This window comes from Kaistia terrae (assembly GCF_026344005.1).
Lineage (GTDB): Bacteria > Pseudomonadota > Alphaproteobacteria > Rhizobiales > Kaistiaceae > Kaistia > Kaistia terrae.
Genome location: NZ_JAPKNH010000016.1, coordinates 1 through 54,969 on the forward strand (window position 1 = coordinate 1; position 54,969 = coordinate 54,969).

60 protein-coding genes and 2 tRNA genes (1 of these 62 only partly in view) are annotated in these 54,969 nt (G+C 63.6%); 32 read left to right on the forward strand and 30 right to left on the reverse strand.

All coding sequences use genetic code 11. From position 1 onward, the window contains the following. Positions 1-269 precede the first annotated feature (269 nt). On the reverse strand, positions 270-1,310 hold the full coding sequence (locus OSH12_RS24855; RefSeq protein WP_266346341.1) for a substrate-binding domain-containing protein: 1,041 nt from the start codon (positions 1,308-1,310) through the stop codon (positions 270-272). 14 nt (positions 1,311-1,324) lie between these two features. Then, positions 1,325-2,197 (reverse strand): ABC transporter permease, encoded by an 873-nt coding sequence (locus OSH12_RS24860; protein ID WP_266346342.1) that lies wholly within the window; start codon positions 2,195-2,197, stop codon positions 1,325-1,327. Positions 2,198-2,579: 382 nt separating this feature from the next. On the opposite strand from OSH12_RS24860, the gene OSH12_RS24865 reads away from it, so the two are divergent. From OSH12_RS24865 to OSH12_RS24900, 8 genes are all read left to right on the forward strand, one after another. Then, positions 2,580-4,094, forward strand: coding sequence for a sugar ABC transporter ATP-binding protein (locus OSH12_RS24865; RefSeq protein WP_266346343.1), 1,515 nt, complete (start codon positions 2,580-2,582; stop codon positions 4,092-4,094). A 13-nt stretch (positions 4,095-4,107) separates the two neighbouring features. Continuing rightward, a complete protein-coding gene (locus OSH12_RS24870) occupies positions 4,108-5,145 on the forward strand; it encodes an ABC transporter permease (protein WP_266346344.1) in 1,038 nt (345 codons plus the stop codon). A 46-nt stretch (positions 5,146-5,191) separates the two neighbouring features. Continuing rightward, positions 5,192-5,962 carry an SDR family NAD(P)-dependent oxidoreductase gene (locus OSH12_RS24875; protein ID WP_266346345.1) on the forward strand — a complete coding sequence of 257 codons (771 nt, stop codon included), beginning with the start codon at positions 5,192-5,194 and terminating at the stop codon, positions 5,960-5,962. A 4-nt stretch (positions 5,963-5,966) separates the two neighbouring features. Further along, a complete protein-coding gene (locus tag OSH12_RS24880) occupies positions 5,967-7,622 on the forward strand; it encodes a GMC family oxidoreductase (RefSeq protein ID WP_266346346.1) in 1,656 nt (551 codons plus the stop codon). Between the two features lie 51 nt (positions 7,623-7,673). Continuing rightward, on the forward strand, positions 7,674-8,429 hold the full coding sequence (locus tag OSH12_RS24885) for a FadR/GntR family transcriptional regulator (protein WP_266346347.1): 756 nt from the start codon (positions 7,674-7,676) through the stop codon (positions 8,427-8,429). 604 nt (positions 8,430-9,033) lie between these two features. Continuing rightward, positions 9,034-9,654, forward strand: a complete 621-nt coding sequence (gene nthA / locus OSH12_RS24890; RefSeq protein ID WP_266346348.1) for a nitrile hydratase subunit alpha — start codon at positions 9,034-9,036, stop codon at positions 9,652-9,654. Next, the gene (nthB, locus tag OSH12_RS24895; protein WP_266346349.1) at positions 9,651-10,307 is read left to right on the forward strand and encodes a nitrile hydratase subunit beta; all 657 of its coding nucleotides are present in this window, start codon (positions 9,651-9,653) and stop codon (positions 10,305-10,307) included. The genes nthA and nthB overlap by 4 nt, the downstream gene beginning before the upstream one ends. Beyond that, a complete protein-coding gene (locus tag OSH12_RS24900) occupies positions 10,304-10,702 on the forward strand; it encodes a nitrile hydratase accessory protein (RefSeq protein WP_266346350.1) in 399 nt (132 codons plus the stop codon). Before nthB ends, OSH12_RS24900 begins: the two co-directional genes overlap by 4 nt. Before the next feature lie 635 nt (positions 10,703-11,337). Here OSH12_RS24900 and OSH12_RS24905 read toward each other — a convergent pair. The 3 genes from OSH12_RS24905 to OSH12_RS24915 all read right to left on the reverse strand — a co-directional run bounded on the left by OSH12_RS24905 (position 11,338) and on the right by OSH12_RS24915 (position 14,897). Beyond that, positions 11,338-11,414: transfer RNA gene (locus OSH12_RS24905), tRNA-Arg, on the reverse strand. A 120-nt stretch (positions 11,415-11,534) separates the two neighbouring features. After that, positions 11,535-13,019, reverse strand: a complete 1,485-nt coding sequence (opgC, locus tag OSH12_RS24910; RefSeq protein ID WP_266346351.1) for an OpgC domain-containing protein — start codon at positions 13,017-13,019, stop codon at positions 11,535-11,537. Positions 13,020-13,349: 330 nt separating this feature from the next. After that, the gene (locus tag OSH12_RS24915; RefSeq protein WP_266346398.1) at positions 13,350-14,897 is read right to left on the reverse strand and encodes a serine hydrolase; all 1,548 of its coding nucleotides are present in this window, start codon (positions 14,895-14,897) and stop codon (positions 13,350-13,352) included. 202 nt (positions 14,898-15,099) lie between these two features. On the opposite strand from OSH12_RS24915, the gene OSH12_RS24920 reads away from it, so the two are divergent. The 3 genes from OSH12_RS24920 (at position 15,100) to OSH12_RS24930 (ending at position 17,909) form a co-directional block, all read left to right on the forward strand. Further along, a complete protein-coding gene (locus OSH12_RS24920) occupies positions 15,100-16,215 on the forward strand; it encodes a lactonase family protein (protein ID WP_266346352.1) in 1,116 nt (371 codons plus the stop codon). A gap of 168 nt (positions 16,216-16,383) precedes the next feature. Then, positions 16,384-17,088: an outer membrane protein gene (locus OSH12_RS24925; protein ID WP_266346353.1), complete on the forward strand. Its 705-nt coding sequence runs from the start codon at positions 16,384-16,386 to the stop codon at positions 17,086-17,088. Positions 17,089-17,267: 179 nt separating this feature from the next. After that, entirely contained in the window at positions 17,268-17,909 is a 642-nt protein-coding gene (locus OSH12_RS24930; protein WP_266346354.1) for a LysE family translocator, read from the forward strand. On the opposite strand, the gene OSH12_RS24935 is transcribed toward OSH12_RS24930, so the two are convergent. The 3 genes from OSH12_RS24935 to rlmN are packed head-to-tail and all read right to left on the reverse strand — an operon-like array spanning position 17,887 to position 20,070. Then, the gene (locus tag OSH12_RS24935) at positions 17,887-18,342 is read right to left on the reverse strand and encodes a hypothetical protein (protein WP_266346355.1); all 456 of its coding nucleotides are present in this window, start codon (positions 18,340-18,342) and stop codon (positions 17,887-17,889) included. The two genes, OSH12_RS24930 and OSH12_RS24935, sit on opposite strands and share 23 nt — an antisense overlap. Then, positions 18,342-18,785, reverse strand: coding sequence for a hypothetical protein (locus tag OSH12_RS24940; protein ID WP_266346356.1), 444 nt, complete (start codon positions 18,783-18,785; stop codon positions 18,342-18,344). The genes OSH12_RS24935 and OSH12_RS24940 overlap by 1 nt, the downstream gene beginning before the upstream one ends. A gap of 58 nt (positions 18,786-18,843) precedes the next feature. Next, positions 18,844-20,070: a 23S rRNA (adenine(2503)-C(2))-methyltransferase RlmN gene (gene rlmN / locus OSH12_RS24945; protein WP_266346357.1), complete on the reverse strand. Its 1,227-nt coding sequence runs from the start codon at positions 20,068-20,070 to the stop codon at positions 18,844-18,846. Between the two features lie 313 nt (positions 20,071-20,383). Here rlmN and OSH12_RS24950 point away from each other — a divergent pair, with 313 nt between their 5' ends. Next, the gene (locus OSH12_RS24950; protein WP_266346358.1) at positions 20,384-20,782 is read left to right on the forward strand and encodes a glyoxalase superfamily protein; all 399 of its coding nucleotides are present in this window, start codon (positions 20,384-20,386) and stop codon (positions 20,780-20,782) included. A gap of 6 nt (positions 20,783-20,788) precedes the next feature. Here the strand turns inward: OSH12_RS24950 and OSH12_RS24955 are convergent, their stop codons facing one another. Further along, positions 20,789-21,343 (reverse strand): TetR/AcrR family transcriptional regulator, encoded by a 555-nt coding sequence (locus tag OSH12_RS24955; protein WP_266346359.1) that lies wholly within the window; start codon positions 21,341-21,343, stop codon positions 20,789-20,791. A 267-nt stretch (positions 21,344-21,610) separates the two neighbouring features. Here OSH12_RS24955 and OSH12_RS24960 point away from each other — a divergent pair, with 267 nt between their 5' ends. After that, positions 21,611-23,152, forward strand: coding sequence for an MFS transporter (locus OSH12_RS24960; RefSeq protein WP_266346360.1), 1,542 nt, complete (start codon positions 21,611-21,613; stop codon positions 23,150-23,152). A gap of 332 nt (positions 23,153-23,484) precedes the next feature. Here the strand turns inward: OSH12_RS24960 and prmB are convergent, their stop codons facing one another. The 5 genes from prmB to OSH12_RS24985 all read right to left on the reverse strand — a co-directional run bounded on the left by prmB (position 23,485) and on the right by OSH12_RS24985 (position 27,511). Continuing rightward, on the reverse strand, positions 23,485-24,480 hold the full coding sequence (prmB, locus tag OSH12_RS24965; RefSeq protein ID WP_266346361.1) for a 50S ribosomal protein L3 N(5)-glutamine methyltransferase: 996 nt from the start codon (positions 24,478-24,480) through the stop codon (positions 23,485-23,487). A gap of 419 nt (positions 24,481-24,899) precedes the next feature. Continuing rightward, positions 24,900-25,292, reverse strand: coding sequence for a YidB family protein (locus OSH12_RS24970; RefSeq protein ID WP_266346362.1), 393 nt, complete (start codon positions 25,290-25,292; stop codon positions 24,900-24,902). Positions 25,293-25,364: 72 nt separating this feature from the next. Continuing rightward, complete coding sequence (locus OSH12_RS24975; RefSeq protein WP_266346363.1) at positions 25,365-26,270, reverse strand: hypothetical protein; 906 nt, start codon at positions 26,268-26,270, stop codon at positions 25,365-25,367. A gap of 294 nt (positions 26,271-26,564) precedes the next feature. Then, positions 26,565-26,963 (reverse strand): CopM family metallochaperone, encoded by a 399-nt coding sequence (gene copM / locus OSH12_RS24980; protein ID WP_266346364.1) that lies wholly within the window; start codon positions 26,961-26,963, stop codon positions 26,565-26,567. Positions 26,964-27,055: 92 nt separating this feature from the next. Beyond that, complete coding sequence (locus tag OSH12_RS24985) at positions 27,056-27,511, reverse strand: hypothetical protein (RefSeq protein WP_266346365.1); 456 nt, start codon at positions 27,509-27,511, stop codon at positions 27,056-27,058. 55 nt (positions 27,512-27,566) lie between these two features. On the opposite strand from OSH12_RS24985, the gene OSH12_RS24990 reads away from it, so the two are divergent. Then, positions 27,567-28,712 (forward strand): TRAP transporter substrate-binding protein, encoded by a 1,146-nt coding sequence (locus tag OSH12_RS24990; RefSeq protein WP_266346366.1) that lies wholly within the window; start codon positions 27,567-27,569, stop codon positions 28,710-28,712. A gap of 179 nt (positions 28,713-28,891) precedes the next feature. Here the strand turns inward: OSH12_RS24990 and OSH12_RS24995 are convergent, their stop codons facing one another. Beyond that, positions 28,892-29,386 carry a GNAT family N-acetyltransferase gene (locus OSH12_RS24995; RefSeq protein WP_266346367.1) on the reverse strand — a complete coding sequence of 165 codons (495 nt, stop codon included), beginning with the start codon at positions 29,384-29,386 and terminating at the stop codon, positions 28,892-28,894. Positions 29,387-29,388: 2 nt separating this feature from the next. Further along, a complete protein-coding gene (locus OSH12_RS25000) occupies positions 29,389-29,907 on the reverse strand; it encodes a GNAT family N-acetyltransferase (RefSeq protein WP_266346368.1) in 519 nt (172 codons plus the stop codon). Between the two features lie 102 nt (positions 29,908-30,009). On the opposite strand from OSH12_RS25000, the gene OSH12_RS25005 reads away from it, so the two are divergent. The 3 genes from OSH12_RS25005 to greA all read left to right on the forward strand — a co-directional run bounded on the left by OSH12_RS25005 (position 30,010) and on the right by greA (position 33,390). Next, positions 30,010-30,918 (forward strand): LysR family transcriptional regulator, encoded by a 909-nt coding sequence (locus tag OSH12_RS25005; protein ID WP_266346369.1) that lies wholly within the window; start codon positions 30,010-30,012, stop codon positions 30,916-30,918. 54 nt (positions 30,919-30,972) lie between these two features. After that, a complete protein-coding gene (lepA, locus tag OSH12_RS25010) occupies positions 30,973-32,778 on the forward strand; it encodes a translation elongation factor 4 (RefSeq protein ID WP_266346370.1) in 1,806 nt (601 codons plus the stop codon). 150 nt (positions 32,779-32,928) lie between these two features. Continuing rightward, entirely contained in the window at positions 32,929-33,390 is a 462-nt protein-coding gene (gene greA / locus OSH12_RS25015) for a transcription elongation factor GreA (RefSeq protein WP_266346371.1), read from the forward strand. Between the two features lie 368 nt (positions 33,391-33,758). On the opposite strand, the gene OSH12_RS25020 is transcribed toward greA, so the two are convergent. Continuing rightward, complete coding sequence (locus OSH12_RS25020) at positions 33,759-34,406, reverse strand: peroxiredoxin (RefSeq protein WP_266346372.1); 648 nt, start codon at positions 34,404-34,406, stop codon at positions 33,759-33,761. Positions 34,407-34,702: 296 nt separating this feature from the next. Here OSH12_RS25020 and mepA point away from each other — a divergent pair, with 296 nt between their 5' ends. Continuing rightward, positions 34,703-35,707 (forward strand): penicillin-insensitive murein endopeptidase, encoded by a 1,005-nt coding sequence (mepA, locus tag OSH12_RS25025; protein WP_266346373.1) that lies wholly within the window; start codon positions 34,703-34,705, stop codon positions 35,705-35,707. A 97-nt stretch (positions 35,708-35,804) separates the two neighbouring features. On the opposite strand, the gene OSH12_RS25030 is transcribed toward mepA, so the two are convergent. The 4 genes from OSH12_RS25030 to OSH12_RS25045 form a co-directional block, all read right to left on the reverse strand. Beyond that, positions 35,805-36,920 carry an NADH:flavin oxidoreductase/NADH oxidase gene (locus OSH12_RS25030; protein WP_266346374.1) on the reverse strand — a complete coding sequence of 372 codons (1,116 nt, stop codon included), beginning with the start codon at positions 36,918-36,920 and terminating at the stop codon, positions 35,805-35,807. Between the two features lie 122 nt (positions 36,921-37,042). Next, on the reverse strand, positions 37,043-37,711 hold the full coding sequence (locus OSH12_RS25035) for a 2OG-Fe(II) oxygenase (protein WP_266346375.1): 669 nt from the start codon (positions 37,709-37,711) through the stop codon (positions 37,043-37,045). Then, positions 37,708-38,373 (reverse strand): peptide-methionine (S)-S-oxide reductase MsrA, encoded by a 666-nt coding sequence (gene msrA / locus OSH12_RS25040; RefSeq protein ID WP_266346376.1) that lies wholly within the window; start codon positions 38,371-38,373, stop codon positions 37,708-37,710. The genes OSH12_RS25035 and msrA overlap by 4 nt, the downstream gene beginning before the upstream one ends. Before the next feature lie 27 nt (positions 38,374-38,400). Beyond that, complete coding sequence (locus OSH12_RS25045) at positions 38,401-38,727, reverse strand: hypothetical protein (protein ID WP_266346377.1); 327 nt, start codon at positions 38,725-38,727, stop codon at positions 38,401-38,403. Between the two features lie 272 nt (positions 38,728-38,999). On the opposite strand from OSH12_RS25045, the gene OSH12_RS25050 reads away from it, so the two are divergent. Together OSH12_RS25050 and OSH12_RS25055 are read left to right on the forward strand one after the other, a co-directional pair. Next, a tRNA-Ser gene (locus tag OSH12_RS25050) sits at positions 39,000-39,089 on the forward strand. A gap of 556 nt (positions 39,090-39,645) precedes the next feature. Then, a complete protein-coding gene (locus tag OSH12_RS25055) occupies positions 39,646-40,416 on the forward strand; it encodes a hypothetical protein (RefSeq protein WP_266346378.1) in 771 nt (256 codons plus the stop codon). 3 nt (positions 40,417-40,419) lie between these two features. Here OSH12_RS25055 and OSH12_RS25060 read toward each other — a convergent pair whose 3' ends face one another. The 7 genes from OSH12_RS25060 to OSH12_RS25090 all read right to left on the reverse strand — a co-directional run bounded on the left by OSH12_RS25060 (position 40,420) and on the right by OSH12_RS25090 (position 42,419). After that, complete coding sequence (locus OSH12_RS25060) at positions 40,420-40,809, reverse strand: hypothetical protein (RefSeq protein WP_266346379.1); 390 nt, start codon at positions 40,807-40,809, stop codon at positions 40,420-40,422. Between the two features lie 109 nt (positions 40,810-40,918). Beyond that, positions 40,919-41,164, reverse strand: a complete 246-nt coding sequence (locus tag OSH12_RS25065; protein ID WP_266346380.1) for a hypothetical protein — start codon at positions 41,162-41,164, stop codon at positions 40,919-40,921. Continuing rightward, a complete protein-coding gene (locus OSH12_RS25070) occupies positions 41,161-41,427 on the reverse strand; it encodes a hypothetical protein (protein ID WP_266346381.1) in 267 nt (88 codons plus the stop codon). Before OSH12_RS25070 ends, OSH12_RS25065 begins: the two co-directional genes overlap by 4 nt. Then, positions 41,424-41,669, reverse strand: a complete 246-nt coding sequence (locus OSH12_RS25075) for a hypothetical protein (RefSeq protein ID WP_266346382.1) — start codon at positions 41,667-41,669, stop codon at positions 41,424-41,426. The genes OSH12_RS25070 and OSH12_RS25075 overlap by 4 nt, the downstream gene beginning before the upstream one ends. After that, the gene (locus OSH12_RS25080; protein ID WP_266346383.1) at positions 41,666-41,893 is read right to left on the reverse strand and encodes a hypothetical protein; all 228 of its coding nucleotides are present in this window, start codon (positions 41,891-41,893) and stop codon (positions 41,666-41,668) included. Before OSH12_RS25080 ends, OSH12_RS25075 begins: the two co-directional genes overlap by 4 nt. A 28-nt stretch (positions 41,894-41,921) precedes the next feature. Then, positions 41,922-42,191: a hypothetical protein gene (locus OSH12_RS25085; RefSeq protein ID WP_266346384.1), complete on the reverse strand. Its 270-nt coding sequence runs from the start codon at positions 42,189-42,191 to the stop codon at positions 41,922-41,924. An 87-nt stretch (positions 42,192-42,278) separates the two neighbouring features. Next, positions 42,279-42,419, reverse strand: coding sequence for a hypothetical protein (locus OSH12_RS25090; protein ID WP_266346385.1), 141 nt, complete (start codon positions 42,417-42,419; stop codon positions 42,279-42,281). A gap of 114 nt (positions 42,420-42,533) precedes the next feature. On the opposite strand from OSH12_RS25090, the gene OSH12_RS25095 reads away from it, so the two are divergent. From OSH12_RS25095 to OSH12_RS25130, 8 genes are all read left to right on the forward strand, one after another. After that, positions 42,534-42,821 carry a hypothetical protein gene (locus tag OSH12_RS25095; RefSeq protein ID WP_266346386.1) on the forward strand — a complete coding sequence of 96 codons (288 nt, stop codon included), beginning with the start codon at positions 42,534-42,536 and terminating at the stop codon, positions 42,819-42,821. Between the two features lie 120 nt (positions 42,822-42,941). Then, positions 42,942-43,679, forward strand: coding sequence for a hypothetical protein (locus OSH12_RS25100; RefSeq protein WP_266346387.1), 738 nt, complete (start codon positions 42,942-42,944; stop codon positions 43,677-43,679). Next, a complete protein-coding gene (locus OSH12_RS25105; RefSeq protein WP_266346388.1) occupies positions 43,676-44,215 on the forward strand; it encodes a hypothetical protein in 540 nt (179 codons plus the stop codon). The genes OSH12_RS25100 and OSH12_RS25105 overlap by 4 nt, the downstream gene beginning before the upstream one ends. Positions 44,216-44,397: 182 nt before the next feature. Then, positions 44,398-44,580 (forward strand): hypothetical protein, encoded by a 183-nt coding sequence (locus OSH12_RS25110; protein WP_266346389.1) that lies wholly within the window; start codon positions 44,398-44,400, stop codon positions 44,578-44,580. Beyond that, on the forward strand, positions 44,580-45,614 hold the full coding sequence (locus tag OSH12_RS25115; protein WP_266346390.1) for a hypothetical protein: 1,035 nt from the start codon (positions 44,580-44,582) through the stop codon (positions 45,612-45,614). The genes OSH12_RS25110 and OSH12_RS25115 overlap by 1 nt, the downstream gene beginning before the upstream one ends. After that, a complete protein-coding gene (locus OSH12_RS25120) occupies positions 45,614-48,964 on the forward strand; it encodes a hypothetical protein (protein ID WP_266346391.1) in 3,351 nt (1,116 codons plus the stop codon). Before OSH12_RS25115 ends, OSH12_RS25120 begins: the two co-directional genes overlap by 1 nt. After that, on the forward strand, positions 48,961-49,590 hold the full coding sequence (locus OSH12_RS25125; protein WP_266346392.1) for a hypothetical protein: 630 nt from the start codon (positions 48,961-48,963) through the stop codon (positions 49,588-49,590). Before OSH12_RS25120 ends, OSH12_RS25125 begins: the two co-directional genes overlap by 4 nt. 8 nt (positions 49,591-49,598) lie before the next feature. Continuing rightward, positions 49,599-50,243, forward strand: a complete 645-nt coding sequence (locus OSH12_RS25130; protein ID WP_266346393.1) for a hypothetical protein — start codon at positions 49,599-49,601, stop codon at positions 50,241-50,243. 283 nt (positions 50,244-50,526) lie between these two features. Here the strand turns inward: OSH12_RS25130 and OSH12_RS25135 are convergent, their stop codons facing one another. Beyond that, positions 50,527-50,790, reverse strand: coding sequence for a hypothetical protein (locus tag OSH12_RS25135; RefSeq protein ID WP_266346394.1), 264 nt, complete (start codon positions 50,788-50,790; stop codon positions 50,527-50,529). 31 nt (positions 50,791-50,821) lie between these two features. Here OSH12_RS25135 and imm45 point away from each other — a divergent pair, with 31 nt between their 5' ends. The 4 genes from imm45 to OSH12_RS26300 all read left to right on the forward strand — a co-directional run bounded on the left by imm45 (position 50,822) and on the right by OSH12_RS26300 (position 54,436). Further along, entirely contained in the window at positions 50,822-51,127 is a 306-nt protein-coding gene (gene imm45 / locus OSH12_RS26295) for an Imm45 family immunity protein (RefSeq protein WP_380225568.1), read from the forward strand. A 461-nt stretch (positions 51,128-51,588) separates the two neighbouring features. Beyond that, positions 51,589-51,891, forward strand: a complete 303-nt coding sequence (locus OSH12_RS25140; protein ID WP_266346395.1) for a DUF982 domain-containing protein — start codon at positions 51,589-51,591, stop codon at positions 51,889-51,891. A 92-nt stretch (positions 51,892-51,983) separates the two neighbouring features. Further along, positions 51,984-53,531, forward strand: coding sequence for a sensor histidine kinase (locus OSH12_RS25145; protein WP_266346396.1), 1,548 nt, complete (start codon positions 51,984-51,986; stop codon positions 53,529-53,531). 554 nt (positions 53,532-54,085) lie between these two features. Then, entirely contained in the window at positions 54,086-54,436 is a 351-nt protein-coding gene (locus OSH12_RS26300; RefSeq protein ID WP_380225572.1) for a MerR family transcriptional regulator, read from the forward strand. 464 nt (positions 54,437-54,900) lie between these two features. On the opposite strand, the gene OSH12_RS25150 is transcribed toward OSH12_RS26300, so the two are convergent. Beyond that, positions 54,901-54,969: part of a hypothetical protein coding region (locus OSH12_RS25150; RefSeq protein WP_266346397.1), annotated on the reverse strand (this coding region is incomplete at its 5' end). The annotated region continues 654 nt past the right edge of the window; the window shows 69 of its 723 annotated nt.

The following is a 54,969-nucleotide window of genomic DNA, read 5'->3' on the forward strand; positions in this document are numbered from 1 at the left end:
ATGCGGACTATCGGCGCACGGCCGCATAGGGCTCCGATTTGCGAGGTCCTAAAACCGGAGAGGGGTCGGCGCACTGTTCGCCGCGTGGGCCTGAGCGAGGAGGGAGGTCGAGGGGCCGGAGGACGCTAAGATGATTAGTCCTCACGAGGCAATTGGACGCAGCGCTATACGATAGTATCAGCACGTGACTGAGCACCTCGGTAGCGCAGCGGGCTGGCCTGCCAAACATGAGTAAAAGGAGGCGGCGGCATGCGCCGCCTCCGACAGCGTCACTCCTTGGCCGCAGCCTCGACGTTCTCGGCATTGTAGAGCGAGAACGGCCCCATCAGGATGCGGAGGCCCTTTTCGCGGGTCGGGTCCTTGGTGATGGTGCGATCGCCCAAGCGGCCGGCCTTGACGACGGCGCCTTCCTCCGCCTTCACGGTGCCGGTCGCCAGCGCATAGGCGGTCTGATAGGCGAGATAGCCGAGATCTTTGAAGCTCCAGAGCGCGAATTCCGGCGCACAGCCATTCTGCGTGTAGGAGAGCATTTCGGACGGCACGCCGAGACCGGTGACCTTGATCTTCTCGCAGAGACCCTCGTCCTGCAGCGCCTTGGCGGCGGACGGTGCGCCGACCGTGGTGGGCGCGACGATCAGCTTCAGGTTCGGGTGCTTGTCGACCAGCGCCAGCGCGAGATTGTAGCTCGTCTCGGCCTGGTCGTTGCCGTAAACGGTGTCGACAAGCTTGAGCGAGGCGAACTTCGCGTCGCTCTTCAGGACCTGGTTCATCGACTTGATCCAGGCGTTCTGGTTGGCCGCGTCGGCCGAACCGGAGAGGATGGCGAACTCGCCACCGGCCTCGCTCAGGATCTTCAGCGCCATGTCGGCCAGCACGCGGCCGGTCTCGTCGAAATCGACCTGAGCGACGAACACGTCCTCGCCCTCGGCCGACGGGATCGGCGAATCCCAGGTGACGACCTTGACGCCCTTGTCATGGGCGGCCCTGGCGGCCGGCGCGATCTGGTCGCCGGAATTGTTCGAGATCATGATCGCGCCGACGCCCTGCGTGGTGGCGTTGGTGACGATCTCGATCTGGCCGGCAACGCTGTTCTCCGGGGTCGGGCCGAGGAACTGCAGCGGGCGCTCGTTCTTGAGCTCCGTGGCGGCTTCCTGGGCACCGGTATTCGCCTGGTCGAACACGATGATGCCGAGATATTTGGGCAGCAGTACCATGTCGACCGGCTTCCCCGCGCCGGCGTCCTGGGCAACCGCAACAGAACCCGCCATCATGGAGATCGCCGCGGCGGCAGCCAACAACTTCGCTTTCATGGGTATTTTCCTCCCTATGTTACCCTGGAACGAACTTTCGAGACGAGAAACGGCACCGCGGCCGACAGGATCAGCAGAACGCCGATCACGATCGACTGGGAATTGCCGGTCAGATTGGCCAGCCCCATGCCGTTTCGAAGATTGAGGACGAGAAGGATCGCGAGAAAGACCCCGAGCAGCGATCCCGATCCGCCGAAGATGCTGACGCCGCCGAGCAGGACCATGGTGATGATCTCCAACTCGAAGCCCTGGGCGAGGTCGCCGCGGACGGAGCCGAGCCGGGCGGCATAGAGGACGCCAGCTAGCGCGGCGACGAAGCCCGACATCAAGAACAGCGAGAATTTCACCCGCGCCACGGCGACGCCCGAATAGCGGGCGACATCGACGCCATTGCCGATCACGTAGATCTTCCGGCCGAAGGTGGACAGATGCAGGATCGCGACGGCGGCCAGAAGAACCACGACAAAGACGATCAACGCGAAGGGCAAGGGGCCGAGAAAAGCCTTCTGGCCGAGATCGGTGAACCATTGCGGGAAGCCGCCGATGGCGCGGTCCTCGAGCAGGACCCGGGCAAGGCCCCGGAAGCCGATCAGTCCGGCCAGAGTCACGACCAGCGACGGCAGGCCGACATAGGCGACGAAGAGGCCGTTGATGCAGCCGGCTGCCAGACCGCCGAGCAGGGCCACCACGATCGCCACCGGCATGCCGACACCAATGGATGTCAGATAGGCTAGCAGACAGGCGGCAAACCCCATCACCGAGGCAACGGAGAGGTCGATCTCGCCATTGATGATCAGCAGCGCCATGATAAGCGCTATAACGATCTTCTCAATGGAGAGTTGAAACAGATTGATGATGTTCGACCCCGAAATATAATGCGGGGACATGAACGAGTTTCCGACAATAGTTGCTGCGAGCAATAGGAGAAGAAAAATCTCCCAGCCGCGAAACGCTTTTGATAGCTGCATTTCCCCCTCCGAGCCGCCACGAATAAGCAGATAAATCTGCCCTCCGCATCGAAGCTGCCCCATATTGGCAGGCTAGTCTGAGCCGTAAGGCCTCTAACCGTATCCAATTCTCCTTTTTTGGATAGATCCTATTTTTTGATATTGCAAGTAGGATTCATATCGATATTGATAGGATTAATTCGGGAGGATGCCGGACACTGCGGAACCCGCGGATCCGGGAAGGATGTCGTCGTCACCGGACGCCTGGAGGGGCGTTCGGCCGGGTTGCAGCCCGCGCGTCGGCCTTGAGGGGGGAATGCAAGTGGCCGCTTTGCCAATCGAAACTCATCGCCGGCCCGTAATGGAGCTGCGCAACATCAGCAAGAGCTTTGGCGCGACCCACGCGCTGCAGAGCGTCTCGCTGACGCTCCATCCAGCCGAGATCCATTCGCTGCTCGGCGAGAACGGCGCCGGCAAATCGACGCTGATCAAGATCATGACCGGCGTGCACCAGCCGGATAGCGGCGCCATCCATCTCGACGGCGCGCCGGTGCAGATGGCCAGCAGCGCCGACGCGCAGCGCAAGGGCGTCGCGGCCATCTATCAGGAACCGTTGCTGTTTCCCGATCTCGATGTAGCCGAGAACATCTTCATCGGTCACCAGGATCGCGGCCCGTTCACCCGCTGGGCGAGCATGTATGAGGAGTCCGCCAGGATCCTCGACTCGATCGGCGTGCAGATCGACGTCCGCGCCTCGGCGCGCGGGCTGACGCTGGCCGAACAGCAGTCGATCGAGATCGCCAAGGCAATTTCGCTCAAGGCCCGCGTCCTGATCATGGACGAGCCGACGGCATCGCTCTCGGCCTATGAATCCGAGCGCCTGTTCCAGCTTATGCAAGACCTGCGCGGCCGCGGCGTCTCGATCGTGTTCATCAGCCATCGCATGGACGAGGTCTTCCGCCTCTCCGACACGGTCACCGTGTTCCGCGACGGCCGACACATCTCGTCCCGGCCGCGGGCCGCCGTTACGCCGCAATCCGCCATCGCCGAGATGGTCGGCCGCGAGATGGGCCTGCTCGCCCCCCGCGCCACCACGGCCGCGGAAGGTGTCGTCCTGTCGGTCGATCGCCTCGGGCGGGACGGCGCGTTCGAGGATGTGTCGTTCGAGATCCGCAAGGGCGAAATCGTCGGCTTCGCGGGCCTCGTCGGCGCCGGCCGCACCGATGTCGGCCTCGCTCTGTTCGGCATCGCGCCGGCGCATCGGGGCCGCGCCACGCTGGACGGCCGGCCGCATGCGCCGCGCTCCCCGCGCCAGGCGATCGATGGCGGAATCGCCTATGTCTCCGAGGACCGGCGCCAGCTCGGCCTGTCCCTGCCGATGTCTTCCTCCGCCAATATCTCCCTTCCCGTACTCGACCGCTTTCGGGGCATGCTGGGGATGCTGTCGCGCAAGAAGGAGGCCGAGGTGGCCGACGAGTTCCGTCGCCGCCTGCACATCAAGACCGCCTCGGTCGAGGCACCGGTCGGGCGGATGTCCGGCGGCAACCAGCAGAAGGTACTGCTGGCGAAGTGGCTCAACACTGCGCCGCGGCTGCTGATCCTCGACGAGCCGACACGGGGCATCGACGTAGGCGCCAAGGCGGAGGTGCACCAGTTCATCTGGGAACTGGCCGCGCAGGGCATGGCGATCATGCTCATTTCCTCGGACCTCCCGGAAGTGCTCTCGCTCAGCGACCGAGTGCTGGTCATGCGCGAAGGCAAGCAGATGGCGACCCTCGATCGCAAGGACGCGACCGAACAGGTCGTCATGGCCCATGCCACGGGCCAGGCTGAATAGATAGGAAGTCGCCATGAACGGACTACGCCTGCGTCCCGAACGCGTCCGGGAACTCAGCCTGCTAGCGATCATCGCCATCGCGGTTCTGGTGTTCGCCACCATCATCGACGGCTATCTGTCGCCGCGCACCTTCAACCGCATCGCATCAAGCGTCATCATCATCGCGGTCGTCGCCGCCGGCCAGACGCTGGTCGTGCTGACCCGCAATATCGACCTCTCGGTCGGCGCGATGGTCGGCTGCGTCGCCTATTTCACCGGCGCCCTGCTCGCGGCCAATCACGGGCTGCCGCCGGTGCTGGCGATCGCGCTCGCCGTCGCGATTGGCACGCTGATGGGCGCGGTCAACGGCGCCCTCGTCGTCTTCGCCCGCATCCCGTCGATCATCGTCACGCTCGGAACCATGGCGGTATTTCGCGGGCTGCTGGTCGAATTCTCCGGCGCCAAGTCGATCACCACCGCCAACCTGCCCTCCTGGCTCGTCAACCTGCCGCAGATGACCGTGCTGTCGATCGGCAGCTTCGACGTCCGCGCCATGGTCGCGCTGGCGCTGGTGACGATCATCCTGTTCCAGATCGGCATGTCGGTGCTGCGCGTCGGCCGCCACTTCTACGCCGTCGGTTCGAACCCGGACGCCGCTCATTTCACCGGCCTGCCGGTACGGCGCGTGATCTTCTCGGCCTTCCTCCTGTCAGGCGCCATGTCGGGGCTTGCCGGCTTCATGACCCTGGCGCGTTTCGGCACGATTACCGTCGAGGCGGCGATGGGGCTAGAGCTCGAGTCGATCGCGGCCGTAGTGGTCGGCGGCGTCAACATCTTCGGCGGCGCCGGATCGATCATCGGCGCGACGCTCGGCGCGATCCTGATCGGCACGCTGGAGCAGAGCCTGTTCCGCCTGCAGATCAACCAGTTCTGGCTCGACGCGCTGCTTGGCCTTCTCATCCTGGTCGCCGTCGCCAGCGACTCCGTCCTGATCACCCGGCTGCGCAAGTTCTGGAACGAAGCGCGCGCCAAACGCCGCCGACTGCCGGCTGCAACTGATACGCCTTCCTGAGGCCGCACCGCTGACACACCGAATTCCGAGCGTCAAAGGAGACAGAATGTCCGTTCTTACCGAAAAACTGCGCCTTGATGGCAAGGTCGCCCTGGTCACGGGCGCTTCCCGTGGACTGGGCTTCGCCATCGCCGAAGCCTTCGCTGAAGCCGGGGCCAGGCTCGTGGTGTCGTCGCGTACCGCCAACCCGGCCGCGCTCAACCGCCTGCGCAGCCACGGCGTCGAAGTGGACCATGTCCAGGCCGACATGGAGGATCCCGAAGCGCCGGAACAGCTCGTGCGCGAAGCGGTCAGCATCGCGGGCCGCCTCGACATCCTCGTCAACAATGCCGGCATCGCCGATCACGGCGACACGCACGAATTCTCCGAGGAACGCTTCCGCCGGACAATGGGGATCAACTTCGATTCAGTCTTCCGCTGCTGCCGCGCCGCTCTCGGTCCGATGCGGGCTCAGGGCGAAGGCGTAATCCTGAACATCGGTTCCATCGCCGGCTTTGTGTCGCTCGTCCCGCAGCCCCAGGCTGCCTACAACGCCTCCAAGGCTGCGGTACACATGCTGACCAAGAGCCTCGCCAGTGACTACGCGGCGGAGAACATCCGCGTCAACGCGATCGCCCCCGGCTACATCATCACCGACATGACCGCCGGCGGCCTCGCCGATCCCGAGATGGCGCCGACCTGGAAGGCAATGACACCCATGGCGCGTCCCGGCCAGCCCGAGGACGTCGCCTGCGCGGCTGTGTTCCTTTGCTCATCGGCCTCTGCCTACATCACCGGCGCCGTCATTCCGATCGATGGCGGCTACACCAGCCGCTAATGCCATGACACGTCTCGCGCGGCGCGGCTGGGCGATTTCCCAGGAGAGTAAGGTGAAGTACGACTACATCATTGCCGGCGGCGGCTCGTCGGCCTGCGTCGCCGCGGCACGACTCGTATTGGAATTCGGCGCGCGCGTCCTCCTGGTTGAACGCGGCCCGGCCCGCTATGCGCGGCTGATGCGCATGCCGGCCGGCTACATGAAATATCTCTGCCGAGAAGACTATCTGGAGATGCACAAGTCCGTGGCCCAGCCGCGGCTGAACGGCCGTGCGCCGATCGTGCCGCAGGCCAAGGTGCTGGGCGGCGGCAGCTCGGTCAACGCAATGGTCTACATGCGCGGCCAGCATGAGGACTACAACCACTGGGACGCCTATCTCGGCGGCGACAGCGGCTGGTCCTACAAGGACCTGCTGCCGCATTTCACCTCGCTCGAAAACAACCGCCGCCTGAACGACGCCTATCACGGCACCGGCGGCAAGCTGCTAGTCTCCGATCCTGGCCAGCTCTGCGAGATGACCGAGGATTTCGTCCTCGCCGCACAGGCGATGGGCCTGCCCTTCAATCCCGACTTCAACGGCCGCCGGCAGAATGGCGTCGGCATCATGCAGCACACCATGGGCAAGGCGGGCGGCGCGATGCGGCGGAGCGACGCTGTGTTCTCGTTCCTGGCCGACGCGATGCGCGACAAGCGGCTGACCGTCGTCACCGATGCGCTGGTGTCCCGCATCATCGTTGAGAACGGCCGGGCGGTCGGCATCGAATACACCCATGAGGGCCGCAGCGTGCGCGCCACCGCCAGCGAGGAAGTGCTGGTCGCGACCGGCACCTACAACACCGCCAAGCTTCTGATGCTGTCGGGCATCGGGCCGTCGGCGCATCTGGCCGAGCACGGCATCCGCGTCCAGGCCGACCTGCCCGGCGTCGGCCAGAACCTGCAGGATCACCACGAGGTTCCCGTCATCTGCTCGAGCCGGCGCGCCAGCGGCTATTTCGGCCAGGACAAGGGCTGGAACATGATTCGCAACGGCCTGCAGTACCTGCTCTTCGGTACGGGACCGGTGACGACGACCGGCATCGAATCCTGCCTATTCTACGATCCCGACGGCGGGGAGCGTCCCACCATCCAGCTCTATTGCGCGCCGATCGTCTATCTCGACCGCGACATCACCGACATGAAGTCGACGCATGGCGTCACGCTCACCTCCTGCCTGCTGCGCCCGAAGGCGCGCGGTTCGGTCCGCCTGCGCTCCGCCAGGGCCAGCGACCAGCCCATCGTCGATTCGAACTTCTTCGGCGAGGACGAGGACCTCCGGACGACGATCCGTTCGCTGCGTTTCGCCAGGAAACTGCTCGCCGCCGAGCCGATCGCGGCCAACATCGCGGCCGAGATGCTGCCCGGCCGCGACGTCGACAGCGACGAAGCCCTCGCCCAGCACTGCTATCGCTTCGTGAAGACCAACTATCACCCGTGCGGCACGGCCAGGATGGGGCCGGACGGCGATGCGATGGCGGTGCTCGACAGCCATTTGCGGGTACGCGGCGTCGATGGCCTGCGGGTGATCGACTGCGCCGCGGTGCCATTCATTCCCTCCGGCAACACCAACGCGATCGCGCTCGCCCTCGGCAGCAAGGCCGTATCGCTCATCATGGACAAATGAGATAGGCCTTGCGTCACGTCATCTGATTCTTCTGCAAAGGAATTGCCGCACGTGAAGCAGGCATTTATTCGGCGCAAGGCTGGCGAACCGCAGGCGGACCGCAAGGTGTCGCTGGTCGATCGGGTCGTCGACGATCTTGGCACCGCGATCGTACAGGGGCGCTATCCAGAAGTTAGTCACCTGCCGGTCGAGGCGACAATCGCCGCCGAGCTCGGCGTCAGCCGGAATGTCCTGCGCGAGGCAATCAAGCTGCTCTCCGCCAAGGGGCTCGTCCGCACCGACCGCGGCTCCGGAATGACCGTCCTACCGCGCAAAGAGTGGAACTATCTCGACCCGGACCTGCTGGGATGGTCGCTGAGCCAGCCGGCACTTAGCGAGGATCTCGTCGACGAGCTCAACACATTGCGCGAACTCGTCGAGCCGCAGGTCGCCGCTATGGCTGCCAGGGTGGCCTCGACGATCGAGGTCCTCCGGCTCTTCGAAGCCTATGAGATGATGGAGAACGCGCCCAACAAGTTTGCCGGTGTCGAAGCCGACATCCTGTTCCATCGCCGCATGTTCGAGGCCTGCCACAACAAGATGCTGCTCAGCCTCATGCAGACGGTGGCAGTCGTTCTTCGGTCCAACTTCTCACTGGCCATCGATGTCGACCTGGTCGCCACGCAATATCCGGACGACCACCTCCTGGTGGCCGAGGCCATTCAGCGGCGCGACGAGGACGGGGCAAGGGCAGTGATGGCAACCCTGCTCGAAAAAAACCGGAACAACATCGCCCAAATGCGCGCAATGCCGAGAATAAAGCGCTGAGCACGCCGTCAGCTTGTTCCTGGGCGCCGCAGCATGACAGGCCCGGTTGCGAACAAACGTCTCTCGAGACCTTTCGGGGGTGGTCAGGCTTTGTCCTCGTCTGAATGCAAATGGCCTCGATTGGCTCATCAGCTATTGCTTTGAGGCGTCGCGGTGGTCCGGCCCCTTTGCGACCGTGTATTCGGTGGTGAGGTCGAGAAAGCCAAGGCCGGAGGGTGGGACGTCAGCTTGGATCTCATCCCGTCCAATCCATGCGGATTGTTGCTTAGGCTATCGATGCGAACCTAGCTGGGACAATTGAGCTCCTGCAGCCGATCGGCCGGCTCGTCAAAAGCAAACCGGGCGTAGCTGATCATCCGTGAAGTCTGCTTTCGTTAGTTTTGCCGAAGAAGCAGCCAGTCCGCTTGCGGCCCCTTTCCCGTCGGCAATGCGCCCAAGTAGTACGTTGAGATCGGCGCGGCCGTTTCATGAGAGCAGACATGGTTGATGAGCGCTCTGGTAGCCGCTATACGCCATGAACGGACGTATCGACGGCGCGGTGTATTGGCACTTATGCGCTCGAGTGGCATAATCGGCGTCTTCGACGGTCTGAAGGTTCTCGGTCATGTCCCACCACGACGATGATGAGGATCACTCGGAGCTCTCCGAGATGACGCTGCGCGTTCGTGCGCTAGAAACCGTCCTCCTGGAAAAAGGCCTGATCGATCCGGCAGTCCTCGATCTGATCGTCGAGGCGTATGAGACGAGAATTGGCCCGCGGAACGGTGCTAAGGTCGTGGCCAGGGCGTGGCTCGATCCTGACTTCAAGCGGGCTCTTCTTGAGGACGCGACTGCAGCCGTGTCGTCGCTCGGCCATGTCGGTGAGATCGGCGATCATTTGATCGCAGTCGAGAACCTGCCGACGCTTCATAACATGGTCGTCTGCACGCTCTGCTCCTGCTATCCGACGGACCTGCTGGGATTGCCACCGGTGTGGTACAAGTCAGCTCCCTATAGATCTCGTGTCGTCAGGAATGCCCGCGGCGTATTGGCCGAGTTTGGCGTCAACCTCCCGCCAGAAATGGAGATCCGAGTATGGGACTCGACGGCTGAGACCCGCTTCCTGGTCCTGCCCATGCGGCCCGCCGGTACTGAGGGCTTCGATGTGGATGCGCTCGCGTCCCTGGTGACCCGCGACTCGATGATCGGGACAGGTCTTCCAAAGTTACCGGAGGTTGGGCCATGAACGGCGTCCACGACATGGGCGGCATGGATGGTTTTGGCCGGATCGAGCCGGAGCGAGACGAGCCGGTGTTCCACGCGCCCTGGGAAGGGCGGGTCATGGCGATGATGCGTGCGATGGGGTGCGTTGGAGGCTGGAACCTCGATATGTTCCGCAATGCGCGCGAGAGCCAGCCGCCCAGCTTCTATCTGACCGCCTCGTACTACAAGAGCTGGGAGAAGACGCTCGAGACTTTGCTGCTCGAGCGCGGCCTCGTCATGGAGGAAGAGATCGTTGCTAGCCGCTCATTTTCGGGATCAACAGTCGCCGGGCAACCGCTGAGGGCCGAAGACGTTTCAAAGGCGCTGAAACGTCAGTCATATGAACGGTCGACCTCCGCGGCGGCGCTGTTCAAGGTCGGCGACGGCGTCCGGACGCGGAACATCCATCTGCCGACTCATACACGCCTTCCCCGCTATGCCCGAGGGCGGCGTGGAACTATCGAACGCGTTCACGGCTGCCATGTGTTTCCGGATAGTTCGGCCGTCGGCGCAGGAGACGATCCGCAATGGCTCTATACGGTCGTTTTCGATGGCAGTGAGTTGTGGGGGACCGATGACGACCCAAGCTTGAAGGTCTCGGTCGAAGCGTTCGAGCCCTATTTGGAGGCCCTGTGACCTCCGCCAACTTGACTGAGCTGCCGGAGGAGGAGATCGCGCGCGGCACCCTTCGCGACGAGGGTGGGCCGATCTTCTGGGAGCCTTGGGAGGCTCAGGCTTTCGCGATCAAGAAACTTCTCTGCCAGAAAGGGCTTTTCAGCGAGGTCGAGTGGTCGGCAGTATTGGGAGAGGAGATCAGGCGGGCGCAAGATGCCCAAGATCCCGACAAGGGCGACACCTACTATCAACACTGGGTGACCGCCTTGGAGCGGATTGTCGGAGACAAGACTATTGCGACAGCCGACGCGCTCAAGAGGTGCCGTATGGCATGGGATGCCGCGGCTCGGCGCACGCCTCATGGCAAACCGATCGAGCTGCCAAAGGACTGGGCGTCTGGGTTGGCGCTTTCGTAGAGTGATTGGACGTGACTGGCGCATCGAGTGAGTATTAGAGTTCGTGTTGCGCTCAAGGCTCGCCATTCGCTGTCCTCGCCGATTATCCAAAGAGCGGTCATTCGTTTACGCAGTCCTCACCGGGCACGATCGCCTCTTATATAGACGCCACGTCAATGACGAATATATCGAGCACATCTGGCAAGCTATCGGGGAGACGGTCGACTCTGGCTGGTGCGAATATGCGATCGTCGATGCGCCTACGGCCAAAATAGTAGACGCGCCCGCGACGCACACCGACCTGGTTCCCGGCGCTATTGTTTTCATCTCAGCTGAGAACACCGCAGCAGGCACCGGGCCACCGGCTTGTCGTCCGTAAGACGGCGTCGTCCCCCGATTTAATCGTGGTGCCGATCGTTCCAGCCTAGCTGAGCGGATCGGCCTCACAGATCGAAGGCATTCGCCAAGTTTATGGCTATGGTCCAAAGACGACGCCCGGCTCGACGCGAGATCACCCGGTGAACCTACTCATCAACTGTGGTAGCTGTAGGCCAAGTTGCTAGCCAACGCTGCGTTCGTTCCGACCGGTTGGTGAGTATATGGTGAGTAGCTCGCTGAAACGGAGAACATAGAAACAGCTAACTCTCTGAAAAGATTGGTGCACCCGACTGGATTCGAACCAGTGGCCTCTGCCTTCGGAGGGCAGCGCTCTATCCAGCTGAGCTACGGGTGCATGCCGGACGCGGCAAGGCCGCGTGCCGGTTTACATAAACGAAGGACCGCCATGCAGCAATGGCGAAAGCCATGCTTTCCCAGAAGAGTTCACGCGCCCCTTCCAAAACGATGAAACGCCCTAGCCGGCCATGGCCGGCCGCGCGGCCGTGCGGGCGCTACGGGGCGGACGGGCCGCGTCTGCCAGATGCGCCGCCACCCAGAGCAGCACCAGGCCGCCGCCGAGGAAGCCGACATCAAACCAGATGCCGCCATGCTTCGTGCCGACCAGAACCTGGCCCACCGCCGCGAGAATCGACAGCAGCGCGAACATCAGCAAGCCGTGCCGGCCGATCGTCGCCAGCGGTGCGAAGACCGGCAGGCGCCGGCAGAAAACGCTCAGGCGCAGGGCGTAAACGAGATAGGCCAGCGCCAGGAAATGGCTGAGCCGCGTCAGCCCGAGCACCGTCTTGTCGGTGTCGAGATGGCCGTTCGCCCCGATCCAGCTGCGCGTCACTGCCGGCCCAAAAGGCGACATCAGGAAGCCGACCGCCACGACGACGGCGGCGAGCGCCACCATCGGCCGCGTCACCGGGATCTCGCCCTGCTGCTTCAGCGCCAGCCCGGCCGCGACGCCGATTGCCATCACGAATTGCCAGGCGAACGGGTTCAGGAACCAGCCGCCCGCTGTCGGCCAGTTCGGCAGGTTCCAGCCGGCATAGCGCGTCAGGGCGTATAGCAGCGCCGACGTGATCAGCATCAGCGACACATCGATGCGCGCCAGCCAAAGCAGGACGGGAACCACCAGGATGAGAACCATGTAGAGCGGCAGGATGTTGAAATAGCCGAGCTGATGGCCGAGCGAGACGATGCCGATCAGGCAGGTCCAGGCGTCCGCCACATGGAGCGAGCGGCCATGCGCCATCAGCAGGTCCGGCTGGCGCCAGTAGAGCGCACCGGCCGAGAAAATGGCGATCGCCGCGAAGGACAGCAAGACGTGCACGCCATAGAGCTTGATGACCCTGCGCAGCATCGCCAGCAGCACGCCGATCCGTTCGCCGGGGCGGAAGCGATGACCATAGGCCAGCGCCAGCGACACGCCAGAGAGGAAAACGAACGCCTCGGCCGAATCAGAAACGCCGAAATTCTTGTGCGTGATCGCTTCGAGCAGATTGCCGGGGACGTGGTTGATGAAAATCGTACAGAGCACGAGGCCGCGCCAGAAATCGATGCTGTCGAGACGCGACGTTGCGGCGGCGCGCTGTTCCGCCAACGCCGCGCGGCGGTCGCGGTTCAAGGCGGCGCGCGACCATTCGCACAGGCCGACAATACCGGCGCAGACCAGCGCATAAAGCACCAGCGGCGGCACCTGCGCCGACGACAAACGGAAGGTGTAGATCGGCTCGATCCAGAAGAAGACGGCGAACACCGCCGTCAGCACCGTGGCGAGAATAGCGGGACCCTTGCCGAACAGCGCGGCCCCCAGCAGCACGGCCGGCGCGAACAGGAAAAACGAGAAGCTATGCCAGGGCCATTGCAGGCGAAGCGCGAAGCAAGGCAGGGCGAAGAGGCAAGTCAGCGCATATTGCGCGGGCGTCGTGAACCGCTGCCCGAATTGAGCAATCAAAACTGTACTCCCGGCCATCGAACCGTATTGCACCCGTGGCAGCGCGAAGGATGCCTGAAAATCGATCTAAACCATGGATCGGACGGCTTTGGAACGGCAATAGCCAGCGTTCTCGCCATTTCGATAGGAACTTTCGACATTCGCCCGGCCCCGTCGCACGGCGCGCCGCCGAACGACCAAGGCGACGGCTGGAGATAAGCGAGGCGAGATGGCAAAATTACGCCGGCTGCGAAAAATGGGGCCTGTGAAGCACAGTCTCTCGCGGACACGACCAGGCCCGCTTCGCCCGGTCGCGCGGGGCAAGCGGACCCTCCTTAGCGACACGCGCGATCAGTCGGCGACGCGGGCGAGCGTGCCGAGATGTTCGTCGTCGAGGAACTCGATCGTCACCGTCTCGGCCTTGCCGGCCGGGTTGATGGCAAAGCGGATGGCGGAGGGCCTGTCCGGCATTTCGGCATCCGGGAAGATCAGGAAGAGATCGCGATCGAAATGGCTGAGCGGATAGGTGCGCGCGCCTTTTGGGCCGAGGGCGAGGGTCAGCGCCCCACCCGCCTCCGCGACCTGCGCCTCGCCGACATAGGCGTTGCGATAGTGGCCGGCATAGGCTGCAAGCGGTAGCGGCGGGCTTGGCGGCGTCGGCGGCGTCGCATAGGCGGCCTTGGCCTGCGCGACGGCGGGGCCGAACAGGCCGCCATAGATATCGCCCCAGATCGAGCCCCAGTCGCGGGAGACGGTGCCGTCAAAGACGAGATCGAAGAAGCTGTCCGCCAGCCCTTCCGGCGCACCGGTCGGGAAGGCATTGGTCAGCACGACGATGCCGAGCGAGGCGTCCGGATAGAGCGACGCCAGGGTGCGGCTGCCGAGACTGAAGGCGCCGGCATGTCCCCAGTTGAGGCCATGGCGCCCCAGCTCGACATTCCAGCCGAGCCCGTAGAACGAGGTGGCGCCTGTCGCGGGATTGGTGCCGAGCGCCATCAGCGGCACATGGGTCGCGGCCAGCGCCTCGGCGCCGATCAGCCTCTCGTCGTCGAAGCTCCCCTTGGCCAGTTGCAGGCGCACCCATTGCGCCAGATCGCGCGCGCTCGAACTGACGCCGGCGGCGGGCGACTGCATGTCCGGGTCGCGCGTCACCTTTGCTTCCCAGCCCTGGCCGAGATCGATGTGCAGCGCGGCCCGGTTGGCCCTGGCGAGAAAATCGGCGTGGCGCGAGCTGGTGGCGTTCATGCCGAGCGGCCGATAGAGCCGTTCCTCGGACACCTCTTCCCAGGGTTTGCCGGTCGGCCGCGCGGCGGCAACTCCGGCCTCGGTGAAACCCGCATTGCTGTAGGAATAGCCGGCGCGGAAACTGGACGATGGCGGCACGAGGCGCAGGCGATGCAGCACCGTTTCGCGATCGAAGCCAATATCCTCCAGCTCGTTGCCGGCAAGGCCCGGCAAGCCGCTGCGATGGGCGAGCAGGTCGCGGATCGTCAGTTCGGCCGTCGGATAGGCATCATGCAGGCGGAAGGCCGGATCTAGATCGGCGATGCGCGTGTCCCAGCCGACGACGCCGTCGCTGACGAGAGAGGCGACGACGGTCGACGCGATGGGCTTCGAGAGCGACGCGATCTGGAACACCGTGTCAGGGTCGACCACCTCCGCCTTGCTGGTATCGCGAAGCCCGAAACCCTTCAGGTAGACGATCTGGTCCTCATGCACGATAGCGATGGCAAGCCCGGGGACGGCGCGGTCGGCAACGAGTTGCTGCGCCATGGCCTCTAGCCGAGGCAGCGCCGCCAGCACCTTGTCGCGCGAGACCGGTTCGGCCGATGCGGTGCCCCACCCCAGTCCGACGAAAGCGGCGGCCGTGGCGAAACGCCAAACCCCATTCCCAGACATCGCGCCCATGCCAAGCCCCCGCCGAACCTTCCGTTGCGGCAAGATTGCGTCAAAGACCAGCGCCTGCACAAGCAGCAAGTTTTGCGGAGGCGCGCGCCGCATTTCGGTTGAAGGCCGGAGAAAAGGGTGGCGACGGGAAGGGTTCGAGCCCGCTATCGTGTCGGCCATGAGCGGCCGGGCCGCATGATTGGGGGGACATCCGATGACGCAGGCAAACACCTTTCTCTATGTCGGCGGCTGCAACCGCCCGACGCCCTATTTCGCCAGCGCCAATGCGCGCGGCATCTCGATCTTCGCCTTCGACCAGGCAAGTGCTACGGCAACGCCGCTCGGCGCCCAGGGCGGCATTGAAAACCCGACCTTCCTGACCGCCGCCCCGGATGGCGGCACGCTCTATGCGACCAGCGAAGTGGCGGAATGGAACGAGGGGCTGATCAGCGCCTACGCCATCGATGCGGCAACCGGCGCGCTCTCCTATGTGAACCGCCAATCGACGCTGGGCAGCATCACGGCCTATGCGAGCCTCGACCGCTCGGCGCGCTTCGTGGCAATCGCCAACTATATGGGGACGCCGGAAAGCGAACGACCAAATCAGTCCGTCGCCATCTTCCCGCGCCGCGCCGATGGTGGCCTCGATCCGGTTGCCGCCTCCGCCGCCCATCCAGGCCGCGGGCCGGATGTGGGCCGGCAGGATCGTTCGCATGCGCATTGCGTGCAGGCGACGCCGGACAACCGCCATATCGTTGTCAGCGATCTCGGGATTGATCGGCTCGTTTGCTATCGCTTCGACGCCGCGACAGGAGCGATCGAGAAATCCGGTGAGACGGCGCTGCCGCCCGGCTCCGGCCCGCGCCATTTCGCCTTCCACCCGACAAAGCCGTTTGCGTATGGCATCAACGAGCTGAGTTCGACCGTCGCTTCCTTCAGCTTTGATGCCGAAAACGGCACGTTCCTGCTACTCGACATCGCCACGACGGTTCCCGACGCGGTGCTCGCCATCAATCATTGTTCGGAGATCAAGCTCAGCCCGGACGGGCGCTTCCTCTATGCCGCCAATCGCGGCGAGGACAGCCTGGCGATCTTCACGATCGGCGCGGATGGCACCGCGCAAGACCGCAGGACGGTTGAGGGCGGTGGCAAGACGCCCCGCCATTTCGCCTTCTCGCCGGATGGCCGGACCCTGGCGCTGGCCAACCAGGACAGCGACATCGTCACCCTGTTCGGCGTCGACGCTGAGGACGGCTCGCTGACCCATCTCGGCCGGGACATCGCGGTCGGCACGCCGACGGCGATCTGCTTCGTGACGATCGCGGGGTAGCAGGCAGCACATATCCGTTTACAGACCCTCGCCGCAATAGCCTCCGCAATTCTGTTGCAGGCCTGACACAACGCTAGGGAAAGCGGCAGTATTTCTACGGAATACCTGTACTTTCCCATGCGTAACCCGCAAAGCTGCGCAATGGGTCGTGGGTAGAAGGGTTCGAGGATGATTTACATTCAGCGCGCCGCGGTAGTTGCCGCTCTCGCCGTTATCAGTGCTTCGTCGGCTATGGCAGCCGATTTGACCGTAGCTCCTGTCGAGACGCCCATGGCGCAGTCATACATCTGGACTGGTCCCTATATCGGCGCCAACCTCGGTTGGGCCAATCTCAAGTCCGATTGGCACGATGTCGATGACGACTGGGGCGGCTACACCTACGATGCCGGCTCTGACGGTTTCACGATCGGCGGACAGATCGGCTACAACTACCAGCTTCAAAACAACGTAGTTCTCGGCATCGAGGCCGATCTGAATTACGCGACGAACAGCAAGTCCTACGACGCTCCCGGCTACGGCGACGTTGAACTCGAAAACGACATGAATGGCTTCGGCACTATCCGCGCCCGTCTCGGCTACGCCTTCGACAACGTCATGCCCTATGTCACCGGCGGTCTGGCACTCGGTCACTTCAAACATCAATGGACCGAGATTGATGACGTGTCTGACAGCTGGTCTGATTTTGGCGGCTGGGAGGCCGGCTGGGTCGCTGGCGGTGGCGTCGAGTGGGGCTTTGCGCAGAACTGGACCGTCAAGTTCGAAGGTCTCTACGCGGGCTTTGGAAACGTGACGTCGACTAATGATGAGGGATATCGCATGGATGTCGACCGCGACGTCGGCATCATCCGCGCCGGTCTGAACTACCGCTTCTGAGCGAAATTCTCCGCAACAAGACAAGCCGCCGGTCTCGACTGGCGGCTTTTTTGCTTTCGGCTTGTGGTGCGACACACGAATGAGCCGAGACGGATGGCCGACCGAAGGTGGATGACCCTGCCCCCATCGACGGCGGCCCAAGCCGTGTTATAGCTCAGGCTGCAACGGAGCCCTTTGCCATGCTCACCTTCCTGCCCTCGCTCTCGGTTTTCCTCGCCTACCTGGTCGCCGTCATCGCGCTCACGCTGACGCCGGGGCCTGATATGACGCTGTTTCTCGGCAAGGCGATCGGGCAATCGCGAAAGGCCGGCATTGCCGCGTTTGCCGGTGCTTCGACCGGGCTGATCGTTCACACCGTGCTGGTGGCGGTCGGGCTGTCGGCGCTGCTGGCCGCCTCGACCACGGCCTTCACCATCCTGAAGGTCGTCGGCGCCGCCTATCTCGTCTATCTCGCCGTGCAGGCGATCCGTCACGGCTCGGCGCTTTCCGTCGGCGGCAAGGGTTCGTCCGATCCGATCAGCAAGGTCTATCTGAAGGGCCTGATGGTCAACCTGCTGAACCCGAAGATCATCGTGTTCTTCGTGACCTTCCTGCCGCAATTCGTGACGCCGACCGATCCGCATGCCGCCGGCAAGCTGCTGTTTCTCGGCCTGATGTTCGTCGTCGTCGCCACCCCGATCAGCATCGCCATGATCTGGTCGGCCGGCTCCCTCGCCTCATTCCTGAAGCGCTCGCCGCGCGCGACGCGGGCGGTCGACTGGCTGTTCGCCGGCGTGATGGGCGGCTTTGCCGTGCGGCTTATTCTGGCCCAGGGGAAGTAGACTGATCCGCCGGACCTGAGACGGCTCGGCCCGAGACAGAACGCCCCGAGCCGTGGCCGGCGATTACCCAATAAGCGAAGCCGGCGACCAGCCCGGCCGCGACCGGCGGCAGCGCAGCAAATTCGGTGCTGTTCGCCAACAGGTGCAATCCAAGGCCAATCGCGCCACCGAACAGCGACCACAGGATCGCCGAGCGCAGGGCAAAGATTTCAGCCACGACGATGCCGGCCAGGAATGGCAGCAGCGCGTAGCGCGAGATCTCGACCAGAAGGATGAACACCGGCGCGAGGATCACCGGGATCTCGCCATTCGGGCCATCCCAGATGTCGTTGCCGGTGAAGCCGAACGCTGCCAGATAGATGAAAATCGCGCTGGCGATCGCCGCGATCAGCCCCAGCGGGATCAGCAGGATGATGCGGAGAAAGGCTCGCATCAGCCGTCCGTGTCGAAATCAAGCAGGAGTCCGTCGGCGGCGAATTCGGCATCGAACTCCTGCCCATCGGCCAGGCGACCCTCGATCTCGATCCGCCCGCCGCTTTCAAACTCGATCTTCTCCAGCTTCGCGTCGGCAGGCCAGGACGCATTGCCGAGGACCGGGGCCGGGACAAGGCTACGGATATCCGCGATGGGGAAGAGGTCCTTGCCACGAGCCTCGACATCCTCGATCCCGTCATCGCCGTCGAGGTCGATCTCGACGCGGGACCCGCTCGGCAGGGTGCCGAGAACGCGGCGGCCATATTTGGCGTTCGGCTTTTCGCGGATCTGGACGTCGGTCAGGCCGAGATCGGTGACGGCCCGCGGCAGATCCTTGGCGACGGCGACGCCCGGAATGGCAAGGCTGGCGGCCAGAACAACGATCGGCAATGCGTATTTCATCGACTTCACCTTCAATTTGAGCTGTTCAATTGAACCCGGCGGAGGTGAAACACTCGTATCAGTCGTCGTCGCTGGTGACCATCGCCTCAAGCGCGAGCCGCTCGCGAACGCGCATGCGCTCGCTCTCGCTCTTCAGCTGGCCGCAGGCGGCCAGGATATCGCGGCCGCGCGGCGTGCGGATCGGCGAGGCATAGCCGGCGCGATTGACGATGTCGGAGAAGGTCTCGATCGTCTCCCAGTCCGAGCACTGGTAATTGACGCCGGGCCAGGGATTGAACGGGATCAAATTGATCTTGGCCGGGATGCCCTTGAGCAGGCGAACCAGTTCGCGCGCATCGGCCGGGCTGTCGTTGACGTCCTTCAGCATCACATATTCGAAGGTGATGCGGCGGGCATTGGTCAGGCCCGGATAATTGCGGCAAGCGTCCATCAGCTCGGCAATCGGATACTTCTTGTTGAGCGGCACCAGCATGTCGCGCAGATCGTCGCGCACGGCGTGCAGCGAGATCGCCAGCATGGTGCCGATCTCGGCGCCGGCGCGCTCGATCATCGGCACGACGCCGGAGGTCGACAGGGTGATGCGGCGCTTCGAGAGCGACAGGCCCTCGCCATCCGAGGCGATCAGCAGCGCCTGCTTGACGTTGTCGAAATTATACAGCGGCTCGCCCATGCCCATCATGACGATGTTGGAGACGAGACGGCCCTCGGAGGGAACCGCCATGCCGACCGGCGTCGACTTCTCCGGGAAATCGCCAAGGCGGTCGCGCGCGACCAGAATCTGGCCGACGATCTCTTCGGCCGTCAGGTTGCGCACCAGCTTCTGCGTGCCGGTGTGGCAGAACGAACAGGTGAGCGTGCAGCCGACCTGCGATGAGACGCAAAGCGTGCCGCGGCCGATCTCGGGGATGTAGACGGTCTCGATCTCGACGGGACGGCCGGCGCCGCGCGGGGGAAAGCGCAGCAGCCATTTGCGCGTGCCGTCCTGCGAGATCTGCTCGGTGACAATCTCGGGGCGCTTCAGCGAGAAATTTTCCGCCAGCGTGACGCGCAGATCCTTCGACACGTTGAGCATGTCGTTGAAATCGGTGACGCCGCGCGCGTAGATCCAGTTCCAGATCTGCGCCGTGCGCATGCGGATCTGCTTCGGCTCGATGCCGATCGAGGCGAGCTGCTCGCCAATCTCGGGCCGCGTCAGGCCAACCAGCGAGCCCTTCTCGCCCGAGGCGAGCGGTGCGCGGGCGGGCGATACAAGTGCGGGTGAGGCCACGGCGAGCGGTGCGGTCATATCGGTATCGGGTTCCGGGTGAGAGGCCGGGCGCCAGAGGCGCGCATCGAGGCCATCCATCATTGTTGACGGCCTCATATCACAATTTTCACGAAATCAGGAATGCTTCAAATGAGCGGCCGCCCTGCGCAGAACAAGGGGCAGGCGATCCATCGACGTGGCGGGGGCGCAAAAGGACGCAATCCGGCATTTTCAAAATCGTGCAGCTTGGCTAGATTGCCCGGCGAGCACCGTCTCATCGAACCCTTCGCGACGTCGCGGCCAACCGGCACCGTCCGGCCCGCCAGTCTGGCGACAATTTTTGGATGAGACGATGACCGATACGCAAACTTCCACCCATGCCGCTCCCGACCATGGCGTCCGCTTCGGCCGCATGGCGCCCGGCATTGTCGTGCGCGACATCGAGCGGTCGCTGGCATTCTATCGCGACGTGCTCGGCTTCACGAAGACATTCCAGAACGGCGATCCCATCGGCTTCATGATCCTGAAGCGCGACGCGGCCGAACTGCATCTGAACCTGCAGCGCGACGCTGTCGCCGGCCTGCACAATGTGGCGCATCTGATGGTCGACGACGTCGACGCGCTGCATGCGCGTTGCCAGGCCAGCGGCGTGCGCATCATCAAGGGATTGCGCGACAAGGACTTTGGCCTGCGCGCCTTCGTGATCGCGGATCCCGACGGCAACCGGATCGACGTCGGCCAGCCGCTCTAGGCCTGGCTAACCCTGCGTCGAGGTCAGCGCGTCCCAGCCGAGCATGGTGCTGTGGGCGACGGAGATCAGCGTGCCGACATCGGCGCCGTCGCGCGCCTCGATCGACATGCCCTTGATGACGGTGCCGAAATAGGCGGCGATGCGGTCGAGATTGAGCCCTGCCGGCAACTCGCCATCCGTGACGCCGCGCTCTAGCCGGTCGCGGATGCGTCGCGCCATGTCCTTGCGCTGGTCGCATAGGAACTGCTGCGCCGCATCCGTCTCGGGCCCGCCATTGGTCGCGCCCAACATGAGGAAGCAGCCGGAAGGCTTGTCAGGACGCGCGCAGGATCTCGCGCTGGCGAACAGCATCGCGGCGATCGAATCCCGCGTCGTCAGGTCGCCTTCCAACATCTGCAAGGTGCAGGCGTCGTCCGTCGCCACATAAAGCGCCACCGCCTCGCGAAACAGCTCTTCCTTGGAACCGAAGGCGGCATAAAGCGAGGGCGAATTGATGCCCATCGCCTCGGTCAGTTCGGCGATCGAGGTGCCGGCATAGCCGCGCGCCCAGAACACTTCCATGGCCCGTTCCAAAGCCACCGATCGATCGAAACTGCGGGGACGTCCGCGAGCGTTCATGGCGTGCGTGCAGCCTTTTTTCTTTTTGTAACGATCAACAAATAAAGCGCTTGACGCCGGGAATCAAGCCGTTATGTTTTGTGTATCGGCCGACACATAATTCAGAGTCGGTGGTGACCCCAGAGCGCGCGGCGCCTCTCCCGCCGCGCGCTTCGCCGTCTCCAATGGGTCGTGCCCCCGGCCGACCGCGCTCAACAGATCGAGACCACCATGACCGACGCCTCTCACGCGGCGGCAGCGGGCCGGCACCTTGTGCTCGCCGCCGTTTTCCTCGTTGCCGTCACCATGCCGCTATCCTTTACCGGCCCCGCCGTCGCAACGCCGGCGATCGGCCGCGATCTCGGCGGCGACCTCGCCCTCCTGACCTGGATCGTCAACGGCTTCATGCTCGCCTTCGGCAGCACGATCATGCTCGGCGGCGCGCTGGCCGACCAGTTCGGCCGCAAGCGCATGTTCCGCATCGGCGCCATCAGCTTCACCCTCACCTCGCTCGCCGTGGCGCTGGCGCCGAACGTGCTGATCCTCGACTTTTTGCGCGCGCTGCAGGGTATCGCGGCGGCGATCTCGATCTCGGCCGGCTTCGCCGCCGTGGCGCAGGATTATGAGGGAGCCGACCGCACCCGCGCACTCGGCCTGCTCGGCACCGGCTTCGGCATCGGCCTGGCCTTCGGACCGCTGATCACCGGCGCGCTGATCGGCGCCTTCGGCTGGCGATCGCTGTTCGTCGCCACCGCCCTGGCCGGGCTGCTCATCCTCGTCGTCGGCGTGCCGAGAATGCGCGAAACCCGCGATCCCGGCGCCATCGGCATCGATCGCTGGGGCGCGGCCAGCTTCACCGCCATGCTGGTGGCGCTGACCTTCGGCATCATCCTCGGCCCGGATCGCGGCTGGGACGATACGCTGGTGATCACGCTGCTCGTCGGCGCCGCCATCCTGCTGATCAGCTTCATCGCCATCGAAAACCTGCAGACGCGGCCGATGCTCGATCTGTCGCTGTTCCGCTATGCCCGCTTCGTCTCGGTGCAGGCGCTGCCGGTCGCCGTCGCCTATTCCTTCATCGTGCCGTTCATCCTGCTGCCGGCCCGCTTCATCCGCATCGAGGGGATGAACGAGTTGGAAGTCGGAATGATGCTGCTGCCGCTCAGCCTGCCGATCGCGACGATTCCCTTCGTCGCCGCCAACATCGCGCGCTGGATTCCGTCCGGGATCCTCGCCGGGCTCGGCCTGATCGTCGCCGGCGCAGGCGTGCTGATGCTGGCCTTCGTGCCGATCGGCAGCGCGCCGACGGCGTTCATCCTGCCGCTGTTCATGATCGGCGCCGGCGCCGCCCTGCCCTGGGGCCTGATGGACGATCTCGCCATCAGCGTCGTGCCGACGGAACGCGCCGGCATGGCGACCGGCATCTTCGGCACCATGCGGGTTGCCGGCGAGACCGTCGCCATCGCCATTGTCGGCGCCTTGATGGCGGCCTTCGTCACCGGTGGACTGGGCGCAAGCCTCGATACCCTGCCGGCCGATGTCGCCAACGGCGTCGCCAGCGCGGTGGCCGGCGGCGGTCTCGATCAAGCGGCAACGATGGCTCCGTCGATCGGACGCGCCGCAGCGGCCGAGGCCTATGGCGCGGCGTTCCGCAGCACCATGCTGATCTGCTCGGCGATCACCTTCGCCGCCGCGCTCATCACTCTGGTGACGCTGCGCTCACGCAAGGCGAAGCCGGCACGCGAGCCGATCATGCTCGAAATCGGCGCGTAATCGGGAGGCTCCGAGACTTCAGGCCGATGGACCTGGTCCCCCATCATCCTGAGGTGCTTCGCGTGAGCGAAGCCTCGAAGGAGGATCCAGCGAAACCCGATTTGCGGACGAAGTCGGAAGCCCCGCGCCACCGACCCGCAGACTTCGGCATTCCCTGGACCCTCCTTCGAGGCCCGGCTTTGCCGGGCACCTCAGGATGAGGGTCGAGCTTTCGGGATCATGGGCCAGAGAGGCGGCAACAGCCTGGTTTGCTCATTGGACGCTGTAATAGAAAAGCCCACTCCCGCGCGGCGGGGGTGGGCTTTTCTTGTTCAATCGACCAACTGGCCGGATCAGACGTCTTCGGGCGCGTCGCCATCGAGTTGGTCGAGGCTTTCGAGATCGTCCAGATCCTGCTCTTCGGCATCCGTATCGACGACGCCGAGGCTTTCGGCCGTCAGCCAGAACACTTCGCCGATGCTCTCTTCGGTATCGAGCCAGAAGAAGTCGAGCGCGGGATATTCAGCCTCGATGATCTCGCGGCCGGCGCCGATCTCGCAAAGCAGGCCGCCGCCCGGATTGAGGTGATCGGCGACGGTGTCGAGGATGCGGCGGACGATGTCGAGGCCGTCAAGGCCGGACGCCAGCGCCATCTCGGGCTCGTGCCGGTATTCTTCCGGCAGCTCTTCCATGGCGATCTCGTCGACATAGGGCGGATTGGTCAGGATCAGATCATAGCGCTTGCCGCCGAGCGGAGCGAACAGGTCGCCCTCATACAGCTCGATGCGGTTGGCCAGATTGTGCTCGGCCACGTTGATGCGGGCGACGTCGAGCGCATCCGGCGACAGGTCGACGGCATCGATCTCGGCGTTTTCGAACACGCCGGCAGCCAGGATCGCCAGCGAAGCGGAGCCGGTGCAGAGATCGAGCACGGTCTCGACCGACGACAGATCGTCGATCAGCGTGAATTCCTCGCCGCCGAAAAACTCGGAATGGATCAGTTCGCCGATGAACGAACGCGGCACGATCACGCGCTCGTCGACGAAGAACGGCACGCCCTGGATATAGGCGCGGTTGAGCAGGTAGGGCGTCGGCTTGCGGGTCGTCACGCGAGCCTCGATCAGATCGGCCAGGCGTTGGCGTTCGGCCGGCAGCAGGCGCGCGTCGAGGAAGGGCTCGAGCGTATCGATCGGCAGCTTCAAGCCTTCCAGAACCAGATAGGCGGCGTCGTCGAACGCCGTCGAGGCGCCATGCCCGAAGGCGAGGCCGGCCTGGTTGAAGCGGCTGATCGCATAGCGGAGGAAGTCGCGGACGGTGAGAAGCTGTTCGGCGGGGCTGATTTCGGTCAAGGCAGGCTCGTGGTTAAGAAAAGGTTTCGACGTGTCCTAGCAGGTCGAAACGCTTCGCGCATCACTTCCGCCTGCGATGTCCAGTCCCATGCGCCGACGGGGTGTCGTCTGGATGCAATTCCGGGGGATCGCACCGAGGCCGTGCGCGTGGCGTGAATGACGGCATCCACGCTATGCGTCCTTCGAGACGGCCTTCTACGAAAGCCCCTCAGGATGTTGGGGTGGTGCTTGGCAGGACGATCAAGCTCCGGTTCGGCCTCCGGCTTCCATACCGATCGACCGAGCCCCAATCCCCAACATGCTGAGGAGGCCCGAAGGGCCGTCTCGAAGCACGCACAACACGCCTGTCGAGCGAGAGGCCGGAGACAAAAAAGGCCGGGGATCTCCCCGGCCCTGTCAAATTCGCAATCGATCGGAACTCAGCCCTGGTCGGTCGGAAGGTTCAGGGTTCCGTCCGGGCTCAGCTTGTCCACGGTTGCCGGCAAGACCTTGGCCAGAAGGTCACCGACCTGATCCATCGGCAGACCGAGCGAGGTGCCGATTTTCTGCAGCTGTTCATTGCCCAGCGCGGCGCGAAGATCGTCGGCGCTGATCGGCAGATTGCCTTCCTTGCCGAGCCACGAAGCCACTTGCTCCCCGAGCCCGGAGTTCTGCAACTGCCCAAGCACGCCGTCGAGGCTGCCAAACGGCGTATTGGCGAGCGCATTGTTCAGCGTCTGCCCCAGGGCTTCAGCCTGAACGCCCTCACCCGCTTGTCCCTGGCCTTGCAACGCGCTCAGGACATTGCCGACCAGACCGTCAAGAATACCCATGATGGTTCTCCTTCAGAACGGTTCGCAGTTCCTGGCCAGTTTCCGACAGGCACGAAACCTGCCGGAACCAATCTACTGGCCCTTTGCCTTCAGGCGCTTGTTGCAGTCGCTCCAGTATTGCGGCCACTTGGCGCCATCCGGCAGCTTTCCGGCTGCCTTGTTCTTCTGCCATTCCGCGCCGCAGGCGCGGATGCGGACGACCGCGGCCTGTTGGCCGGGGGTCATCTGTCGCTTGCCGACCGTCGTCTTGGTGGTGTCGAGCTTGGCGGCGGTGTCGGGATCCGGCAATTCGATGCCCGTCTCGTCATCGACCGGTGCGGCGGCCTTGGTCGTCTTGGCGGCCTTGGTCGGCGCCGCGTCATCCGTCGCATTCGCTGCGGCGTAATCCTTGCTGCACTGGCTCCAGAATTTCGGCCAGGTCTGGCCGGCCGGTACGGTGCCGGCAGCCTTCAGCTTCGCCCAGTCGTCGCTGCAGGAAGCCATGGCTGTCTGGCCAGCGGGCTTTGCATCGGCGGCGGGAGCCGTCGTCTTCGCAGCGGTGGTCTTTGCCGCGGTGGTCTTGGCAGCCTTCGCCGCAGGGGCAGCCGCCGCATCATCCGCCGCGTTGGCCGCGGCAAAATCCTTGCTGCACTGGCTCCAGAATTTTGGCCAGGTCTGGCCGGCCGGAACCGAGTCAGCGGCCTTCATCTTGGCCCAGTCGTCGCTGCAGGACTTCATGGCCGTCTGGCCAGTAGCCTTGGCATCGGCGGCGGGAGCCGTGGTCTTCGCGGCGGTCGTCTTCGCGTCGGGCTTGGCCTTGGCGTCAGCTTTGGCATTGGCGTCAGATTTGGCCTTGGCGGCAGGTGCGGCGGCGTCATCGGCCGGGTTGGCAGCGGCGAAGTCCTTGCTGCACTGGCTCCAGAATTTCGGCCAGGTCTGGCCCTCCGGAACCTTGTTCGAAGATTTCAGTTTGGACCAATCGCTGCTGCAGGACTGCATGGCTGTCTCGGCGGCGGCGGGCAAGGTTGCCGCAAGCAGTCCCAAGGACAAGCTGGCGCCGACCAAGATAAGCCTGGCTCGCATCTTCATAGTGCCGGTCTCCCTTCGATGTCTGGCGACATCACGACCCGACGAGACCACAGCGGCCTCGCGCGTCCCCCGTTTGCTGAGGGAACATCCGCACGTTGCAGGTGTCAATCGCAACATGCGCGGCGGATCAAAAATCGTCGTCAGGATCCGGCAAGATCGCGGCCGCCGAAACGGCAGCCGCGATCTGTTCTTTTCTATGGCTTATTATTTGCTGTTCTTGGCGAGCCAGGCTTTCATGAAGGCGATCTCTTCATTCTGGGCCTTGATGACGGCTTCGGCGAGCTTGCGCGCCTCCGGGTCCTTGCCATATTTCAACTCAATCTCGGCCATGGCGACCGCGCCTTCGTGATGCGGGATCATGGCGCGGAAGAAGTCGATATCGGCATTGCCCGAATAGTCGATCGCCATGCCGTCCATCATCGCCTTGTCGGCGGCGCGGAAGGCCTTGGTCGAGGCGCTGTCGCCCGGCTGCTCCGCCGGCATGGCGCCGTGATCCATTTGGCCATGGTCCATCTTGCTGTGATCGACGGCTTCTTCGGCCGAGGCAGGCAGGATGGCGAGAGAGAAAGCGGCGACAGCCGCCAGCTTCAGAAGGGTATTCATGATCGTTTGTCTCATGGTGATGAGGCGGGCAGAAAAGAGCGGCGTCGCGGCCCGCTCGCGCCGACGCAAATCGTTTGCTGGACGTCAAACGATCAGGCGCGGGGCGGCGGCAGATCAGGGCCGATCGCCTGTTGCGCCGGCATCTCGTCGGATAACGGCCGGAGCCGGACGCGCATCACCGCGTCCACAGCATCCAGCGGCGTCTCGAGGAGCGGCGCCGAAGTCGGCATGGCGAAACAGCAGGAAGGCAACAAAATCGCCCCGGACGGCGGATGCGAAGCGGGGCTCATGCCGGTCATCATCGCGGCATGCCCGGCGCTGCCCGAGGGAGAAACCATCGCCGCATGGGGACATCCCGCCTGGCCGACGTGATCCGTCGCCGCCATGGCCTGGCCGGAGCCGACCGGCAGCAGCAGGGTAATGACGACGAGAAAGAGGGCGGCGAGGCGCCTTGCGATATGCACGCGGTGAAACTGGTCACTCCGGCCGCCGCCGTCAAGGGAGCCAGATATCTGTTCACGCTCGCCAGATAAGTGTTCAGCTGTCATTCAGCGCTGCTAGGCTGTATTGGCGAAAAGCTTGAGAAGATCGCGAGACGATACGATGACACGGCACACGAGGATCGGACGACGGCAATTGATCGGGTTTGGCGCAGCCGGACTCGGATCGACGCTGGCTGTCGCCTCGCTGGCCAGCGCTTCGTTTGCCGAGACGCCGCTTGCCGCGCCTTCGATCCCCCGCGCCGCCGACAACATCGTCTGGAAGATGGCGACGGCCTGGCCCAAGGACATGCCCGGCCTCGGCGCCAGCGCGCAGGCCCTGGCCGACCGGATCGCGACGCTTTCGGACGGCCGCCTCAAGGTGCAGGTGTTCGATGCCGGCGACCTCGTTGCGCACAACCAGGTGTTTGACGCCGTTTCGACCGGCAAGGCCGAGATGGGCCATGGCTCGCCCTATTATTGGGCGACCAAGGACCCGGCCTTCCACTATTTCTCCGGCGTGCCGTTTGGCCTGACGGCGGCCGAGCATGTCGCCTGGCTTGCCTTTGGCGGCGGGCAGGCGCTCTGGGAAAGCGCCTATGAGCCGTTCGGCGTCCTGCCCTTCTATGTCGGCGCGACCGGGCCGCAGGCGGCGGGCTGGTTCAAGCGCGAGATCCGCACGCCGGAAGATTTCAAGGGCCTTGCCATCCGCATCACCGGGCTGGGCGCCGACGTGCTGAAGCGGATGGGCGCCAATCCCGTGCTGCTGCCGCAGGGCGATATCGCGGCGGCGCTTGAATCCGGCGCCATCGACGCGGCCGAATGGGCCGGACCCTGGAACGACCTCGCCCTCAACCTGCCGCGCTCCGCCCCCTTCTGCTACATGCCGGCCTTCCACGAACTGTCGACGGCGATCGAGCTGATGGTCGGCAAGACGGCCTATGAGACGCTGCCAGCCGATCTGCAGGCGGTCATCCGCGCCGCCGCCCTGGCCTCGGCGACGGAAATCTCGGCCGATTTTACCGCCAACAACATCCTGGCGCTGCCGATGCTGATCGATCGTGGCACCTCGGTGAAGCATTTTCCCGACGCGGTGATCGACGCGCTCGCCAAGATTTCAGCCGAGATCCTGAACGGCGTCGGCGATTCAAGCCCGATGGCGAAGGAAGTGCACCCCGCCTTCATCGCCTTCCGCAAGAAGGCCGTCGCCTACGCCGCCGTCGCCGAAGGCGCGGCGCTGACGATGCGGGCCCGGGCGCTGGCGATCTAGAGCCTATAACCCCTTACACGCCTCCCACGCCCACCCTCGCCGTCATCCCGGGCGGAGACCCGGGATCCGTCCATCCGGGTTGGGTACCGCGCGAAGCTCCCGAAAAAGCGGCTGCATGGATCCTCGCCTCCGCGAGGATGACGGAGGTTTTCGGGGAGAACGTGGGATCGATCCGACGTTCAGTCCAGCCGCTTCTGCAGGAACACCAGGTCGAGATAGCGGCCGAACTTGAAGCCGAGTTCCGGCATGCGCGCCGTCTCCACAAAGCCCTGCTTCTCATGCAGGCGGATCGACACCTCGTTGCCGGCCTCGATGCCGGCGACCATCATGTGCTTCCCCTGTTGTTTAGCCGCGTCCACCAGCGCCGCCAGCAGCGCCGAACCCGCTCCCTTGCCGCGAGCGGACGTCGCCACATAGATCGAGTTCTCGACGGTGAAGCGATAGCCCTGGAAGGCGCGAAAATCGCCATAGCTGGCATAGCCGAGCACGGTTTCGCCCTCGGCGGCGACCAGCACCGGAAAGCCCTGCCCCACGCGGGTGCGGAACCAGGCGATACGATTATCGAGATCGACGATGTCGTCGTTCCAGATCGCCGCCGTATTGACGACCGCGTCGTTGTAGATCGCGAGGATGGCGGGGAGATCGGCCTCTAGGGCCGGGCGGATCGTGGTCATGCTCAAACCTGCTTGTAGAAGAATGTCGCCGAGGCGAGCGTGCCGTCCGGGGTCAGCGAATGGCCCGGCATGACGCCAAATTCCGTCCAGCCATGCGCGCGGTACAGCGCCTCGCCGGCCGAGCCCGTCTGAGTATCGAGATGCGCCAATGTCCGGCCGGAAGCCCGTACCACGTCTTCCGCCGCCTGCAAAAGCTTGCCGCCGAGCCCGCGCCGACGCTGGCTCGAATGCACCAGCATCTTGCCGATCTCGGCCCGATGCGGCCCGTTCGGCTGCGGCGCGAAGGTCACGACGACCGTGCCGACGATCCGCCCGTCAATTTCGGCGACCAGCAGCACGCGGCCGCCGTCCTCGATGCCCGCCATCTGGCCCTGCCAGAATTCAACGCCTTCCCCGTGCGAAAAGCCGGCCAGGAAATTGACCGAGGCGCCATGCGCAACGGCGTCGACGAGGATATCGGCCAGGGCCGGGATCGCCGCCCGCGCGGCGGAAGCGTCCAATTGCACGATTTCGACCATCATCGCTCCGAGGTTCTCCTGCCCCAAAAACAAGCTTCAGCATCGCTTCTGTCAATGTTAAACTGGAGGAATAGGAAAAATTGAACGCCAGCATAAACAATCTTTATGGATATCGATCAGCTCCGCAGTTTCGACCGGATCGTGCGCGATGGCAGCTTCACCAAGGCGGCCGCGCGGCTCAACGTCACCCAGGCGACGATCTCGATGCGCATCCGCACGCTCGAAGCCCATGTCGGTGGCGCGCTGTTCACGCGCGGGCGAAAGGTGGAGCTGACCGAGCGCGGCACGACCTTCCTTTCCTATGCGCGGCGCATTCTGGCGACGCTGCTGGAAAGCGAGGACGCCATGCGCAGCGTCGATCGCGGCCGCATCGCCTTCGCCTCGCTGCGCAGTTTGATCGAACCGCTGGCAACCCCCGCCGTCGTCGATTTCATGCGCGCCCATCCCCGTGTCGAGTTGCGCTTCGAGGAAGGCCGCCACCGCGACATCGCCGAATGGCTGCATGACCGCAGCCTCGACCTCGCCATCATCGGCTGGCCGAATTTCGATCCGCTGCTGGAAGCACTGGAGCCGATTGCCATCCTGCGCGAAAAGGCCGTGCTGGCCGCTTCGCCGTCGCTGGCTGAAAAGATCGGCCCGCAACCGACCCTCGACCGCGTTTTCGAGGTTGCGCCGCATTTCCTCTCCTTTTTCTGGTGGCAGGTGACGCCCGACGCGATTCAGACGCTGCGCCACCGCGCGCGCACCAGTTCGCAGGTGCTTTTCTCCTCCGGCCGCGCGCTGATTTCGCGCGGTGACGCAATCGGCCACCTGCTCCAGGCCTCGATCACCGAGGATCTGGCGGAGGGCCGCCTGGTCGATCTCGCGCCGATCGACATGCCCGCCATCTGGCGCGATTCCGCGCTTGTCGCGGGCTCGGCCGATGCCATTTCGCGCCCCCTGGTGGCCGAACTGGCCGAGCGGATCGTCGCCCGCGCCGCCACGCTCGGCGTCCTTCATGCGGATCGACGATAAAAAGGCGCGATCTGGCGCTTTGCGGCCAACAACCTTGATGCTATTGAGCGCGCCATGAGCACCGCGCCGCAAGACAACATCCGCAATTTCTCCATCGTCGCCCACATCGATCACGGCAAGTCGACCCTTGCCGACCGATTGATCCAGGCCACCGGCGGCTTGACCGACCGTGAGATGAAGGAGCAGGTACTCGACTCGATGGATATCGAGCGCGAGCGGGGCATCACCATCAAGGCCCAGACCGTCCGGCTGGACTACAAGGCCAAGGATGGCAATACCTACATCCTCAACCTGATGGACACGCCTGGCCACGTCGACTTCGCCTATGAAGTATCGCGGTCGCTCGCTGCCTGCGAAGGCGCGCTTCTCGTCGTCGACGCGTCGCAGGGCGTCGAGGCGCAGACGCTGGCCAACGTCTACCAGGCGATCGACAACAATCTCGAGATCGTGCCGATCCTGAACAAGATCGACCTGCCGGCGGCCGAACCCGACCGCATCAAGGCGCAGATCGAGGAAGTGATCGGCATCGACGCCTCGAACGCCGTGCTGATTTCGGCCAAGACCGGCATCGGCATTCCGGACGTTCTCGAAGCCGTCGTCACCCGCCTGCCGCCGCCGAAGGGCGACCCGGACGCTCCGCTGAAGGCGCTGCTGGTCGACAGCTGGTACGACGCCTATCTCGGCGTCATCGTTCTGGTTCGCATCATCGATGGCCGCCTGAAGAAGGGCGCCCGCATCCGCATGATGCGCGCCGATGCCGTCTACGAAGTTGAGCGCGTCGGCTATTTCACGCCGAAGCTGGTCCCCGTCGAAAACCTCGGCCCGGGCGAGATCGGCTTCTTCACCGGTTCGATCAAGGAAGTGGCGGATACGCGCGTCGGCGATACCATCACCGATGACAAGAAGCCGACCGCCGAAGCGCTGCCGGGCTTCCGCCCGGCCCAGCCGGTGGTGTTCTGCGGCCTGTTCCCGGCCGATGCCGCCCAGTTCGAGGAACTGCGCTCCGCGATGGGCCGCCTCCGGCTCAACGACGCGTCGTTCTCGTTCGAGATGGAATCCTCCGCGGCCCTCGGCTTCGGCTTCCGCTGCGGCTTCCTCGGCCTGCTGCATCTGGAAATCATCCAGGAGCGGCTGGAGCGCGAGTTCAACCTCGACCTGATCGCGACCGCGCCTTCGGTTATCTACAAGATCATCCTGACCGATGGCAGCGAGGTCGAATTGCACAATCCGGCCGATATGCCGGACGTGATGAAGATCGAGGAAATCGCCGAGCCGTGGATCCGCGCGACGATCCTGACGCCGGACGAATATCTCGGCGCGATCCTGAAGCTCTGCCAGGACCGGCGCGGCGTCCAGTCCGACCTCTCTTATGTCGGCTCGCGCGCCATGGTCACCTACGACCTGCCGCTCAACGAAGTCGTGTTCGATTTCTACGACCGGCTGAAGTCGATCTCGAAGGGCTATGCCTCGTTCGATTATCATTTGACCGACCACAAGCCGGGCGAATTGGTGAAGCTGCAGATCCTGGTCAATGGAGAGCCGGTCGACGCGCTGTCGATGCTGGTTCACCGCACCCAGGCCGAGCGCCGTGGCCGCGCCATGTGCGAGAAGCTGAAGGATCTGATCCCGCAGCACCTGTTCGTCATTCCGATCCAGGCGGCCATCGGCGGCAAGATCATTGCGCGCGAGACCGTCAAGGCGATGCGCAAGGACGTGACGGCGAAGTGCTATGGCGGCGACATCACCCGCAAGCGCAAGCTTCTGGACAAGCAGAAGGAAGGCAAGCGGAAGATGCGCCAGTTCGGCAAGGTCGACATCCCGCAGGAAGCCTTCATTGCTGCCCTGAAGATGGACGATTGAGCCGGCGCAGGCTGGTTTTTCGAGTTTCATTCGGCCGTTCCGGTTCACCCGGAGCGGCCGCTTTGTTTTGGGGGCACGTTTTCGCCCGCCCTGCCCCGGACTCCGCCTTCTGCCGTAGACGACCCGGCCTCTCGACCCTACCCTTGTCCGATGAGCAGAGCCTTTGTGAAGGAAGATGTCGACGTCGACGACGGCTTGCCGGAACGCCTCGTCTCGCCACATCCAAACTTTGTCACGCCGGAGGGGCTCCTGGCGATCGAGGCCGAGGTGACGCGCCTTGGCGCCCTGCTCGCGACAGCGAAGGCTGCCGAGGACGCCATGGCCGTGGCAACGCTCGGGCGCGATCTGCGCTACTGGCAGCAGCGCCGCTCCAACGCGGAGCCGATTTCGCCGCCCGACACGATGCAGATCGTCCAGTTCGGCTCGACGGTGACGGTCGTTCGCGATGACGGACGACGCCAGAGCTACCGGATCGTTGGCGAGGACGAGGCAGACCCGAAGACGGGCACCGTTTCGCATGTGTCGCCGCTGGCACAGGCGGCGCTGGGCCGCAGTGTCGGCGACGAGATCGTCATCGCGGGCCAGGACGCCGAGATCGTCTCGATCTCCTGAGGGTTTTGGTGCCGCCTCTTGCGTGCTTCGCGACGGACCTACGGTCCTCCTCAGCCTGTTTAGGCTTTTGGGATCATGGCGGACCCAACCTCGACCATCATCCTGAGGTGCCCGGCAAAGCCGGGCCTCGAAGGAGGGTCCAGGGAATGCCCCGGATCGGGCGGCGGGACGGGATCCCCTCGGCTTCGAACGCTGCTGCTTCGCTGGACCCTCCTTCGAGGCTTCGCTCACGCGAAGCACCTCAGGATGATGGCGGAGGTGACGATTGGCAGGAGGGCCCGGAGGCCGGAACAGCCTGAACCCTCGCCTCCAAACGAAAATGGCGCCAGCCGGAGCTGACGCCATCGAAATCAACCGAACCGTGACGTTCAGACCGGCTCGGAAACCTTGGGCTGCGGCACGACGCGGAGATATGGCTTCAGCGTCTTCCAGCCGCCCGGGAATTTTTCCTTGGCCGCCTCGTCGGACACGGACGGGACGATGATGACGTCTTCGCCCTGCTTCCAGTCGACCGGCGTTGCGACCGAGAACTTGGCCGTCAGCTGCAAACTGTCGATGACGCGCAGGATCTCGTCAAAATTCCGCCCGGTGGATGCCGGATAGGTAAGCGTCAGCTTCAGCTTCTTGTCGGGTCCGATCACATAGACCGAACGGACCGTCGCGGTGTCGGAGGCATTGGGATGGATCATGCCGTAGAGATTGGCGACGTTCTTGTCGTGATCGGCGATCAGCGGAAAGTTCAGCGTCGCGCCGGTGGCGTCGCGGATATCGTCGATCCACTGGCCATGGTTGGAAAGCTGATCCACCGAGAGGCCGAGCACCTTGACGCCGCGCTTGTCGAATTCCGGCTTGAGCTTGGCGACCGCGCCGAGCTCGGTGGTGCAGACCGGCGTAAAATTCTTGGGATGCGAGAACAGGACGCCCCAGCCATCGCCGAGCCACTCGTGAAACGAGATCTTGCCTTCGGTCGTATCAGCGGTGAAATCGGGAACGACGTCGCCCAGATTGAGTGCCATTTTTCGCGAACCTTCGATAAAGGGGGCCAACCACCAACGGGTCGGCAATCATTTATGCCCCGAGTATGGCATGGCGAGGCAACCCGTCAATCGCGGAATTCCGCCATTCCTGAGCATGGAATGGCCAATTTTTCGAAAACGCCGCCAATTCATTCCGAGACCAGGCGACTGGACACTCGCTGGCGAAAAATTCATCCAAAACAGCATTCGAACGATCCCGTCGCGATGGTTGATAAATCGTCAAGACTGATCGGCGATACTGCCCATTGGGGAGCGCTGACTATGAAGGTGTCATCATGCTGAAAAGGCCGATCCGCGCGCTGGCGCTTTCGATCCTGCTGCCGGTTCTCGCCGCCCTGCCCGCCATGGCGGACGCGATCGACACGACACCAGCCAAGATCCTGTTCGGCGACGTCAAGACGCCGATCCCGCTCGAGGCGCGCGCCATCGGCTCCTATGCCAAGGGCTGCCTCGCGGGTGCCGTCGCCCTGCCGGTCAACGGCAAGGACTGGCAGGCGATGCGCCTGTCGCGCAATCGCAACTGGGGTACGCCGGAGCTGATCGCCTTCACGGAAAAGCTCGCCCACGACGCCAAGCGCCAGGACGGCTGGCCGGGCCTGCTGGTCGGCGACATGGGCCAACCGCGCGGCGGCCCGGCGCGGACGGGCCATGCCAGCCACCAGATCGGCCTCGACGTCGATCTCTGGCTGACGCCGATGCCGGCCCGCCTGCTCTCCCGCGACGAGCGCGAGAAGATGTCGGCAACCTCGATGGTCAATGAAAAGGCGCGCCTGATCGACCGCTCGGTCTGGACCAATGGCCAGGTCAAGCTGATCCGCCGCGCCGCCCTCGATCCCCGCGTGGCGCGCATCTTCGTCAACCCGGCGATCAAGAAGGCGCTTTGCCAGGATGCGCGCGGCGATCGCGGCTGGCTCAACAAGGTCCGGCCCTGGTGGGGCCACACCTATCACTTCCACGTCCGGCTCGATTGCCCGCCCGGCATGGCGAGCTGCGTGCCGCAGAAGGCGCCGCCCGCCGGCGATGGCTGCGGTCCGGAGCTCGATGCCTGGCTGCAGCCGCCGAAGCCGCCCAAGACGCCGACCAAGCCGACGAAGCCCACCGTGAAGCCGCGCGCGATGGTGCTGGCCGACCTGCCGGCCGCCTGCCGCCAGGTGCTGATCGGCGCACCGCCCGGCATGACGCCGGAGCCCGCTTCAGCGCCGGCGATGGCCTATGACGCCGCTCCGCCGGCCGAGGTCGAAAGCCCGGTCGACGAGCCGGCAACGGGAACGCTCCACTAGGTCACGAAAACCGAAGCGGCGCGCCGCTTCAGGGTTAACGGATCGCTAACAGAAAACGGCCGCTTCGAACCCTCGAAGCGGCCGTTTTTTGGTCTAGCTACTCTTCGTCTTCCTCGGCGACCCAGTGCTTCATGGTCGTCAGGCTGCGCAGATATTGCGGCGGCGCATAGGCCTCGGCGCCCAGTTCGTAGGCGGCGCGCCATGGCCAGCGCGGATCGGCGAGAATGGCGCGGGCGAGCGCCACCATGTCGGCCCGCCCCTCGCGAACAATGCCCTCGGCCTCGGCGGACGTTGTGATCAGCCCTACGGCGCGGGTGACGATATCGGCACCGGCGCGGATTTTCTCTGCGAACTCAACCTGATAGAGCGGCCCGATCGGGATCTGCGCGTCATGCGCATTGCCGCCGGTCGAGGCGCAGATATAGACGACACCCTCCGCCTTCAGTGCCTTGGCGACCTCGATCGCCTCGTCAACGTTGAAATTGGGCCGGTCGACCCACTCCCCCGCCGAAAGCCTGGCGCCGAGCAACATCCGCTCGGGCAATGCCGCGCGAACCGCCTTCGCCACGCTCACGATCAGCCGCATCCGGTTTTCCAGGCTACCGCCCCAGCGATCGGTGCGCTGGTTCGAAATCGGCGACAGGAATTCATGCAGCAGATAGCCATGCGCTCCATGCAACTCGACAAAGTCGAGACCGGCGCGCTCCGCCCGCTTGGCCGCATCGACGAAGGCCTTGATAATCTGTTCGATTCCGGCCTCGTCCAGCGCCGTCGGCGTGGGCCAGCCGGGCGCGAAGGGGATCGCAGACGGGCCGACTGTCTGCCAGGCATCCTGCTCCGGCGTCAAAGGCCCGCCGCCGAGCCAGGGAAGCTGCGTGGAGGCTTTCCGGCCGGCATGGCCCAACTGGACGCCAAACACCGCGCCCGGCGCTGCAACCTGCCGCGCAGCGCCGAGCGCGCGCGCCATCGCCGCTTCATTCGCATCGGAATAGAGGCCCAGACAGCCCGGCGAGATACGACCGCGCCGCTCGACGCCTGTCGCCTCGAAGGTGACCATGCCGGCGCCGGAAATGCCAAGGCTCATCCAATGCTGGATATGCCAGTCGGTCGCCGAGCCGTCATCGGCCGAATACATGCACATCGGCGCCACCGCGATGCGGTTCGGTATCGTGAATTCGCCAAGCGTGATGGGGCTGAAAAGCGCACTGGTCATCGTTCGATCCATTCAGAATTTTGGGCAAAGCGTCCGCTGCGGGCAGAGAGACCAGAGCCTCACGTCCGAGACAAGCGCACAGATGGGAACCACGGCGGCCAGCCATCCGGCCGCCATGTTGTTCAGCGGGAGGTATCGAGCCGCTGGCCGCTGGAGGCGTTGACGCGCCACCAGCCGGCGATCGCATGGCGTGGCCGATGCGACGGCAGCACTTCGTGCGGAATTTCCTCCGACATCATCATGACGATCCGCCCGGCTTGCGGCACGATCTCGACGGTCTCCGCACCCTCTTCATTCGTCTTCCAGAGTCGCAGAATTCCGCCATAATCGGCCTGCCAGTCGGCGTCGAGATAGACGATCAGCGATACGACGCGATTTCGCGCGCCAGAAAGACTGTCCAGATGCCGGCCATAAAAGCCGCCGGTCGGATAGGCGATGAAGTTGCACTCGAAATCGAACAGGCCGAGAAACAGCCGGCGATTGATCGCGCTGCGCAGTTTCTCCGCGACGTCGAGAAACCGCTGTTCCGCCGCCGAGCCGCCATCGAACCAGTGGATCGCCGCGCGCCGGATCTCGGCCGCTTGCCGGCGGCCGGCTTCGCGCCCGACAGCGGCCACGGCCAGCGCACCGGACGCCTCCATCGCGGCAAGTTCGCTGGCAAGCCCCATGACCAGCCCGTTTGTGAAAAGCGCGTCGACGACGACATAACCATCCCGAGCCAAAGCCTCGATGGCCGCGTCGCCGACTAACGTGTCGAAATCATCCGTCTCCGCTTCGATGACCTCGCTCACAATGCAGCCACGCCGGTGCCGATCGGGCAGGAAACGCCGGTGCCGCCAAGGCCGCAATAGCCGTTCGGGTTCTTGGCAAGGTATTGCTGGTGCTCTACTTCCGCGAAATAGAACGGGGGCCGGTCGAGGATTTCCGTGGTGATGGCGCCATGCCCCTGCGCGGAAAGCGCCGCCTGATAGGCATCGCGCGCCGCTTCGGCGCGATTGCGCTCGGCCGCGTTGGCAACATAGATGCCGGAGCGATACTGCGTGCCGACGTCGTTGCCCTGGCGCATACCCTGTGTCGGATTGTGGCTCTCGAAAAAGAGCCTCAGAAGCGCGTCATAGGAAACCACGGCCGGGTCGTAGGCGACGAGCACGACTTCGTTGTGGCCGGTCATGCCGGTGCAGACCTCGCCATAGGTCGGGTTCGGCGTCAGGCCGCCGGCATAGCCGACAGCCGTCGCCCAGACGCCATCCGCCTCCCAGAACTTGCGTTCCGCCCCCCAGAAACAGCCAAGGCCGAACACGGCCGTCTCGATGCCGGCCGGATAGGGCCCGGCAATCGGGTGGCCGTTGACGAAATGGGCTCCCGGCTCGGTGATCGGGCGCTCGCGACCGGGCAAGGCTTCGCCGGGACCCGGCATGCGGGCCTTGCGCGAAAAGATGTCGAGGAGATTCATGGGCAGTCTCCTTGTCTGATGAGAAGGTCAGGCGACGATGGAGCGATAGCGCCGGCGTCGACCTGCCAGAAGAAGAAACGCGCCGATTGCACCCAGAACCAGCCAGGTTGGCAGCGTCAGCAGAAACTGGATCACCGGCGACCAGACCCACGGACCAACATAGGTCTCGACATGGGTGGCAACAGCGGTCTGGAAGGCGGTCAGGCTGGCAGGATCAAAGGCGAACCAGGCCTGGCCCAGTGGGGTCACCGTCAGCGTCGAAGCGGCAATCGATTTGGTGCCGTCGATCACCAGCCCCACCACCGCTCCGGCGATGGCGAAAAGGCCGAGCAGACGGACAAGGAGTGTGAACATGGCTTGGTCCCTCGTCGCGGCCCGGCTGGCATGATGGTCCGCGGCGGCTTGTCCCAGAGATAGTGTGGCGATGCGATTTCGGCAACGCTTTCGGCCCCATGCCGATTAATACACGGCCATCCCCGGCTGATTTCGCAAGAAGCCTTGCGGCGGCCCACGGCTTCATGATACCGCACGCCCTGTCTTGCCGAGAGTGAGACCTGCCTGAAGCACGAAGCGCCTGCCGCTTCGAAATTGCGCCGGCGGACTTCCACGCTGAGATGCGTTGGTACGGAGGGGTGGCCGAGTGGTTGAAGGCGCACGCCTGGAAAGTGTGTATACGGGAAACCGTATCGCGGGTTCGAATCCCGCTCCCTCCGCCATCTAAATCTATCAACTGATTGAAAAGACTGATTGTTTTCGATCACGCTTGATATTCTTCCCCCAAAACATCCCCCACTACGCGTTGGAAGCCTCCAATTTTCGTTGGACGACTTCGGTACTCGCTCTCGCCAGAATAAACTCTGGCAATCGATTCGAGCGGGGTCCTGCATGATCTGGAACCGTGACCGGCTATATGAGGAAGTCTGGCAGTCGCCCCTGACCCACCTAGCGGCGAGGCTCGGGGTCTCAAATACCAGCCTCAAGCAAATTTGCGTCAATGCCGACATCCCGCTCCCGCCTCCGGGCTATTGGAACAAGCTAGCTGCTGGCAAACCTGTCCCAACACGGCCGCCGCTTGGGCCATCGAGAAGAGGGATCGAACGGGCTCAGTTCCCTGGGCCTCGTCCGCAAGAAGAGAACCCTTTAACCCAAGCCGACAGAGACGCAGTAACGGCCTCGGTAAGCTCGGTGGCTGTCCCTAAGTCACTGAGAAGCCCGCACCCACTGATTGCGCGACTCCGAGACAATGTCGACTTTCGGCGCAAGCACGTCGGCATGATTTCCAACGGCGCAATGCGGGAAGCACTCCAAATTGCAGAGCTGACCGCTACTGATGAGCGCCGACTTCGAATCCTCGATACTTTGTTCAAGGAGCTTGCGGCGCGCGGGTGGCAGATCAACTTGGAGAAGTCACGGGAGTTTTCAGCGGCCCACGAGGAAGGACAGATCTACTTCAAATTGAATGAACGGATCCGTCGGGAATCGATTGCCCGCCGCCCTCCAACCAACGCATTCGAAGAGCTGATTTGGAGACCAACAACCCAGATTTTTCATCGGACGGGCAGCCTGGTTTTTGAAATCAATAGCCGCGGATCCGACATTCGATCCAAATGGGAAGACAGCGAGAAAGCTGGAGTTGAAGAGCGCCTTCCGGAAATCCTAGGCTCCTTCCTACTGTGGGCGCGTCTCTGGAAGCACGAGAAACCGCAACGCCAGTTGCGCGCCGCGCAGATGGCCGAGGCCCAAAGCCTTCGCAAAGAGCAAATGGCTGAGGCCGCCCGCGTTCGAGAAGCGGCTCAGACAGAACAACGACAAGAAAGGGAGCGCTGGGCCGCTCTGCTTGGAGCTTCTGAAGCCTGGCGTGATGCCGCAGTAGCAAGGGCGTTTGTCGAGGAGTTGGCTACCCGGATTGGGAGCTCCGATGAACCTATCGATGGGAAGCCGACCTCGGATTGGCTGGAATGGGCACGTCGCCGGATAGCGGAGACGGACCCGCTAACAGGAGGCGCGATGGCGGCCCTTCGTCGGATTTTAGGGAAAAGCTAGCGGTCATCGGCCCGCCTCCTCTAGATCCCCGTCACCCCCGGCGCCCCATGCGACTTGGGCGCAGGCCTTGTCGAGGCCACGGCCGCCCCAGCTTGGATGTCGCTCGGGCGCGCCCAGCGATGGTTCGGCGTCGTCCTCCGCTTCTCGATCATCGCGGCCGCTCATTCCCCACGCTGTCTGGTCGTATTTCTCGGCCCAGCCGGAATTGAGCGCCGGGGCGCCGAGTGACGGCTCGTTGTCGTTGTCGCCATCCATCCAATCGAGAATGGCCAGCAGCCGGGCAAGGTCGCGCTCGGTCTCGGCGAGAAGAGTTGCCAGCCGCTCGGCTTCCGCTTCCATCGACGCGCGAGTGCACGGAAGCGCGAATTGCAGTGGTGCAGGTCGGATGCTCATCGTTCGCGCTCCTGTTTCAACGGCATCAGCCCGAGCGCACGCTCTTCGGCCTCGATCAGTTTGACGACGCACCAGAAGAGGGCGCGGGCGAGAATGATGCGGAGAAGTCTCATTGCACCCACCCCCTGCGGATCAGTTCGGCCTTGAGGGCGGCGCGGTCTTCCGGGCTATCGGGCTGGTAGCTATCGGCGAGCGCGGCGGTTGCGGCGTCGAGAGGGCGCGGCTCGGATACGTCAAACGTCGTAAGCACGCCGTCCTTGCCATCCCGATATCTGCCTCTGACCAGGACAATCGAATAGCCCTCGGAGACCGTCCATTCGACATGCGCGGCGGCTCGTTCCTGCGCGGTGCTCATGCCTTCACCGCCTTTCGCTCGCGCTCGCAGAGAACGTAAGCTTGGAACATGTCCCGCAGCTTCTCAGCCGTTTCGACCGCATGGCTCATGCTCTCAAGTCGGGCATCGACCTGGCCGTCCGTAAAGGAATAGTGCTGCAGGTGGTCGACACGCTTGTCCGGCATGTCGAAGGTCGCGTCCAAAAGCTCGGACATGACCAAGATAGCCGCGTAGGTGCGTTGGATCGCGGTTTCGAGTTCAAGCTTGCCGACTGCCTGGGTCATGCCGGCACCCGCGAAAGGCTATAGAGGCTGTCGCAAAGGGTGTTCATCTTTCGGGCTGCGACCACCAGTTCGGTCACGACGATGGCCAAGCCCTCGGCCCGCTCCCGGTCAACCGGCTCCGCCTCCATCAGGGCGTCGTAGAGGATCGCCGCAAGGCCGCGAAGATTGCGCATATCAGTCTCGTGGTCCGAGACAATGTCGAACAGGGGGCGATGCGCTACGTAGGAGTTGGGGGCGCTCATGCTTCACCTCGCGCTGCCTGCAACCGCAGTGCCAGCTCGCCTTTGATCTCGCCGAGCTTGTGTTCGGCGTAGTCGAGGACGGTCTGGATCGAGCCTTGGTGGTCTCTATCCAGCAGCGCCTCGGCTGCCATCCAAGCTGCGAGGATGAGGCGGCCTAGGTCGTCTGCGGTGTCAGCGAGGTTGAGGTCGGTCTGGCGGCAGGGCGCCGGGGTGCGAGCGGTCATGGCGGTTGTTTCTCCAGCGGTGGTGAGGTCAGGCGGCGCGGCGGATCTGGTCGATCCGGGCGTAGTCGGCGGGGGTAAGGCGTTCCTGCGTCTCAATCGCCATGATGGCGTTGGCGCGTTGGCGCTGGGCTTCGGTCTGGGCGGCCCAGATGGCGCGGAAGCCGGCGAGCTTCTTCGCGGCGTTCCAAGCGTTGCGGAGCGCCCAAGCGAACGTCTTGCGGTACTCGCCCGGCTTGGCCGAGCGGCGGGCCGTGGCGTGGGCTTCTCTCATGATGGCAGCGCGGTCGAAGGCGGACATAGCTTCTCCGTTCGCGGCAAGGGTGTTGCCGTCGTCTCGCGGTTGAGATTTGGGGTGATGGGGTAGAGAGCGCCGAGCGCCCTGAGGTTACGTCTCGGCTATCGCGTCGAGCGCGGCATAGACCGCCTCGGCTTCCTCAAGCTCGACACCGGCAATTGTCGCGGCATTGGTCAACTGAAAGCAGCCTTCCCAGAGGTCGCGGATGGTGTCGTGCTGGGCTTGGGTCATCTGCGCAGATCCATATGACTAGGTTTTATTCCTAGTTAACTATGAACAGAACATTCTCTTGCCGTCAACAGCAAACTATGAAAAAAACCTAGCGTGATAGTTTTGGAGGCCATTATGCTGACGACCGGAAACCAGCTTCGAGCAGCCCGCGCGCTCGTGGATATGGATCAAAGCTCCCTCGCTTCGAGGGCTGGTGTGAACATCAACACCATCGGAGCAATGGAAAAGCGCGGCGCGGAGTTGCTCACCAGCGGGCTCGACAAGATCCGGGCCGTCATGAGCGTACTGGAAGCCGAAGGCATTGAGTTTCTGAATCATGGCCAGCCGGGCGTTCGCCTAAGGCGCGGAAAAACTGATCAGGGCAGGAGCCCCGAGGACCTGACGACCGAGAACGACGGATGATCCACGCGGCTGTAATCGCTGCGATTGTCGCGCCCGCCTGGCCGGGCGTCGCCGGCACCGAACGCAACGATATTTCAACCTAGTTCGTTTGTGATAGGCTGCCACAGATGGATGGATGGAATGAGCACCTACACGCTTCGTATCGCCGACTCCTTTAGCGCTGCGTCCATCCCCTTGGCGCGGTTAGCCGAGTACATGACCGAGCTTGCAAAGCTTCTCGGCGAAACTCAGCACGTCCATCTCGACGATGTGGCCGAAGGGTCCGTGTTGCTGCGAGCGGAAGTCGATTTACCCGCGGCCCCTGCTGTGCGTCGGCGCGTAATTGCCGTTCGCGATGGAATTGGTGCCGACGAAGCGATGCGGGCATTTAGCCGTCTAGACGATCTGTTGGCCCACGATAATGCGGTAGGGCAGCTCTTGGATGGGGATGGCGCCGAGATTATTCCGTTCCCCGGGAAGACCCGCCCGATTCCTCTGAGCTACGGCCCCTTCAGAGAAGAGGGGACGTTAGAGGGGGAAGTAGTTCGAATAGGCGGCAAGGATAGCACCATCCATATCCAGCTTCGCGATGGAGAGAAGGTCTACAGCGGGTGCGCCACTACCAAGGAGATTGCTCGTCGACTGGCCCCCCATATGCTTGGCCCCACTGTCCGGCTCTACGGAACAGGAACCTGGGAACGGCTAGGAGACGGCACCTGGGAGTTGCGGTCCTTCCGCGTCAGTGATTTCGAAGTTCTGGAAGATGTTTCCCTTGCCGACGCGATAGCCAAGCTCAGGGCTATCCCAGGCAACGAATGGCCCAGTTTGCCCAATCCAGTTGAAACGCTCCTCGACGAGCGCGGGAGCAGCACTCATTGACGGTCGCGATTGACACCTCAGTTCTGCTGTTTCTGCTAAACGAAAGCACTCCTGCTCCTATTGATCCGGCGACCGGGGCGCCTGTCTCTCGGTGCAGAGAGCGCGTCAACCTGCTTATTGACGAGTTGTGCAAGGCGAATGAAACGCTCATCGCCCCAACCCCTGTTCTGGCGGAAGTGCTAGTCCGGGCTGAGCTAGCCGGCCCCGCGTACATCTCATTGATGGAAAAGACCAAACCCATCAGGCTAGTGGAATTCGGAAAGCGCGCCGCTGTAGAGGCTGCCGCGATGACAGCCGCCCGCCTGCGGGTAGGCAAACCAGCGGGAGCTGAAGCTCGCGCCAAACTCAAATTCGACATCATGATAGCCGCCATCGCTAAGCTGACTGGCGCACGAACTCTGTATTCGGACGATGGAGATATGGCGCGTCTTGGCGCCACGTTTGGGTTTTCGGTCGTCGGAATAGCCGACTTGCCTCTCCCCATGGACGAGCCCGATCTGTTCAGCGGTCAACCGTACGATTTGCAGACGCTGTAGCCCCACCCCCGCCAAACCGAGGCTGCGGGCTTTTCCTAGACGCATTTCTGACCTCAATCTCCACCCCTCCGTATCTCCCTGCATCCTTTCGTATCTCCTTGTTTCAATTGCGTAATTTCTTGCATTAGCATCCGCATCGGCTCAGAATCAATGAACTGAAATCCAGTTCATGGGAGGCCGAGATGCCGCTGACATTCTCCATCTACCTGCCGCCGGATCTCTCCGAGGCGGTCAGGGCGGAAGCTGCCCGAAAGGGCCAATCCGTCGCCCGCGTGTTCCGCGATTCCATTGTCTCGACGCTGGGCATCGACAGCTACCGCGAGATTGATCGGCGCCGTTCTCCCCGCGCTGGGAGGGCACACTGATGGCCGATTACGCCAAATTCTTATTTGACGCTTTCTCGGCCCCCGGCGACGCGATTCAGAAGAATCGGGACTACGCCGCCAAGCTGCAGGAGACGAAGGACCGCAACGCCCGTGACGATCAGCGGTTCGATTATCAGGTCAAGAATGACGACCGGAACTATCTGCGCCAGATGGGCATCGACGACGCCAATGCAGACTATCGGGCTCAGTCGCTCGACTTGCAGCGGCGGTCGGTGGAACGGCAGGACGCTATTGCTGCCCGACCGAACATCGAAACTTTCTACGACTCCGAGGGCCGGGAAACTAGAGGCTTCTACGACCCGGAATCCGAGACGGGCTTTCGCCCTGTTGGAGGCGCCAAGACGAACACGGCGAACATCCCGAATGCGTATCAGCCCCGTCCTGAAGGCGGCCTGACGTTCATCCCTGGCGGCCCTGCTGACCCTGAGGTTGTTGCACGGCTGGCGGGTGTTCGGGGCGAGGCAAAGCCCGGCCGGCCGCTCCCTGCCATGACCATCAAGGACCTCGGCACCAAAGGCCAGGCAGTCGATGACATGGGGCGCCTGACGGAAGGCTTCCAGGACGGCTATAGCGGCTACAAGACCAGCTGGGCCGGCGATATCAGCAATACCGTAGGCCGGAACTTGGGACTCGGTCTCGGGGATCAGGGCGACTGGTGGTCAGACTATCAGAGCCGCAAAAACCTGATCCGCAACCAGCTTTTCGGCGCCGCGCTGACGGCTCAGGAAAAGGGCGAATTCGACAAGGCCGATATCAACCCCGGCATGACGCCGACCGCGATCCGAATGAACCTCGCCCGCCAGCAGGAATTGGCGACGAACGCGGCCCGCAAAATGGCGACCGCCTATGCCCAGCAGGGCTATTCGCGAGATGCAATCGAGTCGGCGCTCGGGATGTCGCTCGACGATATCGGTGGATCGCCTCGCGGGAATGGCAGCGGTCGCCAGCAGCAGACGCCCAGCTACCAACCTCAGGACATCGAAGCGGAAATGCGCCGCAGGGGGATCATGTAATGGATCTGCAATCGCTCTCCGACGACGAACTCCGCGACCTCTATTCCCGCAGCCAGGGCGGCGGCGGTGGTGGCTCTCCCAGCCCCGCGCCAGACGCGTCTTGGGCCGAGCACCTGCCTATTGCTGGCAGCAGCAAGGACCAGTCGCATATGCAGGCCCGGCCGCTAGGAAGCCCCGGCAGCCAGGGTGTGGTTCCGAATGCCGCCCCGCAGCAGCAGTATCCCCCCAGCGTCGGGGCCGGCAGTACCGGCCGCGTCGCCCGCGTATTCGACAACATCAACGTCCAGCCGCAGCGTCCCGAGCTGCAAGCCGGCCTAGACGCAAAAGCAGGTGCCGCGTCCTTGCAGGACATGAGCGATGACGACCTGATTGCCCTGCACCAGCAGGCAAAGGGGCCGGGCGCTGGTATCACCCGAAACGTCGCCGCCGGCATGAACAACGCGCTCTACGCCACGGCGGGCGCGCCAGTCGATGCGATGACCTGGGCTCTCAACAAGGGCGTGCAGGGGATCAACGCGGCGACCGGCGCGGACCTCTCCGAAATCCGGAACCCCATCGGCGGAAGCCAGTCGATTGCCAATGCCTTCGGGGGCCTCGGTGTCGATGACCCGGCCAGCGTTCAGGCCAACACGACCGGCGAGCGGATTGCGCGCGGCGTTGGTGAGGGCATCGGCTACACGGTTGCCCCACAAGCGGCAGTCGGTGGCCTGGCCAAAGCTGGCGCCATCGCCCCGGAAGTTGCGGCCGGCGCCTACAATCTCCTCGGGTGGCCCAACAGCACCGCGGCGGTGGCCGGGAATGCAGTTGCAGGCGGCGCAGCGGGCGGCGGAGCATCGGCGGCTATGGAAGCCACTCCCGACCGCTACGACCCGCTCAGTGGACTCGCTGGCGGTATGGCCGGCGGAGCGGTTGGCACGCTGGTGTCGGGTGTTCCCCGGATGATGGCCGAAGGTGGCCGGATCGTCGGTGATATGGTTGCGCCTATGACGCGTGGCGGCAAAGAGCGGATGGCAGCCCAGACCCTCCGGGACGCAACGACCGACCCACGCGCAGCGGCAGAAGCGCTGTCCAATCCCGGCGAGCTGGTGCCGGGTTCGAAGCCAACGACCTTCCAGCAGACTGGCGACATGGGCCTCGGAGCCCTCGAACGCCGCTATGCGACGCAGGACCCGGTGGCCTTCAATCAGCGCCGCGCCGATCAGAATTCAGCCCGGCTCGACTCCCTCGGCACGATCCAGCCCGAAGGTAATCCCCAGGCCATCACGCAGGCGTTCCGGTCGCGGCTGGCCGATATCGACAAGCAGACGGACGCCGCGTTGCAGACTGCCCTGCAGAACGCTCGTGGCAAGGCCCAGGCCCTCGGCGGTAACGTCTCGGCCGAAGCCTCTGGCGACGCTATCCGGACCGCCGCTCGCGAAGCAGAGACCGTGACGCGGGAAGGCGAGCGCGCACTGTGGAAGGCGGTCGACCCCGAGGGCAAGCTGGCCCTGCAGAGCGACAACGTCAAAGCCGCCGCAACCGGCATTCGCAAGGAAATGCCCGAGACCGCGAAGCCGATGGAAGGTGAAGAGGCGGCCATCTTCGACGTGGCGAGCCGGCTCAAGCCATCCATCTCCTTCAACGCCATGTCGGCACTGCGGTCGCGTGTCTCGACACTGATGCGTCAGGAGATGATGACAAACGGTCAGACCCCGACCTATGCTCGCCTGAAGCGCCTTCGCGGTGCCGTTGAGCAGGATGTCGAGGGCGTGCTCTCCCGGAAGGCCGCGCAGGAGGCAGAGGCCGTCGCCGTAGGGGCGATGCGCGAAGAAGATACGATGTTGGCCGCATGGCAGAGGATGTCGGATGACTGGGTCGCCCAGAAATCCACCCGAGAGGTTGGGCAGGAGATTGGAGCGGGTTCTGGGCCAACTGTCGGGGGTCGAGGAGTCGGACGTCCCGGCGTTTCTGGCATTCGCGGAACAGCGGGCCAAGGCGGCACAGGATTTCGAGACCCTGCGAGCAATCCGGGACTATCGCCAGATGCAGGCCTCACTCCCAACTTCGACGACGCCGCCCGAGGCCGGCTGAGCGCCGCGAACGAGGCGACGAAGCAGCGCGCCCGCAATTTCAACGAAGGCCCGGTGGGCGACATCCTCCGACGCTCCGGCAATGATGGCCCGTACCGCCTGCAGAACGCCGCCGTCCCCGAAAAGCTGTTCTTCCCCGGCGGCCGCTCCGCCGAAAACATCAGACGGTTCCGAAAGGCGGTTGGCGATGACAAAGCCATCGACCACCTGCAGGGCTTTGCCGTCGCGCAGATGCGAAAGGCAGCCGAAACCCCGGACGGCATCATTGACCCCAGGCGGCTTGAGGCGTGGAAGCGTCGGCACGGTGAAGCGCTGAAGGCGTTCCCTGCGCTCAATGCCAAGTTCGCCGATGTCGCCAAGGCTTCCCAGACCGCTATCGATGCGGGCGCCAGCCGGGCCGCGCAGCTCGACGACTACCAGAAGGGCATCTTCGGTAAGCTGATCGGAGCCGAGCACCCCGACGACATCACCCGAATGGTCGGTAGCGTCTTCGGCCGCCAGGACGCCAGCGCCATGATGGCCCAGCTTGCCCGGACAGTCAGCGGTAATCCCGAGGCCATCCAGGGCCTACGGAAATCGGTTGTCGACCACATGCTGGGCCGGCTGGTCTCAAATACCGAGGCGGCAACGAGCGGCCGGGCTCTCCTGAAGTCGGACCAGTTCCAGAGCTTCATCAAGCAGAACCGGGCGGCCCTGCGGCGGATCTTCGGCGACCACGAGTTGGGACAGATGCAGGCGATTGCCGACGACCTGCAGCGTGCCAATCGGTCCATCTCGGCGGTGAAACTGCCGGGCGGTTCCAATACCCCGCAAGACATGCTCGCCGCGGCGAAGGGCGACAGCCGCAAGACGATCCTGTCAAAACTCGCCCTCGCCGCGCTTGCGTCAACAGCCGGTGGGCTTGGCGGCGGCGCCATCGCCATCCTGGGAGCGAATGCTGTCACGGCGGCGCGCAAGGCAGGGCTCAACACAATTGACGACCTGGTGCGGGATGCGCTTTTGCACCCGGATCGGGCCGTCCTGCTGCTGTCCAAGCGGCCTTTCAAGCCCGACACCGGACCGGCCGTCACGCTGATGAAGCGCTACAATCAGGCATCCATTACGGGCGCCGCGACGACGCGCGACGATCCGGGCGGGTCTAACCGGAACGATCCGTTGCAGGTGACGGCAACCCGGCCGGCAAACTGGGCGGAAGCCATGCCTGCCAGCCGAACCGGGGGCATCATGGACGAGCTATCTGGCGGCACAGACTACGCCAAGAAATTGGGGCTCGACCGATGAGCACCGCGAGCGCCCCTTTCCAGCCCAAGGCCAGCCCCGCGTCGGAGGAGCCGGAAGACCTGTTCATCCTCGCCTATGACGAGCATCTTGCCGCGGTCGACCGGACGGACGAACTAGCCAAGGAGTGCGAACGGGTCAGCGCCGCCATGCCGAGGGAGATGCAGCGCAATCCTCGCGCCTTGATCGGTCTGAAGACGGAGGACGGCAAGAGTGTCCCGGCCTATGCAGAAACGCATGACGAGATAGACCAGGCAGCCGAAGCCATGCTCGAAGGCTGCAGCGGCGACGCGGTGACGGACCTTCCTGTCATCGAGGCGTTTGGGAAGGCCGCGCACGCCGCGCTCGATGCCGACGAGAAGCAGCTACGGGAAGCGCGGGTGGTCTATGGGCTCGACGAAGCGCTTGAGCGTCATCTCGATTCCTTTGCCGACATCCGGGAAACGCGCGAGCGCCTGCTGGCCATCGTTCCTATCAGCCCCGAAGGTATCGTGTGGCTGTCGAAGTTCCTGCACTCCGAAGCGAACTGGGGCGGCGACATAGAAACCATAGCAAAGGCTGCGCGCAATCTCGTCACGGCAACCGGCCGGCTGGTGTTCAGCCGGGATCTGCACCCGACGCTGCATTGAGGAGCATCATGGCCAAGCCAACGAAATCCAAGGTCGTGCCCCTGCGCCCGACAGACCCAGTGCCCGTATCCTCACGGCCCGAGCCAGGGCAGCGGACGCAGAAGGCGATACAGCAGGCAGCGGCGCGGCAGATAGACCGAACGCAACCGATCAAAGTGACTATGGAGATCCAGCCGGACGGGCCGCCTATCATCGGTTGCCCTCATAACGACGCGGACGGCTTTATGGTCCATCTGCGCGAAACGTTCGGGGGTGGCTCCAACGATTTCGCATGGCGTCAGCTGGGGCTCGTCAGGACATCCGGCAACGCGACCGACGAGGAGGAACTGAACGCTGCGCTGGCCTTCATCGGTGGAATCCAGCCCAACGACCAGATTGAGGCGGCTCTGGCGGTGCAGATGCTCGGGACGCATGAGGCCTCTGTGCGCCTCCTGGCCACGGCCATGAAGTCCGGTCACATCGACAGCATCGAGCGCTATGTGAACATGGCGACCAAGATGCAGCGGACGTTCGCGGCCCAGGTAGAGGCGATGAAGCGCTATCGGTCCAGCGGCGTGCAGACGATCCGCGTGCAGCACCAGACTGTGACCGTGGAGAACGGCGGCCAAGCCATCGTCGGCGATGTCCAGCAAGGGGGAGGCCGGAGGGGGTGACGACCGAAATCATGGATAACCCCATAGACCGTCTGTCCGCCGCCCGGAATGCACCTCGTTGCACCGCTAAGGCGAAGCGCAGCGGCTTCCAGTGCCGCGCCCCAGCCGTCCGTGGCTGGAGGGTTTGCCGCTGTCACGGGGCACGCGGCGGCGCTCCGAAGGGCGAGCGTCACGGTCTATACCGGCATGGGCTTTACACGGGCGAGGCTATCGATGCTCGCCGGGAGATGCGGGCACTGTTCATCGCCGCGCGGGAGATACTGGCTCAGTTTTAGCGCCGGCCCTAATCCGTCTCACCCAGGCGGTCGGCGAGGTCGGCCAGTGCCAGTTCCTGAACCTTTTTCGTGTGGTCATCCGCCGGAATCGCCTGTTGGATCAACAGGGCGGAGGCACGATAGATGTCATTGACCTCAGAGGGCAAAAGAATGCTCTTGTTCATCAGCGTCTGGAGCAGACAATCCATCACCTTCGTGGCGACCAGCCCCGCCGCCGCAACTTGAGCCAGCGCCTGATCCGACTGTCCCGCATTATCCTGCTCTTCGCGCATAGGCCCCACCCCAATGATTCCGACAGCTCTCATGGATTGGCCCGAGGCCCGGATTTACTCTGGCACGGTGCTTCGCTTTCCAGCAATTGCGCCCTATGAGGACTGGGTTGATTTCATGCTGGTGGTCCTGCCGTCGCAGGTAAACGCCTTGCTCGTGACGACAGGTTACAAGGCCGGGCTGGTGCCACAGGTATTGCCACCCGAGGCGGGTCCTACTGGAGCGATAGACAGTGACTGGCTGTTGGCGAACTGGAGCAAATGGGTTTTCCCTTCGACTCCCGTTGATCGGGTCTACGTAGTCAGGGGGTATTCTTCATTGGCCCCCGAGCCCGAATGACATAGGGCGCCGTCGCAGTTAGCCGGATTGCGCCCCGTTGCATAGCCAAGGCGGTCTACTGGTTTGCGCTGCGAGGCGCCGGCCGTGAGGGGCTGGACCGTGTGCCGATGCCATGGCGCCCGGGGCGGGGCACCGAAGGGTGAGCGGAACGGACGGTACAGTCATGGGCTTTATACGAGCTCGGCCATCGCCACCCGGCGCGAGGTCCGGGCGCTGTTCACGGCAGCTCGGGAAATGTTGGCACAGGTCTAGCCCACTGGGCCGATGTTTCGGCCGGGTGGCAACTACACACCCGCCGGCTGTTTTGGCGGCCGGCGGGCGGATGCCGTCAGGTGGGGCGGGGGGCTTGTGCCTGACGGTCACGCGCAATTGGCGCACCGGATTGACGTAGCGTCAAGTTAGGTAATGGCGTGCATCGTGCTGGTGGGCATGTCGACATCTCGCCCTAGCTGGAACAGGCAATGACCCGCATCTTTAAACCAGTCTTCGTTTGGGTAGGTGCTGGCAGTAGGCAGGCCATCGGGGATGTCGAGCGCGCGGCCGAGTGGCTGGTTTACCGATGGCCGGAACCGTTCAAATCGTCCGACCTGCATCGTATGGCCAAGCTCGCGTGTCTGGCGGCGCTGGAAGACAAGGCCGACACGGAAGCCGCCCGCGCCGCGTTCGTCCTGGCGGCGGAAGAGGCCGACATTCTGGCGCCCGACAATGTACGGCCTACTCCACAAACAGATCAGCCCCCGCGCCGAGGGCGGAGGCGAGTTTAGTCTGAGCCTCAAGCGACAATTCACGACCGCCTTCAGCGCCTCGGATCACAGCCGCGCTCAGCCCCCTGTACTAACGTTTACAATAAGCGCTCATGTATGCCGCGTTGGAGAAATGGCTGACCGAAAGATTGGGGTTCGCTTTGGTTGCGAAGAGCTCAGCGAGTTTTCTTTCTGGTGGCGGCGAGATGGGCCGACTTATGCGGTCGCATGATTGGGCCGACAGCCCTATGGGCGCTCCCGAGACGTGGCCGCAAAGTCTCCGGCTTACCGTCCGTCTCTTGCTTAATACACGTCACCCCATGTTCATTTGGTGGGGGACCGACCTCATCCAATTCTACAACGATGGTTATCGCGAAACGATGGGGCCCGAGAGGCATCCAAGCGCTCTTGGCGACCGTGGCAAAGATTGTTGGCAAGAGATATGGCCAATCATTGGCCCGCAGATCGAGAGCGTCCTCGCTGGCAATGGCTCTACTTGGGATGAGGATCGGCTGGTTCCCATTACCCGCAACGGCGCGCGCGAGGACGTCTGGTGGACCTACAGCTATTCGCCGATCGATTTGGAAGGCAAAATTGGGGGGGTGCTGGTCATATGCAACGATATAACCAAGCATCATCTGGCAGCAGCGCGAGTGAAGGCAGAAGCTCAGCGTTTAAATATGCTCTTCCACCAAGCTCCAGGCTTTATGGCGGTTCTGCGAGGTTCAAACCATGTCTTTGAACTCACAAATTCAGCGTTTGTGCGATTGGTCGGAAGTCGGCCCTTAGTGGGCCGGTCAGTTCATGAAGCAATACCCGAGGCAGCAGAGCAAGGATTTGTTGAGCTTTTAAACACCGTCTTCACCACCGGCATTGCTCATGTCGGGAGACGGGTGCCGATGGAACTCATTGGGAAAGACAATTTGCCCTCGCGGTCATTGGTAGTAGACTTTGTCTACCAGCCGATAATTGAAGATGATGGTAGCGTTTCAGGCATATTTGTCGAAGGTATAGATGTTACCGATCATGTAAAATCGGAAGAACATCTGATATTTCTCAATGAAGAGTTGAGGCATCGTGTCAAAAACACATTGGCTATTGTGAGCGCCATAGCAACTCAAACATTGCGAGGCCAAGAGCATGACGCGCAACTGGCGGCTTTTCGAGGAAGGCTCGTTGCCTTCGGTCGCGCCCACGACATTCTGACGCTATCCAGTACCGGTGAAGTTTCTCTCTACGACGTAGTGAGTGGGGCTATCGCGGCGCATCAATCGGCAGGACGCATTAGTTTTAAAGGTCCGGCGCTAGACCTTGGCCCTAAGCAGGCTCTCTCTCTCACCCTAGCGATTAACGAGCTAGCTACGAATGCCACAAAGTATGGCTCCCTCTCGGCGCAAAGCGGAAATGTATCGATCAGTTGGAATGTTTTAAGAGAGGAGGGAGGCCAGATCTTCAAATTCTTGTGGCAGGAGTCCGGCGGGCCCCATGTACAAGAGCCGTCAAAGCTTGGCTTTGGCACCAAGATGATTAACACGGTACTCACCGATTTCAACGGGCGCGTAGACCTACGTTACGCATCTGAAGGCATTGAGCTTTCACTTATCTCTTCCGTAGAAAATCTGAAGGCCAGGATGACAACATCAATGACGGGGACGTCATGAGCCCAAGCTCCTAGTCTCCTACCCTACGGTTCGATGTGGCCCTTGCCTCCTGCCTGGTCCCCGTATTCGCCCGTGAATTCGGGGGGGGGGCGGGAGTCAACAAATGTGAACATTCTCGCGATTGGCAAAGCTCCTGCTAGGGCCGCCTGACGCGCGCCGCGCACTTGCACGCACGCGAGGGAAGTTCCTGACTTCCGCAAATCGCCTGCGGGAGTCGCTGGCTAGATTTTGCCTCATGCGGGCTGGCGGGTAGCGCGTCGGTCCCAAATCTCCGCCGGTGGCCTCGCCTGACTCGGGAAACGGCTAACGGCTGTCAAATGTAGACATTGGCGCAGGCAAGCCGTTTTCTAACGGGCGATAGCGGCTAGGCGGTGCCAGGTTGAATTCAATCAAGGGAAATCAAGATGGCCCATGGCGGCCTCGGCCCGGCCTGAAGAAACCTGAAGCGCCCCGTTTTCTTGCAAATGCTGACATCGCCTCGGTCCAAAGGGGCTTGACGCCGCAATCGGGACTATCCTGAACTGTCACGAGCCTACTGACCATGGAGGGCGAGGATGGCAGAATATGGCATTGGAGACCTCGCTGCGGAGTTCCACCTGACATATCGTACTCTACGGTTCTGGGAGCAGATCGGGATTTTGAACCCGGAGAGGCGTGGCCTAGATCGCATCTACACCACCGCAGACCGCGATTGGGTTCGCAATGTTGTAGCGTGGTCGGCCGCCGGCTTTTCTTTGCGGGAGATCGAGACCATGCGGTCCATGACACCAGCGGTGCGAGAGGACTACCTCCGAAAGCGACTGTCTGCGATCCAGTCCGATGCGGACGCGGCTTATGCAAACCAGTGTCGTGCCATCGAGGCGGTCATGGCCACTATCCCCGAACCTCGTCGTGCTCACGGATAAAGAGTGACCCAACCCTCACGAGCGCCGTGCACCTGCACGCACGTGGGAGCGAAACCAGCGTCGCGCGCAATCGCCTGCGGAGCCCCACAGCAGGCTCTTGGATGGTGGCGGTTGCCCGGGTGGCGGTCACCATGCGGAACGCCGCCAGTGGCCTCGCCTGACTCGGGAAGCGGCATTCGAACGAAGGCCGAGCCGGGCTGCTTCAGTATCCGCGAGAGAACCGCGACAGAATCAATAACGCAGCACCTAGCCTTGTAGGCTTGGTTCCGCGACATGCTCAGGCGCAATGCCGCCTCATCCACCGACAAAGTGGCTATCCGCAGTAGCCGTTCGCGCGCATCGCGCGGCGATGTGCGACTCTCGCTACCATCGGCATTTGCCCATATATCGGTTCGCGATTGATGGGGCTTCCAAGCACCGCTGTAAGGGCCGCTCGTCATCGGGTCACTTCTCCGTTCCAAAGTTCAAACATCGGCGCTGGTCGACTTCCACCAGCTGTCGCCCTCGACAAAGGGGACGCTGCCGGGCGCTAC

Bases quoted from the DNA above. Each gene is read 5' to 3' on its own strand.
- OSH12_RS24855 (WP_266346341.1), bottom strand. From the start codon at position 1,310: ATGAAAGCGAAGTTGTTGGCTGCCGCCGCGGCGATCTCCATGATGGCG.
- OSH12_RS24860 (WP_266346342.1), bottom strand. From the start codon at position 2,197: ATGTCCCCGCATTATATTTCGGGGTCGAACATCATCAATCTGTTTCAA.
- OSH12_RS24870 (WP_266346344.1), top strand. From the start codon at position 4,108: ATGAACGGACTACGCCTGCGTCCCGAACGCGTCCGGGAACTCAGCCTG.
- OSH12_RS24875 (WP_266346345.1), top strand. From the start codon at position 5,192: ATGTCCGTTCTTACCGAAAAACTGCGCCTTGATGGCAAGGTCGCCCTG.
- OSH12_RS24880 (WP_266346346.1), top strand. From the start codon at position 5,967: ATGACACGTCTCGCGCGGCGCGGCTGGGCGATTTCCCAGGAGAGTAAG.
- nthA (WP_266346348.1), top strand. From the start codon at position 9,034: ATGTCCCACCACGACGATGATGAGGATCACTCGGAGCTCTCCGAGATG.
- nthB (WP_266346349.1), top strand. From the start codon at position 9,651: ATGAACGGCGTCCACGACATGGGCGGCATGGATGGTTTTGGCCGGATC.
- OSH12_RS24915 (WP_266346398.1), bottom strand. From the start codon at position 14,897: ATGTCTGGGAATGGGGTTTGGCGTTTCGCCACGGCCGCCGCTTTCGTC.
- OSH12_RS24920 (WP_266346352.1), top strand. From the start codon at position 15,100: ATGACGCAGGCAAACACCTTTCTCTATGTCGGCGGCTGCAACCGCCCG.
- OSH12_RS24925 (WP_266346353.1), top strand. From the start codon at position 16,384: ATGATTTACATTCAGCGCGCCGCGGTAGTTGCCGCTCTCGCCGTTATC.
- OSH12_RS24930 (WP_266346354.1), top strand. From the start codon at position 17,268: ATGCTCACCTTCCTGCCCTCGCTCTCGGTTTTCCTCGCCTACCTGGTC.
- OSH12_RS24935 (WP_266346355.1), bottom strand. From the start codon at position 18,342: ATGCGAGCCTTTCTCCGCATCATCCTGCTGATCCCGCTGGGGCTGATC.
- OSH12_RS24940 (WP_266346356.1), bottom strand. From the start codon at position 18,785: ATGAAATACGCATTGCCGATCGTTGTTCTGGCCGCCAGCCTTGCCATT.
- rlmN (WP_266346357.1), bottom strand. From the start codon at position 20,070: ATGACCGCACCGCTCGCCGTGGCCTCACCCGCACTTGTATCGCCCGCC.
- OSH12_RS24950 (WP_266346358.1), top strand. From the start codon at position 20,384: ATGACCGATACGCAAACTTCCACCCATGCCGCTCCCGACCATGGCGTC.
- OSH12_RS24955 (WP_266346359.1), bottom strand. From the start codon at position 21,343: ATGGAAGTGTTCTGGGCGCGCGGCTATGCCGGCACCTCGATCGCCGAA.
- OSH12_RS24960 (WP_266346360.1), top strand. From the start codon at position 21,611: ATGACCGACGCCTCTCACGCGGCGGCAGCGGGCCGGCACCTTGTGCTC.
- OSH12_RS24970 (WP_266346362.1), bottom strand. From the start codon at position 25,292: ATGGGTATTCTTGACGGTCTGGTCGGCAATGTCCTGAGCGCGTTGCAA.
- OSH12_RS24975 (WP_266346363.1), bottom strand. From the start codon at position 26,270: ATGCAGTCCTGCAGCAGCGATTGGTCCAAACTGAAATCTTCGAACAAG.
- copM (WP_266346364.1), bottom strand. From the start codon at position 26,963: ATGAATACCCTTCTGAAGCTGGCGGCTGTCGCCGCTTTCTCTCTCGCC.
- OSH12_RS24985 (WP_266346365.1), bottom strand. From the start codon at position 27,511: ATGACAGCTGAACACTTATCTGGCGAGCGTGAACAGATATCTGGCTCC.
- OSH12_RS24990 (WP_266346366.1), top strand. From the start codon at position 27,567: ATGACACGGCACACGAGGATCGGACGACGGCAATTGATCGGGTTTGGC.
- OSH12_RS24995 (WP_266346367.1), bottom strand. From the start codon at position 29,386: ATGACCACGATCCGCCCGGCCCTAGAGGCCGATCTCCCCGCCATCCTC.
- OSH12_RS25000 (WP_266346368.1), bottom strand. From the start codon at position 29,907: ATGATGGTCGAAATCGTGCAATTGGACGCTTCCGCCGCGCGGGCGGCG.
- OSH12_RS25005 (WP_266346369.1), top strand. From the start codon at position 30,010: ATGGATATCGATCAGCTCCGCAGTTTCGACCGGATCGTGCGCGATGGC.
- lepA (WP_266346370.1), top strand. From the start codon at position 30,973: ATGAGCACCGCGCCGCAAGACAACATCCGCAATTTCTCCATCGTCGCC.
- greA (WP_266346371.1), top strand. From the start codon at position 32,929: ATGAGCAGAGCCTTTGTGAAGGAAGATGTCGACGTCGACGACGGCTTG.
- OSH12_RS25020 (WP_266346372.1), bottom strand. From the start codon at position 34,406: ATGGCACTCAATCTGGGCGACGTCGTTCCCGATTTCACCGCTGATACG.
- mepA (WP_266346373.1), top strand. From the start codon at position 34,703: ATGCTGAAAAGGCCGATCCGCGCGCTGGCGCTTTCGATCCTGCTGCCG.
- OSH12_RS25030 (WP_266346374.1), bottom strand. From the start codon at position 36,920: ATGACCAGTGCGCTTTTCAGCCCCATCACGCTTGGCGAATTCACGATA.
- msrA (WP_266346376.1), bottom strand. From the start codon at position 38,373: ATGAATCTCCTCGACATCTTTTCGCGCAAGGCCCGCATGCCGGGTCCC.
- OSH12_RS25045 (WP_266346377.1), bottom strand. From the start codon at position 38,727: ATGTTCACACTCCTTGTCCGTCTGCTCGGCCTTTTCGCCATCGCCGGA.
- OSH12_RS25055 (WP_266346378.1), top strand. From the start codon at position 39,646: ATGATTTCCAACGGCGCAATGCGGGAAGCACTCCAAATTGCAGAGCTG.
- OSH12_RS25060 (WP_266346379.1), bottom strand. From the start codon at position 40,809: ATGAGCATCCGACCTGCACCACTGCAATTCGCGCTTCCGTGCACTCGC.
- OSH12_RS25065 (WP_266346380.1), bottom strand. From the start codon at position 41,164: ATGAGCACCGCGCAGGAACGAGCCGCCGCGCATGTCGAATGGACGGTC.
- OSH12_RS25070 (WP_266346381.1), bottom strand. From the start codon at position 41,427: ATGACCCAGGCAGTCGGCAAGCTTGAACTCGAAACCGCGATCCAACGC.
- OSH12_RS25075 (WP_266346382.1), bottom strand. From the start codon at position 41,669: ATGAGCGCCCCCAACTCCTACGTAGCGCATCGCCCCCTGTTCGACATT.
- OSH12_RS25080 (WP_266346383.1), bottom strand. From the start codon at position 41,893: ATGACCGCTCGCACCCCGGCGCCCTGCCGCCAGACCGACCTCAACCTC.
- OSH12_RS25085 (WP_266346384.1), bottom strand. From the start codon at position 42,191: ATGTCCGCCTTCGACCGCGCTGCCATCATGAGAGAAGCCCACGCCACG.
- OSH12_RS25090 (WP_266346385.1), bottom strand. From the start codon at position 42,419: ATGACCCAAGCCCAGCACGACACCATCCGCGACCTCTGGGAAGGCTGC.
- OSH12_RS25095 (WP_266346386.1), top strand. From the start codon at position 42,534: ATGCTGACGACCGGAAACCAGCTTCGAGCAGCCCGCGCGCTCGTGGAT.
- OSH12_RS25100 (WP_266346387.1), top strand. From the start codon at position 42,942: ATGAGCACCTACACGCTTCGTATCGCCGACTCCTTTAGCGCTGCGTCC.
- OSH12_RS25110 (WP_266346389.1), top strand. From the start codon at position 44,398: ATGCCGCTGACATTCTCCATCTACCTGCCGCCGGATCTCTCCGAGGCG.
- OSH12_RS25115 (WP_266346390.1), top strand. From the start codon at position 44,580: ATGGCCGATTACGCCAAATTCTTATTTGACGCTTTCTCGGCCCCCGGC.
- OSH12_RS25120 (WP_266346391.1), top strand. From the start codon at position 45,614: ATGGATCTGCAATCGCTCTCCGACGACGAACTCCGCGACCTCTATTCC.
- OSH12_RS25125 (WP_266346392.1), top strand. From the start codon at position 48,961: ATGAGCACCGCGAGCGCCCCTTTCCAGCCCAAGGCCAGCCCCGCGTCG.
- OSH12_RS25130 (WP_266346393.1), top strand. From the start codon at position 49,599: ATGGCCAAGCCAACGAAATCCAAGGTCGTGCCCCTGCGCCCGACAGAC.
- OSH12_RS25135 (WP_266346394.1), bottom strand. From the start codon at position 50,790: ATGCGCGAAGAGCAGGATAATGCGGGACAGTCGGATCAGGCGCTGGCT.
- imm45 (WP_380225568.1), top strand. From the start codon at position 50,822: ATGGATTGGCCCGAGGCCCGGATTTACTCTGGCACGGTGCTTCGCTTT.
- OSH12_RS25140 (WP_266346395.1), top strand. From the start codon at position 51,589: ATGACCCGCATCTTTAAACCAGTCTTCGTTTGGGTAGGTGCTGGCAGT.
- OSH12_RS25145 (WP_266346396.1), top strand. From the start codon at position 51,984: ATGTATGCCGCGTTGGAGAAATGGCTGACCGAAAGATTGGGGTTCGCT.
- OSH12_RS26300 (WP_380225572.1), top strand. From the start codon at position 54,086: ATGGCAGAATATGGCATTGGAGACCTCGCTGCGGAGTTCCACCTGACA.